50 protein-coding genes and 1 tRNA gene (2 of these 51 running past the window's edge) are annotated in these 57,671 nt (G+C 68.4%); 34 read left to right on the top strand and 17 right to left on the bottom strand.

The features are described 5' to 3' along the window. The 9 genes from JOE46_RS08570 to JOE46_RS08530 form a co-directional block, all read left to right on the top strand. A protein-coding gene (locus JOE46_RS08570; RefSeq protein WP_209926870.1) for a Na+/H+ antiporter crosses the window boundary here: on the top strand, positions 1–916 show its 3' portion. The gene continues 629 nt to the left of window position 1, outside the view; the window shows 916 of its 1,545 coding nt (coding positions 630–1,545); the start codon falls outside the window, past its left edge; it ends in the stop codon at positions 914–916. Between the two features lie 660 nt (positions 917–1,576). After that, positions 1,577–1,666, top strand: coding sequence for a K(+)-transporting ATPase subunit F (kdpF, locus tag JOE46_RS26340; RefSeq protein ID WP_099459046.1), 90 nt, complete (start codon positions 1,577–1,579; stop codon positions 1,664–1,666). Then, positions 1,666–3,336 (top strand): potassium-transporting ATPase subunit KdpA, encoded by a 1,671-nt coding sequence (kdpA, locus tag JOE46_RS08560; protein ID WP_097211470.1) that lies wholly within the window; start codon positions 1,666–1,668, stop codon positions 3,334–3,336. Before kdpF ends, kdpA begins: the two co-directional genes overlap by 1 nt. Further along, on the top strand, positions 3,336–5,483 hold the full coding sequence (gene kdpB, locus JOE46_RS08555; protein WP_209926868.1) for a potassium-transporting ATPase subunit KdpB: 2,148 nt from the start codon (positions 3,336–3,338) through the stop codon (positions 5,481–5,483). The genes kdpA and kdpB overlap by 1 nt, the downstream gene beginning before the upstream one ends. A gap of 1 nt (position 5,484) precedes the next feature. Further along, on the top strand, positions 5,485–6,420 hold the full coding sequence (locus JOE46_RS08550; protein WP_097211468.1) for a potassium-transporting ATPase subunit C: 936 nt from the start codon (positions 5,485–5,487) through the stop codon (positions 6,418–6,420). Between the two features lie 10 nt (positions 6,421–6,430). Continuing rightward, on the top strand, positions 6,431–8,983 hold the full coding sequence (locus JOE46_RS08545) for a DUF4118 domain-containing protein (protein ID WP_209926857.1): 2,553 nt from the start codon (positions 6,431–6,433) through the stop codon (positions 8,981–8,983). Continuing rightward, the gene (locus JOE46_RS08540) at positions 8,980–9,669 is read left to right on the top strand and encodes a response regulator (RefSeq protein ID WP_209926855.1); all 690 of its coding nucleotides are present in this window, start codon (positions 8,980–8,982) and stop codon (positions 9,667–9,669) included. Before JOE46_RS08545 ends, JOE46_RS08540 begins: the two co-directional genes overlap by 4 nt. A 313-nt stretch (positions 9,670–9,982) precedes the next feature. Then, positions 9,983–10,549, top strand: a complete 567-nt coding sequence (locus JOE46_RS08535; protein ID WP_097211465.1) for a hypothetical protein — start codon at positions 9,983–9,985, stop codon at positions 10,547–10,549. A 137-nt stretch (positions 10,550–10,686) separates the two neighbouring features. Further along, a complete protein-coding gene (locus tag JOE46_RS08530; protein ID WP_245220985.1) occupies positions 10,687–11,403 on the top strand; it encodes an HNH endonuclease family protein in 717 nt (238 codons plus the stop codon). Here the strand turns inward: JOE46_RS08530 and JOE46_RS08525 are convergent. The 3 genes from JOE46_RS08525 to JOE46_RS08515 all read right to left on the bottom strand — a co-directional run bounded on the left by JOE46_RS08525 (position 11,378) and on the right by JOE46_RS08515 (position 14,126). Then, a complete protein-coding gene (locus JOE46_RS08525; protein ID WP_209926847.1) occupies positions 11,378–12,418 on the bottom strand; it encodes an FUSC family protein in 1,041 nt (346 codons plus the stop codon). The genes JOE46_RS08530 and JOE46_RS08525 overlap by 26 nt on opposite strands. A 116-nt stretch (positions 12,419–12,534) precedes the next feature. Beyond that, complete coding sequence (locus JOE46_RS08520) at positions 12,535–13,461, bottom strand: LysR family transcriptional regulator (RefSeq protein ID WP_097211463.1); 927 nt, start codon at positions 13,459–13,461, stop codon at positions 12,535–12,537. 47 nt (positions 13,462–13,508) lie between these two features. After that, positions 13,509–14,126: a TetR family transcriptional regulator gene (locus JOE46_RS08515; RefSeq protein ID WP_097211462.1), complete on the bottom strand. Its 618-nt coding sequence runs from the start codon at positions 14,124–14,126 to the stop codon at positions 13,509–13,511. Between the two features lie 192 nt (positions 14,127–14,318). Here JOE46_RS08515 and JOE46_RS08510 point away from each other — a divergent pair, with 192 nt between their 5' ends. From JOE46_RS08510 to JOE46_RS08495, 4 genes are all read left to right on the top strand, one after another. Then, entirely contained in the window at positions 14,319–15,374 is a 1,056-nt protein-coding gene (locus tag JOE46_RS08510) for a ferredoxin reductase (protein WP_209929018.1), read from the top strand. A gap of 25 nt (positions 15,375–15,399) precedes the next feature. Beyond that, a complete protein-coding gene (locus tag JOE46_RS08505; protein WP_097211461.1) occupies positions 15,400–16,572 on the top strand; it encodes an acyl-CoA desaturase in 1,173 nt (390 codons plus the stop codon). A 14-nt stretch (positions 16,573–16,586) separates the two neighbouring features. After that, on the top strand, positions 16,587–16,838 hold the full coding sequence (locus tag JOE46_RS08500) for a hypothetical protein (protein WP_077043777.1): 252 nt from the start codon (positions 16,587–16,589) through the stop codon (positions 16,836–16,838). A gap of 113 nt (positions 16,839–16,951) precedes the next feature. Beyond that, the gene (locus JOE46_RS08495) at positions 16,952–17,122 is read left to right on the top strand and encodes a hypothetical protein (protein ID WP_179800520.1); all 171 of its coding nucleotides are present in this window, start codon (positions 16,952–16,954) and stop codon (positions 17,120–17,122) included. A 60-nt stretch (positions 17,123–17,182) separates the two neighbouring features. Here the strand turns inward: JOE46_RS08495 and JOE46_RS08490 are convergent, their stop codons facing one another. The 3 genes from JOE46_RS08490 to JOE46_RS08480 form a co-directional block, all read right to left on the bottom strand. Next, positions 17,183–18,319: a N(5)-(carboxyethyl)ornithine synthase gene (locus JOE46_RS08490; RefSeq protein WP_209926845.1), complete on the bottom strand. Its 1,137-nt coding sequence runs from the start codon at positions 18,317–18,319 to the stop codon at positions 17,183–17,185. A 183-nt stretch (positions 18,320–18,502) separates the two neighbouring features. After that, positions 18,503–18,895, bottom strand: a complete 393-nt coding sequence (locus JOE46_RS08485) for a hypothetical protein (RefSeq protein WP_097211459.1) — start codon at positions 18,893–18,895, stop codon at positions 18,503–18,505. Between the two features lie 315 nt (positions 18,896–19,210). Further along, on the bottom strand, positions 19,211–19,348 hold the full coding sequence (locus tag JOE46_RS08480; RefSeq protein ID WP_169310513.1) for a hypothetical protein: 138 nt from the start codon (positions 19,346–19,348) through the stop codon (positions 19,211–19,213). A 481-nt stretch (positions 19,349–19,829) separates the two neighbouring features. Between JOE46_RS08480 and JOE46_RS08475 the strand changes: the two genes are divergently transcribed. Together JOE46_RS08475 and JOE46_RS08470 are read left to right on the top strand one after the other, a co-directional pair. Then, entirely contained in the window at positions 19,830–20,354 is a 525-nt protein-coding gene (locus JOE46_RS08475; protein WP_245220984.1) for a DUF1269 domain-containing protein, read from the top strand. Between the two features lie 121 nt (positions 20,355–20,475). Next, positions 20,476–21,903, top strand: a complete 1,428-nt coding sequence (locus JOE46_RS08470; RefSeq protein WP_209926842.1) for a DUF2252 domain-containing protein — start codon at positions 20,476–20,478, stop codon at positions 21,901–21,903. A gap of 36 nt (positions 21,904–21,939) precedes the next feature. Here the strand turns inward: JOE46_RS08470 and JOE46_RS08465 are convergent. Further along, positions 21,940–22,013 (bottom strand) — tRNA-Arg (locus tag JOE46_RS08465). Between the two features lie 122 nt (positions 22,014–22,135). Between JOE46_RS08465 and JOE46_RS08460 the strand changes: the two genes are divergently transcribed. Together JOE46_RS08460 and JOE46_RS08455 are read left to right on the top strand one after the other, a co-directional pair. Further along, positions 22,136–24,166 (top strand): cytochrome c oxidase assembly protein, encoded by a 2,031-nt coding sequence (locus tag JOE46_RS08460; RefSeq protein ID WP_097211457.1) that lies wholly within the window; start codon positions 22,136–22,138, stop codon positions 24,164–24,166. Next, positions 24,163–25,101 (top strand): serine/threonine dehydratase, encoded by a 939-nt coding sequence (locus JOE46_RS08455; protein ID WP_097211456.1) that lies wholly within the window; start codon positions 24,163–24,165, stop codon positions 25,099–25,101. The genes JOE46_RS08460 and JOE46_RS08455 overlap by 4 nt, the downstream gene beginning before the upstream one ends. A 3-nt stretch (positions 25,102–25,104) precedes the next feature. Here the strand turns inward: JOE46_RS08455 and JOE46_RS08450 are convergent, their stop codons facing one another. Next, positions 25,105–26,061, bottom strand: a complete 957-nt coding sequence (locus JOE46_RS08450) for an oxygenase MpaB family protein (protein WP_097211455.1) — start codon at positions 26,059–26,061, stop codon at positions 25,105–25,107. Between the two features lie 139 nt (positions 26,062–26,200). On the opposite strand from JOE46_RS08450, the gene JOE46_RS08445 reads away from it, so the two are divergent. From JOE46_RS08445 to JOE46_RS08385, 13 genes are all read left to right on the top strand, one after another. Then, positions 26,201–26,854, top strand: a complete 654-nt coding sequence (locus tag JOE46_RS08445; protein WP_097211454.1) for a TetR/AcrR family transcriptional regulator — start codon at positions 26,201–26,203, stop codon at positions 26,852–26,854. A 163-nt stretch (positions 26,855–27,017) separates the two neighbouring features. Next, positions 27,018–27,488, top strand: a complete 471-nt coding sequence (locus tag JOE46_RS08440; RefSeq protein WP_097211453.1) for a single-stranded DNA-binding protein — start codon at positions 27,018–27,020, stop codon at positions 27,486–27,488. A gap of 74 nt (positions 27,489–27,562) precedes the next feature. Further along, positions 27,563–28,690 carry a lipase family protein gene (locus JOE46_RS08435; protein ID WP_307861260.1) on the top strand — a complete coding sequence of 376 codons (1,128 nt, stop codon included), beginning with the start codon at positions 27,563–27,565 and terminating at the stop codon, positions 28,688–28,690. A 150-nt stretch (positions 28,691–28,840) separates the two neighbouring features. Continuing rightward, positions 28,841–30,007, top strand: coding sequence for a lipase family protein (locus tag JOE46_RS08430; protein WP_097211451.1), 1,167 nt, complete (start codon positions 28,841–28,843; stop codon positions 30,005–30,007). A gap of 111 nt (positions 30,008–30,118) precedes the next feature. Beyond that, positions 30,119–31,798 (top strand): energy-dependent translational throttle protein EttA, encoded by a 1,680-nt coding sequence (gene ettA / locus JOE46_RS08425; protein ID WP_027499846.1) that lies wholly within the window; start codon positions 30,119–30,121, stop codon positions 31,796–31,798. A gap of 3 nt (positions 31,799–31,801) precedes the next feature. Continuing rightward, positions 31,802–32,224: a thioesterase family protein gene (locus JOE46_RS08420; protein WP_097211450.1), complete on the top strand. Its 423-nt coding sequence runs from the start codon at positions 31,802–31,804 to the stop codon at positions 32,222–32,224. Positions 32,225–32,320: 96 nt separating this feature from the next. Continuing rightward, positions 32,321–37,210: an NAD-glutamate dehydrogenase gene (locus JOE46_RS08415; protein ID WP_209926841.1), complete on the top strand. Its 4,890-nt coding sequence runs from the start codon at positions 32,321–32,323 to the stop codon at positions 37,208–37,210. Between the two features lie 17 nt (positions 37,211–37,227). Then, entirely contained in the window at positions 37,228–37,680 is a 453-nt protein-coding gene (locus JOE46_RS08410) for a thioesterase family protein (protein WP_257017437.1), read from the top strand. Continuing rightward, on the top strand, positions 37,673–38,356 hold the full coding sequence (locus JOE46_RS08405; RefSeq protein WP_097211449.1) for a hypothetical protein: 684 nt from the start codon (positions 37,673–37,675) through the stop codon (positions 38,354–38,356). Before JOE46_RS08410 ends, JOE46_RS08405 begins: the two co-directional genes overlap by 8 nt. Positions 38,357–38,642: 286 nt before the next feature. Then, a complete protein-coding gene (locus JOE46_RS08400; RefSeq protein WP_097211448.1) occupies positions 38,643–39,923 on the top strand; it encodes an amidohydrolase family protein in 1,281 nt (426 codons plus the stop codon). A 93-nt stretch (positions 39,924–40,016) separates the two neighbouring features. Next, positions 40,017–40,757 carry a hypothetical protein gene (locus JOE46_RS08395; protein WP_245220983.1) on the top strand — a complete coding sequence of 247 codons (741 nt, stop codon included), beginning with the start codon at positions 40,017–40,019 and terminating at the stop codon, positions 40,755–40,757. Between the two features lie 3 nt (positions 40,758–40,760). Then, a complete protein-coding gene (locus tag JOE46_RS08390; protein WP_097211447.1) occupies positions 40,761–42,743 on the top strand; it encodes a YhgE/Pip domain-containing protein in 1,983 nt (660 codons plus the stop codon). Positions 42,744–42,841: 98 nt separating this feature from the next. Then, positions 42,842–44,218, top strand: coding sequence for a glutamate decarboxylase (locus JOE46_RS08385; protein WP_097211446.1), 1,377 nt, complete (start codon positions 42,842–42,844; stop codon positions 44,216–44,218). A 271-nt stretch (positions 44,219–44,489) separates the two neighbouring features. On the opposite strand, the gene JOE46_RS08380 is transcribed toward JOE46_RS08385, so the two are convergent. The 3 genes from JOE46_RS08380 to JOE46_RS08370 all read right to left on the bottom strand — a co-directional run bounded on the left by JOE46_RS08380 (position 44,490) and on the right by JOE46_RS08370 (position 47,288). Continuing rightward, the gene (locus JOE46_RS08380; protein ID WP_097211445.1) at positions 44,490–45,131 is read right to left on the bottom strand and encodes a hypothetical protein; all 642 of its coding nucleotides are present in this window, start codon (positions 45,129–45,131) and stop codon (positions 44,490–44,492) included. Positions 45,132–45,234: 103 nt separating this feature from the next. Then, entirely contained in the window at positions 45,235–46,824 is a 1,590-nt protein-coding gene (locus JOE46_RS08375) for a glycoside hydrolase family 13 protein (protein ID WP_097211444.1), read from the bottom strand. 68 nt (positions 46,825–46,892) lie between these two features. Further along, positions 46,893–47,288 (bottom strand): globin, encoded by a 396-nt coding sequence (locus JOE46_RS08370; protein WP_097211545.1) that lies wholly within the window; start codon positions 47,286–47,288, stop codon positions 46,893–46,895. 153 nt (positions 47,289–47,441) lie between these two features. Between JOE46_RS08370 and JOE46_RS08365 the strand changes: the two genes are divergently transcribed. The 3 genes from JOE46_RS08365 to JOE46_RS08355 all read left to right on the top strand — a co-directional run bounded on the left by JOE46_RS08365 (position 47,442) and on the right by JOE46_RS08355 (position 48,882). Then, complete coding sequence (locus JOE46_RS08365) at positions 47,442–48,104, top strand: HNH endonuclease (protein WP_097211544.1); 663 nt, start codon at positions 47,442–47,444, stop codon at positions 48,102–48,104. 63 nt (positions 48,105–48,167) lie between these two features. Continuing rightward, positions 48,168–48,425, top strand: a complete 258-nt coding sequence (locus tag JOE46_RS08360) for a hypothetical protein (RefSeq protein WP_097211443.1) — start codon at positions 48,168–48,170, stop codon at positions 48,423–48,425. Beyond that, the gene (locus JOE46_RS08355) at positions 48,412–48,882 is read left to right on the top strand and encodes a DUF5130 domain-containing protein (RefSeq protein WP_097211442.1); all 471 of its coding nucleotides are present in this window, start codon (positions 48,412–48,414) and stop codon (positions 48,880–48,882) included. The genes JOE46_RS08360 and JOE46_RS08355 overlap by 14 nt, the downstream gene beginning before the upstream one ends. A gap of 89 nt (positions 48,883–48,971) precedes the next feature. Here JOE46_RS08355 and pepN read toward each other — a convergent pair whose 3' ends face one another. From pepN to JOE46_RS08335, 4 genes are all read right to left on the bottom strand, one after another. Beyond that, positions 48,972–51,548: an aminopeptidase N gene (gene pepN, locus JOE46_RS08350; protein WP_097211441.1), complete on the bottom strand. Its 2,577-nt coding sequence runs from the start codon at positions 51,546–51,548 to the stop codon at positions 48,972–48,974. A gap of 81 nt (positions 51,549–51,629) precedes the next feature. Further along, positions 51,630–52,877, bottom strand: coding sequence for an RNA polymerase sigma factor (locus JOE46_RS08345; protein ID WP_097211440.1), 1,248 nt, complete (start codon positions 52,875–52,877; stop codon positions 51,630–51,632). Further along, positions 52,874–53,275: a YciI family protein gene (locus JOE46_RS08340; protein ID WP_077042125.1), complete on the bottom strand. Its 402-nt coding sequence runs from the start codon at positions 53,273–53,275 to the stop codon at positions 52,874–52,876. The genes JOE46_RS08345 and JOE46_RS08340 overlap by 4 nt, the downstream gene beginning before the upstream one ends. A 104-nt stretch (positions 53,276–53,379) precedes the next feature. Then, a complete protein-coding gene (locus tag JOE46_RS08335) occupies positions 53,380–54,612 on the bottom strand; it encodes an NAD(P)/FAD-dependent oxidoreductase (RefSeq protein WP_097211439.1) in 1,233 nt (410 codons plus the stop codon). A 213-nt stretch (positions 54,613–54,825) separates the two neighbouring features. Here JOE46_RS08335 and JOE46_RS08330 point away from each other — a divergent pair, with 213 nt between their 5' ends. Then, positions 54,826–55,437, top strand: a complete 612-nt coding sequence (locus tag JOE46_RS08330; protein WP_209926839.1) for a DsbA family protein — start codon at positions 54,826–54,828, stop codon at positions 55,435–55,437. Between the two features lie 68 nt (positions 55,438–55,505). On the opposite strand, the gene JOE46_RS08325 is transcribed toward JOE46_RS08330, so the two are convergent. Further along, positions 55,506–56,567, bottom strand: coding sequence for an alcohol dehydrogenase catalytic domain-containing protein (locus tag JOE46_RS08325; protein WP_097211437.1), 1,062 nt, complete (start codon positions 56,565–56,567; stop codon positions 55,506–55,508). Next, positions 56,564–57,671, bottom strand: partial view of an LLM class flavin-dependent oxidoreductase gene (locus JOE46_RS08320; RefSeq protein ID WP_245220982.1) — the 3' portion only. It continues 95 nt past the right edge of the window; the window shows 1,108 of its 1,203 coding nt (coding positions 96–1,203); the start codon falls outside the window, past its right edge; its stop codon occupies positions 56,564–56,566. Before JOE46_RS08320 ends, JOE46_RS08325 begins: the two co-directional genes overlap by 4 nt.

The raw sequence follows: 57,671 nt of genomic DNA, 5'->3' as shown, positions 1-57,671 counted from the left end.
GGTCCTCGAGACCGTGATCGCCCTGGTCACCCCTTACATCGCGTTCGTGCTCGCGGAATTCGCACACACCTCAGGCGTCACCTCGGTGGTCGTCGCGGGAGTCCTGCTCGGCCGCTCCAGCCATCGCTTCAGCGACGCCCAGATCCGTCTCCAGATCCAGGCTGTCTACGCGGTCGTGGTCTTCCTGCTGGAGAGTGTGGTCTTCAGCCTCGTCGGCCTGGCACTGCCCACGCTCGTGCGGGACCTGCCCAGTGGCACCGGCCGGTGGCCGCTGCAGGCACTGGTCCTCGCGGCCGTCCTGATCGGTGTCCGGGTGCTGTGGATGGTGCCGTTGTCCATTGTCACGAAGTCCACCGGCGGTCAATCCTCGTGGCGTATGGCCGCCGTAGTGACCTGGGCAGGCACCCGCGGCGTGATGCCCCTGGCCGCCGCCCTGTCCATCCCGCTGACAACCACCAGCGGTGAGCTCCTGCCCGGGCGGCCCCTTGCCCTCGTGCTCACCACAGCCGTCGTCGTTTTCACCCTGGTCGTACAGGGGCTGAGCCTGGCTCGGGTGGTCAACCGCTCCGGCCTGGCCCTGGAGCCAGAGCACACCGCCCGCGAGGAGGTCGAGGCCCGCGACATCCTCGATCGCGCCGCCCTTGCCTTCGTCGACCGCCTCGCCGACCTGGAGACCCAGCCAGAGCCTGTTATCGACCGCGTGCGGCGCGGCCTCGGTGCCCGGCTGGACCACACCACCGACAGCCCCGACGGCAGCACCCTCGACGCCGCATATCGCGAACTGCGGCACGAGGTGATCGCCGTCCAGAACGTCGAACTGCGCCGCCTATATGACGAGCACCAGATCAGTGAAACCACCCGCAAGAGCCTGCAACGCGACCTCGACCGGGAGGACGCAGCCCTCGGCGACCGCTGACGGCACGAGCACGACACGGTCGATGGGCCACGTGCGGAATCGCACCTGGGGTGAAGAACCCGTGGCGATTCCGCCGGGTCACCGGGGCACCGGGTTCACGTCAGCTGGGGTGGGACCGCCATGGTTGAGATGGCGGATCGTCAGGGCAGCGCCGAGGAACGAACCCAGGAGCAGGATGGTGATGAGTTGATCACCCACGACGAGGCTTCTTTCCTATTCATATCTCGATACCGTGCAAGACCAGCGTCGACCCACGGCGGTTCGGCGAGAAGGCTGCCGACACATTCTTCGCGAGATCTATACGTGCACACCGCGTGAAGTGGCCGGGCCACGGCCGGCCAGGAGAGGTCGTGGTGTCAACGCCTCGTCAATGTCCATGTCGTGGGCGCTATGAATCCGTAAGGAATGTCGAATCCGGCGCTGACGGGTGTTGACTGACACAGAAACGTGCGGGTGGTCCGGTGGACCGTCCCACCTTGATGCTGGGGATTCGGCCGATCGATTTGTCGACCCTACTTTTCGAAGCCGCGGTCGGTACCGGCACGAATCTCGACAGGCGTTCGGCAAAAGGAACGTAAAGATGATGGTTCTCGCGTTCATCGTGCTGACTGTGGCGGTCTTCGCCGTGCTCGGGTTGATCCAAAAGGCCGTGGAGCGGTTGTGAACGTCGACAACGCCGTCGGCCTGATTCTGGTCGTGCTGCTGGCCGTCTTCCTGATCGCGGCCCTGCTGTTCCCGGAGAGATTCTAGTGAATACCGCGACCGCGGGGATCGTGTTCACCGGCACTCTCGTGCTCGCACTCGTCCTGGTGCACAAGCCGTTGGGCGACTACATGTATCGCGTCTACAGCCGCACCACACACTCACGCGTGGAGCGGGCGATCTACCGGATGATCGGCGCCGACCCCGATGGAGAGCAGGCGTGGCCCGCCTACGCACGGAGCGTGTTGGCGTTCTCCGCGGTGAGCATCCTCTTTCTGTTCGGCTTCCAACTGCTGCAACAGCATCTGCCACTGCACCTGTCCGATCCGGCCACGCCGATGACCCCGGCGCTTGCCTGGAACACCGCGGCCAGCTTCGTGACGAACACCAACTGGCAGGCGTACTCCGGTGAATCCACCATGGGGTACCTGGTGCAGATGGCAGGTCTCGGCGTACAGAACTTCGTATCGGCCGCGGTGGGGATGAGTGTGGCGATGGCCTTGGTGCGCGGCTTCGCCCGCACCCGGACCGGCAATCTCGGCAACTTCTGGGTGGACCTGGTGCGAGGCACGATCCGAATCCTGCTTCCGATCGCCTTCGTCGCCGCGATCGTCTTGATCGCCGGCGGGGTGATTCAGAACTTCCACCTGCACACTCAGATCGTCGACACTCTCGCCGGGACGCGGCAAACCATCACCGGCGGCCCGGTCGCCAGCCAAGAAGCGATCAAGGAACTCGGCACGAACGGCGGCGGCTTCTACAACGCCAACTCCTCGCATCCGTTCGAGAACCCCACCACGTGGACGAACTGGGTCGAGATCTTCCTTCTGCTGATGATCAGCTTCTCCCTGCCGCGCACGTTCGGACGGATGGTCGGCAGCACGAAGCAGGGCTATGCGATCGCCGCAGTCATGGCGACACTCGCCGTGGTCAGCGTGACATTGATGAGCGTCTTCCAACTGCAACACCACGGCACGGTGCCGACCGCGATCGGCGCATCGATGGAAGGGGTGGAAGGGCGGTTCGGCGTGACGAACTCGGCCACCTTCGCCGACGCCACCACCTTGACCTCGACCGGTGCGGTCGACTCCTTCCACGATTCGTACACCAGCCTCGGCGGCCTGATGACGCTGTTCAACATGCAGCTCGGCGAGGTCGCCCCCGGCGGCGTCGGGTCCGGTCTGTACGGGATGCTCGTGCTCGCGGTGATCACCGTGTTCGTGGCCGGGCTGATGGTCGGCCGGACACCCGAATACCTGGGAAAGAAGATCACCCCCCGCGAAATCAAGCTGGCCGCTTCATATTTCCTGATCACACCCTTGGTCGTGTTGGTCGGCACCGCCGTGGCGACGGCACTGCCCGCACAACGAGCCGCGATGCTGAACACCGGCCCGCACGGACTTTCCGAGGTCCTCTACGCCTTCACCTCTGCGGCCAACAACAACGGCTCCGCGTTCGCCGGCCTGTCCGTGAACACCACCTGGTACAACACGGCGCTGGGGCTGGCCATGCTGTTCGGTCGGTTCCTGCCGATGATCTTCGTCCTCGCCCTCGCCGGTGCGCTGGCCTCGCAGGGCACCACCCCGGCGTCGATCGGGACACTGCCCACCCACCGGCCGCAGTTCGTCGGCATGGTCGCCGGGGTCACCGTCATCCTCGTGACGCTGACCTTCTTCCCGGCGCTTGCGCTCGGACCGCTGGCGGAAGGAATGCACTGATGTCCGATACGACCATGGCACCGCCTGCAGGGGCGTCACCGCCGCCGACACAGGTCGGGCGCGTGGCGGGCGGGCTTCTCGATCCGAAGATGCTGATCAGATCGCTGCCCGACGCCGTGCGCAAGCTCGACCCCCGCACCCTGTGGCGCAACCCGGTGATGTTCATCGTCTGGGTCGGCGCGATCTGGAGCACCGTGCTTGCCGTCACGGATCCCTCGTGGTTCGCCTGGGCGATCGTGTTCTGGCTCTGGCTGACAGTGATCTTCGCCAACCTCGCCGAGGCAGTCGCCGAGGGCCGCGGCAAGGCCCAGGCCGAAACCCTCCGCAGGGCCAAGACCGACATGATCGCGCGCCGGATCAACGGTTGGGCGCCGGGCGTCGTCGGCACTGAGGAGCAGATCGGAGCGCCGCAACTGCAGCAAGGCGACTACGTCGTCGTGGAGGCAGGCCAGACCATCCCTGGCGATGGAGACGTCGTCGAAGGCATTGCCTCCGTGGACGAGTCCGCGATCACCGGCGAATCCGCGCCGGTGATCCGCGAGTCGGGCGGCGACCGGTCCGCGGTCACCGGCGGCACCCGGGTGCTCTCCGACCGGATCGTCGTGAAGATCACGCAGAAACCGGGCGAGAGCTTCATCGACCGGATGATCGCGCTGGTCGAGGGCGCGAACCGGCAGAAGACGCCGAACGAGATCGCCCTCAACATCCTGCTCGCCGCGCTGACGATCATCTTCGTGTTCGCGGTCGCCACCCTGCAGCCGCTGGCGATCTATTCGAAGGCGAACAACCCCGGCGTTCCCGACACGGCGGCGTTGGACGTTCACGGTGTAACCGGCATCGTCATGGTGTCGTTGCTGGTGTGTCTCATCCCGACCACTATCGGGGCGCTGCTCTCGGCCATCGGCATCGCCGGGATGGACCGCCTGGTGCAGCGCAACGTGCTGGCGATGTCCGGGCGTGCGGTCGAGGCGGCAGGCGACGTGAACACGCTGCTGCTCGACAAGACCGGCACGATCACCCTGGGTAACCGGCAGGCATCGAGATTCCTCCCTGTCGCGGGGATTTCCGAGGATCAGCTGGCAGATGCGGCGCAGCTCTCCAGCCTCGCCGACGAGACCCCGGAGGGGCGCTCGATCGTGGTGTACGCGAAGGCGGCCTACGGTCTGCGCGAACGCACCCCGGGGGAGCTCTCACAGGCGAGCTGGGTGGCCTTCACCGCGCAGACCCGCATGTCGGGTGTCGACCTCGACGGCCACATGCTCCGCAAGGGGGCCGCCACCGCGGTCGCGGACTGGGTCCGCAGGCAGGGCGGCGAGGTTTCCCCGCAGCTCGGGCAGCTCGTCGACGGCATCTCCGCCTCCGGCGGCACCCCGCTGGTGGTCGGCGAGGTCGCCGACGGGCGGGCCGCGGTACTCGGTGTCATCCACCTCAAGGACGTCGTCAAACAGGGCATGCGGGAACGCTTCGACGAGATGCGCCGGATGGGGATCCGCACCGTGATGATCACCGGCGACAACCCGTTGACGGCCAAGGCGATCGCGGACGAGGCCGGCGTGGACGACTTCCTCGCCGAGGCGACACCCGAGGACAAACTGGCGCTGATCAGGCGGGAACAGGAGGGCGGCAAGCTCGTCGCGATGACCGGCGACGGCACCAACGATGCCCCCGCGCTCGCGCAGGCCGACGTCGGGGTCGCGATGAACACCGGCACCTCGGCGGCGAAGGAGGCCGGCAACATGGTCGACCTCGATTCCGACCCGACCAAGCTCATCGAGATCGTGGAGATCGGCAAGCAACTGCTCATCACCCGCGGCGCGCTCACGACCTTCTCGATCGCCAATGACATCGCCAAGTACTTCGCCATCGTCCCCGCGATGTTCGTGGCACTGTTCCCCGGACTGGATCTGCTCAACGTCATGCGCCTGCACAGCCCGGAGTCCGCGATCCTGTCTGCGGTGATCTTCAACGCGCTCGTGATCGTCGCGTTGATACCGCTGGCGCTGCGCGGGGTGAAGTACCGGCCGAGCAGCGCGTCGAAACTGCTCAGCCGCAACCTCTACGTCTACGGACTCGGCGGCATCATCGCACCGTTCGTTGGGATCAAGCTCCTCGACCTGATCGTTCAGTTCCTCCCCGGGATGTCCTGACATGCAAACCTCTTCGTGGATCCGGCAGCACCTGGCCGCGCTGCGCGCCCTGGTCGTGCTCACCGTCATCACCGGCATCGCCTACCCGCTCGTGGTCTGGGTGGTGGCGTCCCTTCCCGGCCTGCATGACAACGCGGAAGGATCGATCATCCAGGTCAACGGCCAGGCTGTGGGCAGCGCCCTGATCGGGCAATCCTTCACCGATTCCGACGGGAACCCGCTGCCGCAATATGTCCAACCCCGCCCGTCCGCCGCGGGTGACGGCTACGACCCGACCGCTACCGGCGCGAGCAACCTCGGGCCCGAGAGCGTCCGGGACATACTGCCGGATCCGGCCCTGATCGCACAGGGTGCGACGCCGGAGGACGCCGGGTTCAAAGCCGGACTGCTCACCCTGGTGTGCTCACGAAGCCGCTCGGTCGGTGAACTGGAGGGTGTCGACGGGTCCCGTCCGTTCTGCACCCCAGGTGGTGTCGGCGCGGTGTTGTCGGTGATCGGTCCACGGGACCAGGGCGGCAACGTCGTGCACCCCACACGGGTGGTCAGCGTCAATGAGCAATGCTCGACGGACAAGTCGACACCGGTCACTCCGTTTATCGGGGCGTACGACGGTGTCAGGGTCGAATGTGCCGAGTTCGGTGAGGACTATTCGATCGGTCAGATCGTGCCGATCCGCGGTGACGCCCCGGCGACACCGGTGGTCCCGGCGGACGCGGTCACCGCCAGTGGCAGCGGACTGGATCCGCACATCTCACCGGCCTACGCGGATCTGCAGGCGGCGCGGGTGGCCAGGACCCGTGGGATCTCCGTCGACCAGGTCCGGTCGGTGATCGACGACCACGGGGACGGGCGCGGGTTGGGATTCCTCGGAGAACCGCGCGTCAACGTGCTCGAGCTGAACCTCGCACTCGACGCCGAGTACCCGGTTCCGAGGTAGGCAGGCTCGCATGCGGGGCACATTGCGTATCTACCTCGGCGCTGCCCCCGGGGTCGGGAAGACCTACGCCATGCTCGGTGAGGGGCGCCGACGCCGCGACCGTGGTACCGACGTCGTCATCGGGTATGTCGCCTGCCATGGCCGCCCACGCACGCTGGAAATGGTCGACGATCTCGAGGTCGTCCCCACCAAGGCCATGACCTACCGCGGTGCCACGTTCACCGAGATGGACACCGAGGCGGTGATCGCACGAACACCGCGAGTGGCCCTCGTCGACGAGCTCGCCCACACCAACGTTCCGGGATCCAGTCACGACAAGCGGTGGCAGGACATAGAGGATCTCCTCGACGCCGGCATCGACGTCGTCTCGACCGTCAACATCCAGCATCTCGAGTCCCTCAACGACGTCGTCGAACAGATCACCGGCATCCCGCAGCGTGAAACCGTCCCCGATGAGGTTGTCCGCCGCGCCGACCAGGTCGAACTCGTGGACATGGCCCCCGAGGCGCTGCGACGCAGGATGGCCCACGGCAACGTCTATCCACCGGAGAGGGTGGGTGCCGCGCTCTCGAATTACTTCCGGGTCGGCAACCTGACCGCGCTGCGCGAACTGGCGATGCTCTGGCTCGCAGACAAGGTCGACGACCAACTCGATCGCTACCGGGCCGACCACCACATCACCGGCACATGGGAGGCCCGTGAACGTGTCGTCGTGGGACTGACCGGAGGCCCAGAGGGGGAGACCCTCATCCGCCGGGCCGCGCGGATCGCTGATCGATCCAAGGGTGCCGACCTGTTCGCGATCCACATCACCCCCAGTGACGGTCTGGCAGGCGCCAACCCCGCCCACCTGGCCCGGCAGCGGGCACTGGTGGAGAGTCTCGGGGGCACCTTCCACCATGTGGTGGGGGACAACGTCCCTGATGCGCTGCTCGAGTTCGCTCGCGGCGTCAACGCGACCCAGCTGGTGCTGGGCGCGTCCCGACGGGGGCGGCTCGCCCAGATATTCTCCCGCGGGGTCGGGGTGGAAGTGACGGCGCTGTCGGGCAGCATCGACGTGCACATGGTCACGCACGAGGCGACGAAACAAGGCCGTGCCCAACGGTTGTCGGCGCTGACCCGGCTGCGGCGGGTGGCCGGGTTCGTTCTCGCCGTCGTCGGGATGCCGTTGCTGGCGGTCGTGCTGGCGAACCTGCGGGGGCACCTGTCGCTGCCGAGCGACATCCTGCTGTTCCTGCTCGGCGTCGTCGGGGTGGCGCTGGTGGGCGGGCTGTGGCCGGCGCTGGTCGCCGCACTTCTCGGCTCCGCGCTGCTCAACTATTACTTCACCCCGCCGATCTACGAGTTCACCATCGCCGAGGCACAGAATGCGCTCGCGCTGATCGCCTATGTCGTGATCGCGATCGCGGTCAGCGCGGTGGTGGACCTGGCCGCCCGCCGTACCCGCGACGCGACGCAGGCGAGCGCCAACGCGGCCGTCCTGGCGAACCTGTCGGGCAGCGTGCTGCGCGGTGAGAAGGCGCTGTCCGCGATTCTCGATCGTCTGCGCGAAACCTACGCGCTGACATCGGTCACCCTGCTCGAGCGTCCACCCGACACCCCACTGACGCCGGCCCGCCAGCAGGAACCGGCGCGGTGGCGGGTGGCTGCCACGGTCGGGGGTGAGCCCTGCCTCAGCCCCGACGACGGCGACATGGTCGTTGCCGTCGACGACGACCTCTCCCTTGCGCTGCGTGGGCGGACGCTGCCTGCCGCCGACCGACAGGTCCTCGAGGCCTTCGCAGCCCAGGCGGCGGTGGCGTTGCGCCAGCAGCGGCTCGCGGACGAGGCGGAACATGCCCGGCCCCTGGCCGAGGCCGATCGAATGCGCACCGCGCTCCTCGAGGCCGTCGGTCACGACCTGCGCACCTCGTCGGCCTCCGCCACCTCGGCCATCGAACGCCTCCGACACGCCGACGGCAACCGGACCGCGGCGGACCGGGACGAGCTCCTCGCGACTGCGGCCGTCTCGCTGAAACGGCTCGATCATCTTTCCGCCACGCTGGTCGAGATGGGTCGTCCGCGAGCCGGGGGGCTGGGTACGGCGGTTCAACCGGTCGCGCTCGACGACGCCATTCCACGGGTCTTCGACGCCATCGGCGCGGGCGCCGATCGAATCCGGGTGCAGATCGCCGAAGAACTGCCTGCCGTGCTCGCCGACCCCGGGCTACTCGAGCGAGTGCTCGTCGACCTGATCGCGCACGCCCTGCACCGCACCCCACCGGGTGAGGACGTCCTGGTCGCGGCAAGCGTGTTCGGCGACATCGTCGAATTGCGAGTCGTCGACCACGGCCCGGACCTCCCCGTCGACGCCGACCGGGATCCGCTCGGCCTACCGGCGCCCGAGCCGGACGGCGAGAACGATCGCCGGGTCGATCTCGGGCTTGCCGTGGCCGAGAGCCTCGCCGAAGCGATGGGCGGCTCCATCGTGCCCACGGACACGCCCGGTGGCGGTATCACGATGATCATCACCCTGCCGGCGGAGGAGACCGTGACGAGGGACCGCCCGAGGGACCCCGCATGACTCGCATCCTGCTCGTTGAGACCGAGCCGCAACTCCTGCAGGCACTCGGATTCATACTCAGGACGCGGCACTATGACGTGCGCACCACCCCCGATGCCTCGCAGGCCCTGGTACAGGCCACCACCTGGCATCCCGACCTGGTCATTCTCGACATCGACATCGACCTGGACCTCTCGGGCGGCGACGGCAGCGAGTTGATCGCGAGGCTGCGTGAGCGGACCCGCATGCCGATCATCGTGGTGGGCGGCCACTCCCGATGCCACGACGAAGTAGCGGCCCTCGACGCGGGTGCCGATGACTACATCACCGGACCGTTCGGCATCGACGAGTTGCTCGCCCACGTCCGCGCCGTACTGCGCCGAGCCGCCGATGACGCCCGGCCCGCTGTCGTCGAGGTCGGCGACCTGCGCGTTGACCTCGCCCGCAAGGTGGTCACCGGCCCCCACGACGAGAGGGTGCACCTCACACCGATCGAGTGGGGAATTCTCGAACCACTCCTGCGCAATCCCGGAATCCTCGTCGGCGGAGAGCAACTCCTGACCGCGGTGTGGGGACCCGGCCACACCGCCGACAGGCACTACCTGCGGATCTACCTGTCGTCGCTGCGGCACAAGCTCGAACCCGACCCGTCCCGGCCCCGCTACCTCATCACCGCACCCGGCATGGGCTACCGCTTCGAGCCATGATCCGGGGGTGCCCGATCAGGTCACTGTGCGTCGCCTGCCGTGCGCGTTGCCGGTTGGGCAGCACAGGATTCGAGGTAGCGCTGTTCGGGGACCTTGAGTGTCTGCTTGGCCGCGGACAGGTAGTGCGACCGGGCCGGACATCGTGGGACTGATCGGCGCCGTTGTGCTCGGCATCCAGGCATGGGTGCTGTGGCGGGCCCGGACGGGGGAGCAGGGGGAGCGGATTGCTCACCCTTGGGTGTGTTTCGGAAGACGGCGCGGCGGGCGACTCTTGAATTCGAACCCGATACCGAACCGAACGGAGCGACATCCCATGCGCCAGACCACCATGACCCGCACCATCATCGCCTCAGCCGCGGCGGCCGCCGCCATCGCCCTCGCCGGGGTCGGTGCCGTGTCGATCGCATCGCACACCGATCCGGGAACGGCGACGAGCGTGAACGCCCCGGTCGGGCCGGGGGGTGCGGTCGTACCGGGCTCGGATACGAGCCGCGCCACGGGTGGCGGTGTGGGACAGGGGGCCGTCGTGGCACCGGTCGACGCGGCGACGGTCCCGGGTCTGAGCGGGCCCGTGGGTACCGATCCGGTCGGACCGGCGGGTCAGAACCCGGGCGGCCCGGCCGGCCCGAAGCCCGGCGGACCCGTGGCCGATCCGGTGGTCCCGCCGCCTGCAGGGCCGGTGGATCCCGGTCCGGTGGTGGACCCGGTCGAACCGGGACCCGTTGGCCCGGTGTCCGATCCCGTCGTTCGTGATCATCGGGGGGACGGGGTCGACCCGAACCCGCCCGGTGGCGTGATCGTCGGGCCTTCCGATGGATCCGGACCGATCGTCCGCGACCATCGCGACCAGTCCGGACCGATCGTCCGGGATCATCGCTAGCCGCGATGCGCATCGGGACCGCACCGGGTCCGTGATGTGGGTCAACAAAGGGGTCGGTCCCCGCGCGTCGCGCGGGGACCGACCCCTTTGTGCGCCATACTGGGCGGCCCGCTCACATCTCGAACAGGAGTTCCCCCTTGCGTTTTCGTTCGGCCGCCCGTCCGCGTCTCTTCCTGATCGCCACCGCGGTGGCAGCACTGGCCCTGACCGGCTGCGCTGCTCCAGCAGCGGAGGCGATGCCGACCGGGAGCGCGGGCGACTCCGGTAGCGCCCAGGCCGACGGGGTGGCCGCCACCCTCGCCACGCTCGAGACGATCCCGGTCAAGGGCCGGGCACCCAAGACGGGATACTCGCGCGACCAGTTCGGACCATCCTGGACCGACGACGTCACCGTCGCGGGCGGCAGGAACGGCTGCGACACCCGCAACGACATCCTCGCCCGCGACCTCGTCGACACGACGGTCAAGCCGGGGACCAGGAACTGCATCGTGCTCACCGGCACCCTGCACGATCCGTACACCGGCAAGTCGATCGCGTTCACCCGCGGTTCGGGCACCTCCAGCGCGGTCCAGATCGACCACGTGGTCGCGCTCAGCGACGCCTGGCAGAAGGGCGCGCAGCAATTGGACGAGCCGACCCGTCGGGACTTCGCCAACGATCCGCGGAACCTGCTCGCGGTCGACGGCCCGACGAACGCGCAGAAGTCGGACGGCGACGCGGCGACGTGGCTGCCGCCGGCGAAGCCGTACCGGTGCACCTACGTCTCGAAGCAGGTCGAGGTCAAGGCCGCCTACCGGCTGTGGGTCACCCAGGCGGAAAAGGACGCGATCACGCGAGTGCTCTCGTCCTGCTAGTGACCGGAGGTCGGTGGGTGACGACCGCGACCGCGACGCCAGCGGCGACTCCGACGAGGGTGGCGATCACCCGGGCTTCGAGGAGCGCCCACGGCTCGGTCGGGTCGGCCAGTTCGGTCATCAGCATGATCAACGGTGTGAAGAACCCGATGGCCAGGCCGTAATTGCGTGTCATGAACAGCTCGGTCGGAAACATCAGGGCGATCACGAGGATGGCGAGCGCGGTCGCAGGCAGGTTCGGTAGGAGCAGCGCGGCGGCGACGCCGAGTCCGGCGACCGTGCCCAGCACGCGGTGGATGCCGCGATAGACGCGGCTGCGCGCGTCGGTGGCCGCCAAAGGAACGGCGGCGCCCGCCAGGGCCCAGTTGAGGTGACCGATCCCGAGGAGGAGCCCCGCCGCGCCTGCGAGGGAGAGGGCCAACGCATAGCGCGCGGCTTGGACCAACGCTTCCGAGGCCATCGGTCCCTCGTCCTGGCTCATCCGCCGAACGGACGTCTCGAGCCGGAATGCCGGGGGGCGGATCGAACCGGATTGGCCGACGGCGATGCAGAGCAGTGCCGTCGCGGCGCAGATCGACAGTGCCGCAAGGGGTGCGACGTGGCCGGCAGGGACGGCGGCGACGGCGCCGAGCGCGAAGATCCCGAAGAACGGGCCCGCGGGTCGGAGACCGAGCCGGTCCGTCACCAGTGATCCCATGGCGCTGAACCCGACCGCGGTGACCACCAGGACCCACGGTCGGGCGTGGAGGCCGGACAGGAGAAGGCCGATGCCGATGCCGGTCAGCAGTACCGTGCTCGCCTGCACCTGGTGCCGGAGTCGCTCGCGGTGGCATTCGGACCGGCCGTACATGCCGGTGAACGACCCGAACACGGCATAGATGATCAGGTCGGGGCGGCCGACGAGCACCAGTACGAGCCCAGGAACGATCAGTCCGATCGCGACCCGGCCCGCGTGCAGGTGGTCGTTCTCGACGCGGACGACGCTGAGCAGTCGACGTGCCGGTGCCGCGCGCAAGGGGGTACTCCGATCGTCGTCCGTGGGAATGGATCTCAGTCTCAGGGTGCAGCGCCGCGGATGTCCAAGACATGTTTCCGAACGTTCGATAGGCGCGGCCGATCGAGCGGAGGGTGTCAGTCGGCCGCAGGCTCGGACGGCGCCCGCAGCGCGGCATCGATGCCGGCGGCCTGCGCGGTCCGGATCAGGGCGCGGGTCAGTACCGAGCCGGGCGCGGCCGCGGCGATGACGAGCGCCACCCGGGCGGTGACCGACGGGCCGTCCGGTTGCAGCACGCGCGTGCCCGCGGCCGGGGCCAGGCTACGGAGCCAGGTCTGCGGGATGATGCTCGCCCAACGGCCGCTGCCGACGTGGGCGAGAAGCGTCAGGGCGGAGTCGGTTTCGAGCTGCGGAGTCGCGGCCAGATCGAGTGTGGCCAACGCATCGTCGATGAGCTGGCGGCCGTGCATGCCCTTGTTCAGCAGGCACATCGGTAGTTCCAGCGCGTCCGGCCAACCGATGGTGTCCGATCGGCCGGTGAGCAGTTCACTGCCGACGACGAGTACGTGCCTCTCCTCGTACAGCGGGGTGACGAGAAGGTCGGCGGTGTCCTGACCGTCCGGATAGACGATCCCGGCGTCCAGTTCGAATCGGCGGATTCGCTCGATGATCTCGGCCGACCGCAGGCTCGACTCGACCTGGACGCGGACGAGTGGGTGCTCCGCGCAGAACGGATCGGTGAGCAGTGCGACGGTGGTCGACGCCGCCGGGATCACCCCGAGCCGCAGCTCGCCGGTGAGGTCGGTCTGCAGCGCCGCGACCTCCTGTTTGAGCAGATCGTGGTCGGCCAGGATGCGTCGGGCCCACGGCACCAGCCGTTCGCCCTCGGGTGTGAGGCCCTCGAAGGCGCGCCCGCGTCGGACCAGCGGAACCTTCAGTTCGTGCTCGAGCTTGCGGATCGCCTCCGACAGCGCCGGCTGGGATACGAAGCAGGCGCTCGCGGCGCGAGCGAAGTGTCGCTCCCGGGCGAGCGCAACGAAGTACTCGAGCTGGCGGAACTGCATGGCCTATTCGACCACGCCCCGGTGCCGAAATGACTGGTCGGAAGTGTCTACCGCGGCCCGGACCGCCAGCCGCCCATCCCGATCATGATGAGGCGCAGCTGGCGCTCGGCGCGCGCGATCACCTCGCGCTCGTCGCGCTGATCGACCTCGAGGACGTTGACGACGGTGGACATCATCGTGTTGACGATCAGATCAGCGGCCATCTCGAGGTCCTCGACCTCCCACTCAGACAGGCCAGGAACCCGGGACAGGTCGATGGTGAGTTCGCTTGCGAACAAACGTAATTCGGAGGCTATGGCCCGGCGCACCTCGGCGACCCCGCCGTAGCGTTCGCGGCTGAGGAACCGGAACTGGCCCTCGTGCGCGTGTACCTGCCGCAGCAGGATCTCCAGCGACGCCCCCGCGTCCTTGGCGCTCGGGCCGCGGCGGGCCTCGCGCAGCATCCGGCGCAGCATTCGCATGCTGTCCTCGACCAGGGCGACGCCGAGGTCGTCCATCGAGGCGAAGTGTCGATAGAACGCGGTCGGGACGATCCCGGCCGACCGCGCGACCTCGCGCAGGCTCAGGTTCGCGAAACTGCGGTCCTCCAGCAGCTCGAGCGCTCCGTCGAGAAGCGCCGTCCTTGTGCGCTCCTTGCGTTCGGCCCTGCTCTCCGGTTCGGTCACGGCAATCAGTGTATGTGTGTTCACTTGTTCTGTGTACGACCGGTCTGTAATCGGCGTCACATTGCCCTTGGGGTTGACACCTACCTGGTACTTCCTGACACACTTGTTTGTGTACGAGTGTTCACTGAAACTCTCAAACAGGAGGCCGTGGTGACCTTGCAGACCCGAACCGGAATCCGCCGGCTCTCGCTGATGTCGCTCTTCGAGGCGATGGCGACCCCGCACCAGATCGACCGCTACCTCGAGCTCGTGAACCCGATGGCGACCGTGCGCGACCTGCGGGCCGAGGTCACCGAGGTGCGCCGAACGACCGCCGACACCGTCACCCTCACGCTGCGCCCCACCCGGCAGTGGCGGGGCTTCGAGGCCGGTCAGTTCGTCCAGATCGGGGTCGTGATCGACGGTGTCCGGCACACGCGGTGCTATTCGCCCGCCTGCTCGCAGCACCGTGCGGACGGCCGCATCGAGCTCACCGTCAAGGCGCACCCACAGGGCCTGGTGTCGCAGTACCTGCACGCCAACGCCCACCCCGGGCTGGTGGTGAGCCTGTCGCAGGCCGACGGGGTTTTCCGGATGCCCGCTCGCAGGCCCGACAAGATCCTGCTCATCAGCGGTGGCAGCGGCATCACGCCGGTGCTGTCGATGCTGCGCACACTCCTGGACGAGGGGCACGACGGCGAGATCACCTTCCTGCACTACGCCGACGCCGAGCGGGACGTTGCCCACCGCGACGAGCTGGCCCAGCTGGTGGCGGGTCGCGACAACGTGCGGGTGGTGTTGGCCTACACCGACCAGTCGGAGGGCGGCGACCTGCACGGCTTCTTCGGTCGCGAGCACCTCGAGGCCGCGGCGCCCTGGCATGGCGAGGCCCAGACGTACCTGTGCGGCCCGCCAGGGCTGATGCGGGGGGTCCGCGAGCACTACGTCCGGATCGGGCTGGTCGAGCGGCTGCACACCGAGGAGTTCACCGCCCCGGTCGCCGCCGACGAGGACGCCACCGGCCTGCTCACATTCAGCTCGTCCGGGGTGACCGCCCAGAACTCGGGCGCGAGCCTGCTCGAACAGGCGGAGGCCGCCGGTCTGTCTCCCGAGTACGGGTGCCGGATGGGGATCTGCTTCTCCTGCACCGCGGTCAAGACCTCCGGCTGCACCAGGAACCTGCGTACCGGCGAGACCGACTCCGACCCCGACCAGCCGATCCAGCTGTGCATCTCGGCGGCCGTCGGCGACGTCTCCGTCGACATCTGATCACCTTCGACCAAGGAGAACTCCCATGCTCGGACTGTCCATCCCGACGCTGCCGTTCCTCGGCGGCGCGAAGAACGAAGAGACCACCGCCCCGATCGTGCTCAGCTACGAGCAGGTCGAGGAGATCGGACGCGAACTCGACGAGCTGCGCGCCCGGATCGTCGCCGATCTCGGCGAGCAGGACCGTGAGTACATCTACAAGATCATCAAGGCCCAGCGTGGATTCGAGGTCGCCGGCCGCGGCCTGATGTACCTCGGGTTCCTGCCGCCGTTCTGGCTCGCCGCCGTCGGTGCCCTCGGCATCTCGAAGATCCTCGACAACATGGAGATCGGCCACAACGTCATGCACGGCCAGTACGACTGGATGCGTGAACCGGGCCTGAACTCGCGGGTCTTCGAATGGGACACGGTGTGCCCCGCGGACCAGTGGCGGCACTCGCACAACTACATGCACCACACCTACACCAACATCGTCGGCCGCGACCGCGACATCGGCTACGGCATCCTGCGGATGGACGAGGCCCAGAAGTGGAATCCGTACTACCTGGGCAACCCGGTCTACGCGTTCGCGCTCATGGTCTTCTTCGAGTGGGGCGTGATGCTGCACGACCTCGAGACCGAGAACATCGTCAAGGGCAAGCGCAAGTGGCACGACGTCAAGCCGCTGCTGCAGGGCATGTGGCGCAAGGCCGGTCGCCAGGTCCTCAAGGACTACGTCGTGTTCCCGGCCCTGACCGGCCCGCTGTTCGTGACCACCCTGCTCGGCAACGCCGGCGCCAACCTGGTCCGGAACCTGTGGACCTACTCGATCATCTTCTGCGGGCACTTCCCGACGGGAGTGCAGACCTTCAGTGAGGAGGAGACCGCGGAGGAGACGCAGGGGCAGTGGTACGTGCGCCAGATGCTCGGCAGCGCGAACATCGAGGGCAGCCCGCTGTTCCACATCATGTCCGGCAACCTCTCGCACCAGATCGAGCACCACCTGTTCCCCGACATCCCGGCGCACCGTTATCCCGAGATGGCGCCGCACGTGCGGGCGCTGTGCGAGAAGCACGGTCTGCCGTACAACACCGGCGGCTTCTTCAAGCAGATCGGATCGGTGTGGGGCAAGATCTTCAAGCTCGCGTTGCCGCCGTTCCTGACCGGCTCCGAGTCCGCTCCCGGTGTTATCGTCGAACGTCAGAAGGCCACAGCGTGAGAGGTGACGCGTCCATGGTGAGCAAGTTCGAGCGACGCAAGGACACCGTGCAGGAGCTGACGGAGTCCGGGGCCACGCACGTCGGCAAGATCGCGATGATCATCGCGGGCGCGGTCCGGGACGTGACCCGCGAGATCGGCGACTGGATCACCGACGGCATCGAGATGCGCGAGGCGTCGAAGCGGGCGCAGGCGGACGCCGCCGATGAGGAACCGGACGTCGTGGAGGGCGAGACGGACGGCGGCGAGGGCCCCGCCGACAAGTAGTCGCCGCCCGTCTGCGACACCCCGCGCCCGGCGCGTGATAATTGACCCAGCTGATGATGATCGGCGGGACGGTTCCACGTGCCCGCCTGGAGTAGTGGATGCGGAGAACGGCGATGAGTGAGGCAGTTCAGGTCGGCGACCTGGTGCATATTTCGGATACTGCCGGCACCTGGGCGGTGGAGGAGATCCGCTCCGGAATCGCCCTGCTGCGGGGCAGCGACGAGAAGCGGATCTCCTCGCGGCTGCACAAGCTCACGGTGGTGCGCAAGGGCGCGACGAAGTAGGACGCGCCGATTGGGAGCGCGGGTCCGCGCCGACTGCCGTCGGCGCGGACCACGTCGTCGTCAGAGCCGGACGTGCGGATAATCCGGTGAGCGCTCCTGGAATGACAGGATGCTGGGATTCTGGACGATCCCGTCACGGATCTCGATGGACCGCCGGATGGTCGTGTCGGCATCCCAGGCCGCGGGCCCGCCGAGCACGGTCGCGAGATAGGGGAGTAGCGCTTCGCTGATCTCCCAGGTGGCGGAGTTCCACAGGTAGGACGGGCTGTGGTCCACGCCGTAGTAGACGACGTTGTTGCCGACCTCGAAGGTGGGCTCCTCGAACGACGTCGGCCGCGCCCAGCTGAATCCCATTCCCTCGTCGCAGGATACGTCGACGATCAGCGTGCCCGGTGCGAGTGAATCGAGGTCCTCGTCGGCGAGGAAGGTCAGCGGCGCGTCGGTGTCCTGCAAGACGCAGTTGACGATGATGTCGTGCTCGGCGAGGAATCCGGCCACCGGCACGCGACCGCGTTCGGTGTGGGCGTGGCTGCGGCGCGGGTCGGCGTCGTCGTGATCGAACTGCACCATCCGGGCGGAGTGGATGGGCGCGCCGACCGCGCTGATCCCGCGGACGGTGAGCACCTCGACGTCGTGGACGCCGTGCGCGCTCAGCGCGGTGACCGCGCCCCTGGCGGTCGCGCCGAAGCCGATCACTGCGGCCCGCAGGCGGCGACCGTAGTCGCCGGTCGATCCGGCGATCTGCATGGCGTGGAGCACCGAGCAGTAGCCGGCCAGCTCGTTGTTCTTGTGGAAGACGTGCAGGCTGAGCGAACCGTCGGCCGTCCAGTGGTTCATCGCCTCGAAGGCGATAAGGGTCAGCCGCCGGTCGATGGCGAGCTGGGTGACCGCCGCGTCCTGGACGCAGTGCGGCCAGCCCCACAGCACCTGGCCCTCCCGCAGCTGCGCGAGATCCTCCGCGAGTGGCTTGGCGATCAGGACGACGTCACAGGTCGCGATGAGCTGCTCCCGCGACAGCAGGCCCGCGACGAGCGGGGCCAGCTGTTCATCGGGGATCCCGAAGTGCGCGCCGTACCCGCGCTCGAGGTAGATGTGCTCGCGGAGCCCCGCGTCGATTCGCTCGAGGTGCAGGGGGTGGATCGGGAGCCGGTGCTCGTTTTCCTTGTGTGAGTTCGACGTGATTCCGAGACGGAGCATGTTCAAGTGCGCCCTTAACTGGTGATGCCTGCCTATTGCAGGCCGTGGGCCACGGGCGGCGTGACTTCGAACGATTGTGCGATGGCGTCCGATCGGAGTCTAGGGCACCTTGCGCGTCGTCCGGCGCAGATGGGCAAGACCCCGCGGTGCCGGATCGGCACCGCGAATCGCCGCGCCCCGATCTCAGGGGGTCGCCAGGAGCTTGTCGAAGGCCGGCATCACCTTCGGATTGGAATCCTTGATCCCGTTGACGGCGCCGACGCCGGCGCCGATCACGCCGCCCACGATGCACCCGGCGATGAAGTTGGGGAAGATCGACAGGCACCCGACGCCCGCACCGACGCCCAGCCCGATCAGTGCGCCCTGTGCGCCGCCGTTCCCCCAACCGACGGCGACCTCGGTGGCGAATGCATCGAAGGCGGACTGCTTGGTGGGGTTGTCGGGCCAGATCGCGTCAGAGACGGCTTCGGCGCCCGGGGGCGGGGCCACCGCGGGCTGGGCGTAGGCGGTTCCCGCTCCGGCGCCGAGGGCGACGACGATGAGCGCAGACGCGGCAAGAGATTTGGTCGGATTCATTGCAGGACTCCAATACTGGTTTGGATGGCCATGATCCAATTCAGTCGCCGTAGAGTCGGCAGGTCGTGTCGGCGGCTGGGGGCGACGGACTTCGCGCAGGAATGAGAGCTCGGATCGCGCCGTACGGTGCGGCCACTTCCATAGCGCACCTCCACGGAGTCGCCAAGAGTCAGGTAAAAACACTAGCGCGGTGATCGCCTGTCCACGACTGGAACAGAGGAGATCGCGACCCCCGTTCCCGGTCACCAGGCAACTGTGACCGGGGAAAGGCCCCCGGCCGAGTGGGCCGAGAGCCTTTCCTTCATGGGCGCTCGATCACGACCCGAGGCTGCCGCCCCCGCCGAGGCTGCCCAGGGGGCCGGCGCCGCCGCCTCCGCCGCCCTGCATGCCGCCCATCATGTCCATCACTTTGCTCATGAGATCGATCAGCTTCTCGAGCATTTCGAGGTCCATCTTCTTGCCACCTTCATGGGTAATTCACGGGTGAGCGGTGTGATCGCAACTGAACGCGAGGCGCACCAGTCGAGCAATTCCCGCCCACCGCTCGTGAGGACGGCAACGCCTATCTGACTTCCGACGACCGCGCGGGGCGATCCGGAATCCTTGGGCGCGATCAGGGAACGCGCGTGCGCAGCGGCGGTGGCGAGCGGCAGGTGGCCACCGCGAAATGCCCGCGGTCTGGTCCACCACCCGCTCCGGAACGCCGTGCGGCATAACTGTCCGTCATGGGGACTCACCTCAACCCTGTATATCGCCGGGTCTTGGTTCAATGTTGCAGGAATTCGCCACCGATTTTGGTCGATTGCGGTCGGCGGCGGGACGCTCGCTCGATGCTCACCCGTTTTGGGGGATGCCGCCCGCGCCGAGGGTGTCGAGGCTGGAAGCCGGACGACGACCCATCGCCGGACACAACCCTCTGGAGGAACCCATGGCCATGGATACATTCGCTCTGCTCGCGGCGGTCTACGACTCGGAGGATGCCGCGATCGCCGACTACGACGCCATCCACGACCTCTACGTCGAACTCCACCTGGTCGACACCTACGACGCGGCCGTCATCACCCGGACGGACAAGGGCAAGGTCAAGATCGTCAAGAAGCATGAGCAGCCGACCCGGCAGGGCGCCTGGGGCGGACTCGGCATCGGCCTGGTCGGCGGCGCGCTGGTGGCCCTGTTCCCCGCCGTCGGGCTCGGGGCCGGGCTGTTGCTGGGTGGTGCGGGTGGCGCCGGACTCGGGGCACTCGGCGGCCACGTCGCGGCCGGGATGAGCCGCTCCGACCTCAAGGAGGTGGGTGAGCTGCTCGACGAGGGGGACAGCGGGCTGATCGTCATCGCGGCGACGGATGTCGAGGCGCGGGTCGAGAAGGCGCTCAAGCGAGCAGCCAAGGTGACGAAGAAGCAGCTCGAGGCGGACGCCGAGCAGGTCAGCAAGGAGATCGACGAGGCGACCAAGAGCTGAGAACTTCACGGTCCGGCGGTCGGGCAGATCACCCTCATCGGGGGAGGCGCCCGCCGCCGTGGCCGCGCAGGCTGCAACCCAGGCCACACCCGCGGACGACAGCCATTCAAGGGAGCACACCATGACAGAACTGGACACTCTCTCCGACCTGCGACCCGCCGGTGCGGTCGGCCGCCCGACCCGGGCGGCCAGCTTCGAACACGGGGAAAAGGTTCGGCGCCGGATCCCGTTCGGCGCCATCGCCGAACACGGTCCGACCGCCGACCGTGACGCGATCGGCCTGCTCGAGTCCCAGGCCTCCACCCGGGTCCAGGAGCTCCTCCCCATCCGGTACGGGCGGATGGCCGACTCGCCGTTCGCGTTCTACCGAGGCGCCGCGCTGGTGATGGCCCACGACCTCGCACACGCCCCGACGACGGGTCTGTACACCCAGCTCTGCGGGGACGCCCACCTGAGCAACTTCGGACTCTTCGCGACACCGGAACGCGAACTCGCCTTCGACCTCAACGACTTCGACGAAACCTATCCCGGACCATTCGAATGGGATCTCAAGAGGCTCGTCGCGAGCCTCGCCGTCGCCGGTCGCGACAACGGGTTCACCGGCAAACAGCGCAAACGTATCGCCCGCGCGTGCGCGGCCGAGTACCGCGAAACGATGACCTACCAGGCCAATCGCGGCGAGCTGGCGGTCTGCTACGCCCACATCGACGCGACCGCCCAACTGGACGAGCTCCGCGAGGTCCTGGACTCCTCGACCCGTAAGCGTGTCCGGAAGACGATCCGTAAATCCTGGGGCCGCGACAGCATGCAGGCGCTGTCCAAACTGACCACGACGGAAAACGGGCAACCGCGGATCGTGAGCGCACCGCCGCTGATCGTCCCCATCGAGGAAATCCTCAGCGACACCGAAGCCGAGCGGATCGACCGCGAGATGATCCAGCGACTACGCGAGTATCGCGACACCCTCGAACCCGCCCGACGTGTCCTGTTCGACCGATTCGAATACGTCCAGACCGCACGAAAGGTCGTCGGCGTCGGCAGCGTCGGCACCCGGGCCTGGATCATCCTCCTCGTCGGCCCCGGCGGCGACCCGCTGTTCCTGCAGGCCAAGGAGGCGGCGCCGTCGGTGCTTTCCAGATACCTGGAGGGTCCGTCCTATGCGAACCAGGGCGAACGCGTCGTGTCCGGACAGCGGGTGATCCAGAGCGCCAGCGACATCCTCCTGGGCTGGCAGCAGGGGCCCGACGTGAACGGGACCGTCCGGGACTATTACGTCCGGCAACTGCGCGACGGCAAGGGCTCAGCGGTCATCGAGACCATGTCCGCCGACCTGATGGCCCTCTACGGCCGGCTCTGCGCCCGCGTTCTCGCGTTCGCGCATGCCCGCGCGGGCGACCGGTTCGCCATCGCCGGGTACCTCGGTTCGGACGACGACTTCGACAAGGCGCTGACGGAATTCGCCGAGGCCTACGCCGACCAGAACGCCCGCGACCACGCCGCGCTGCTCGATGCGATCGCCGACGGGCGGATCGCCGCGCACCGGGAGTGAACCGCGGCCGGAGCGCCGCTTCTCTGCACACGTGAGCGCCCCCGGCAGGAATCGAACCTGCGACCTAGAGATTAGAAGGCTCTTGCTCTATCCAACTGAGCTACGGAGGCGTGATCCGCGAAGGATCGGGTCCGGAGTCTACCGGTAACCATGACCAATATTCGATAGGTTCGCTTACGGGTCGGCGAACCTGGACGAACCCGACAGGCGCGCGCCTCCTACCCTTGTGGGCATGGCATCACCCGAGCTCGCCCCCTCCGCCCCGTCGCCGATCCGAAGGGCGGGGGAGAACTCGGTACCGATCTTCGTCACGCTCGGGATCATCGCGGGGCTGGTCGCGGCGATCATCGTCGGGCTGTCTGCCTCGGACGCGCTGGTGTTGCTCGGCATCCCCGACCCGGGTCCGCTCACCACCTACGGACTGCCTGCGGTCAAGGCCGCCGGTGAGGTCGCCGCCGTCCTCGCGATCGGGTCGCTGCTGCTCGCCGCGTTCCTGGTGCCGCCGCAGCGCAGCGGGGTGCTCGACGTCGACGGCTACCGGGCGGTGCGCACCGCGTCGAACGCCGCGATCGTCTGGGCGGCCTGCGCGCTGGTCCTGGTGCCGCTGACCGTCTCGGACACCTCCGGTCAGCCGCTGAGCGCGGCCATCCAACCCGCCAACCTCTGGAAGGCGATCCCGCAGATCGAGCTCGCGGGCGCGTGGCGATCGACCGCGATCCTCGCGGTGCTGCTCGCGGTGGGCACGCGACTGGTGCTGCGCTGGTCCTGGACCCCGGCGTTGCTGCTGCTCGGCGTCGCCACCCTGATGCCGCTCGCGCTGACCGGGCACTCCTCCTCCGGTGGATCGCACGACCTGGCCACCAACAGCCTGATCTGGCACCTCGTCGCCGCGGCATTGTGGGCGGGCGGGTTGTTCGCGCTGCTCGCGCACGCGCGCAGGCGGGGCGCGTACACCGACGTCGCGACGCGCCGGTTCTCGAACGTCGCCACGGTCGCGTTCGTCGTGATGGCGATCTCCGGTGTCCTCAACGGACTGGTGCGGCTGCCGCTGAGCGAGCTGTTCACCAGTACCTACGGCTGGCTGCTCGTGGCCAAGACCGTCGCGCTGGTGGTCCTGGGCGTGTTCGGATACCTGCAGCGGCGCAGTGCGCTGCCCGCGCTGGCCGCCGACCCGACGGCCCGTGGCCCGCTGATCCGCTTCGCCGGCGGCGAGGCGATCATCTTCGCCGCGACCATCGGCATCGCCGTCGGCCTCGGCCGGACACCGCCCCCCGCGGAGAACATCAACCCGACCCCGACCGAGGTGCAGTTGGGCTACAACCTGGACGGCCCGCCGACGTTCGCGAAGCTCGCGTTCGACTGGCGCTTCGACCTCATCTTCGGCACCGCGGCGATCATCATGGCGGTGGTGTACCTGCTCGGCGTCCGGCGGCTCCGCAAGCGCGGGGACACGTGGCCGGTTGGCCGCACCATCGCCTGGGTGCTCGGCTGCGCGACGCTCCTGGTCGCCACCTCGTCGGGCCTGGGCAGGTACTCGCCCGCGGTGTTCAGCGTGCACATGGGTGCGCACATGGCGCTGTCGATGCTCGCGCCGGTGCTGCTGGTGCTCGGCGGCCCGATGACCCTGGCGCTGCGGGCGTTGTCCCCGGCAGGGCCCAAGGGGGTACCCGGTCCGCGCGAGTGGCTGCTGGCCGCGCTGCACAGCCCCGTGTCCCGTTTCCTGACCCACCCGCTGGTGGCCTCGGTGCTCTTCGTCGGCGGCTTCTACGCCCTGTACCTCGGCGGCATCTTCGGCGCGACGCTCGACTCGCACGGCGCGCACCTGCTGATGAACGTGCACTTCATCCTGAGCGGCTACCTCTTCTACTGGGTGGTGATCGGCATCGACCCGGCGCCGCGCACCCTGCAGCCGATCACCAAGCTGGCGATGGTGTTCGGGTCGTTGCCGTTCCATGCCTTCTTCGGCATCGCGCTGATGAGCATGGGCGAGGTGATGGGTGGCTGGTTCTACCGGGCGCTCGGCCTGGACTGGAACGCGGACCTCATCGGTGATCAGCGGCTGGGTGGCGGCATCGCCTGGGCCACCGGCGAGATCCCGCTCGTGCTGGTGATGCTGGCGCTGCTGGTGCAGTGGTCGCGCAGCGACGAGAAGACGGCCAAGCGGGTCGATCGTGCGGCCGACCGTGATGACGACGCCGAGCTCGCGGCGCACAACGCCATGTTCGCGGAGCTGGCGCGGCGCGACCACGAAGCCGGCCAGTGACCACTCGCGAGGAGGTGCTCGCCGCGCGGGAGCGGGTGGGTCCCCGGGTTCGGCGGACCCCGGTGCTCCTGGTGGTCCTGCCGACGCCGGGCGGGGACATCCCGGTCGCGCTCAAGCTCGAGCAACTGCAGCTCGGCGGTTCGTTCAAGATCCGCGGCAGCCTCAACGCCATGCTGAACCGGGATGGCGCGCAACGTGATTCGCCGGTGGTGATCGCGTCCGGCGGTAACGCCGGGATCGCGGCCGCCACGGCGGCCGGGATGTTGGGGATCGCGTGCACGGTTGTCCTTCCGGCCTCGGCGCCCGCGGTGAAGGTGGATCGGCTGCGCGCGCTCGGCGCCGAGGTCGTGCTCGACGGCGAGCGATACGTCGACGCCTACCTCCGGGCGTCGGCCATCGCCGCGCAGCGCGGCGCCCAGCAGTTGCACGCCTACGACCTGCCCGATGTGGTCGCGGGTGCGGGGGTAATCGGTCTCGAGCTGGCCGAGGAGGCGCCGGAGACCGACACGGTACTGGTCGCGGTCGGTGGCGGCGGACTCGTCGCGGGGATCGCCGCCGCGCTCGCGGGGGAGAAATCCGTCGTCGGGGTGGAGCCGAGCGGCGCACCGACCCTCAGCTCCGCGCTCGCCGCCGGTTTCCCGGTGGACGTGGGGGTGGACAGCATCGCGGCCGACGCGCTCGGTGCGACCCGACTCGGTGACATCGCCATGGATGTCGCCCGCCGGGCCGGGATCGGCTCGGTGCTGGTCGAGGACGAGGCGATCGACGAGGCACGAAACCTGCTGTGGCGCGAGTTCCGGCTGGCGGTCGAGCATGCGGCGGCCGCGCCGATCGCCGCCCTGCTCAGCGGCGCCTACACGCCGGCCGCGGGGGAGCGGGTCGCCGCCGTGATCTGTGGCGCCAACACGGACCCGACGACGCTGCCCACGGGCTAGCCGCTACGCGGGCCGCCCCGCCCGAGCCCCGTAGCGCTCACGGGCCGCCGACGGGGTGACGGTCTCCGCACGCACTGGCGGCGCCCCGTTGAAATGCTGGTCGAGGACCGAATGGGTCGCCGGGAGCAGGCGCTTGACCACGGCCAGTTCGGTTCGCGGATTGCTCGTGGAGCGCACGGCGGCCCGGGTGAGCGGCGTGACCACCCGGTCGATCACGGCGGGCTGATCGAAGTCGCCCAGCTCCCGCATCCACCCCGGCAGGGTGGCGATCGTCGCGGGCGCCATCAGCCGACTCATCGCCCACAGGGCGAGCCGGTCCTTCCCGAAGCGGGTGCGCAGCAGGTAGTGCATGCCCTCGATGGCCCGTTCGGAGGTGCACAACCGAGGGCGCACGGCGGAAAAGTACTCGTGCACCTCGGCGCGCGAGCGCGGGATGTCCGCGGGCTTGCAGGTCTGCAGTTCGGCGGCGACGGCGCACTCGGCCCAGTACCGGGCCTCCTCGTCCGGACTCAGCGGTCCGGGACCGAACATCTCGTAGCACTTGAGGACCGAGTGCCAGCCGGTGACGTGGATCCACAGCTGGCTGTCGGGGCTGTTGGCGCTGTACCGCTGCCCGCTGATCGGCTCGATCCCGGTTGCCTTCGCGTGCACCCGCATCAGCAGCTCGGACGTCTCGATCGCCGACCGGGCGTCGCCGACCGCCACGATCAGGAAGTAGGAGAGGGTGCCGTCGAGACGCCCCCTCGGGTCCAGGTAGATCCCCTTGGCGTCGGCGACCGCGGCGGTCAGGAAGGGGTCGAAGTGCTCCAGGGTGACCGAGCGCTGAAACCCGACCAGTGCGGTCGGGTTGGTCCAGACCTTCCACGTCGGCGATCCCGGCCCGAAGAATCCGTTGTCCTCGCGCCTGCGTGCGGGATCGAACGGCCAGCCTCGGTCGGCCAACATGCGGGGTTCGCTCATCGTGTCTCCTCCGGCGCGGTTCGTGAATGCAACGCGACCGTAGCAATTGCTGTCGGTGAATACAACGGTTGCGTAGCATTGGCCCCGGCGGGGACTGGCCGCGAGCGGCGATCTCTAAGGTGGACGCGGAGGTGGATCGATGACGAGAGCGCAGACGGCGGACGAGCGCCCGCGACGCAAGTACGCGCCGCGACTGCCGCCGGAGCAACGCCGTGACCAGGTGCTCGACGCCGCGGTGGCGGTGACCGGGCGGTCGGGCCTGCACGAGCTGAACATGGAGGCCGTCGCGGCGGAGGCCGGCGTCGGGAAACCGGTGCTCTACAACGTGTTCCGTACCCGTGCGGAGCTGGTCGCGGCCCTGCTCGAGCGCGAACACCGGCGCGCGATCGAGCAGGTGATGGCCGCGATACCGACCGACCTCAGCGCGCTGGGTCCGGCCGCGGCCTACGCCGGAACGGTGTCCTCGTTCGTGCGCGTCGTGGTGGCGAACCCCACCCGGTGGCGCTTGATCCTGACCGCGCCCGACCAGGCGCCGGCCGAGTATCAGGAACACCTCCGCGCCTCCAGGGCGGCGGTGCTGGTGAAGGCGGAGGAACTGGCCAGGATGGGGATCGCGCTGGAGCCCGGACTGGCCGGTCTTGACCCGGTGCTGCTGGCCCACACGATGCTCTCGTTCGCCGAGATGCTCGGCAGGCTCGCGGTCAGTGATCCCGTCACCTATTCGAGTGAGCGCCTCGTCACCTACGCGGGGGCGCTGGCCGCCACGATCACCTCGGGTCGGTCCACCCGCTAGCACACCGGTGAGACGAACTGTGTTCCCGCGTGGCCGTTTTCGCGGGTCTGTGGACGCCCCATCCGTTCATCCACAGATTCGTCCGCGGCCACAATCCGGCGACCCGACGGGGGACGCTGGCATCGAGGGGCCGCGTGGCCCACGGATGCCAAGGGGGAACGACATGTACGAGACGCACACGGCGGTGGTCGGCACCGTGATCACCAATCCGGTCAAGCGGCCGACGAACTCGGGGGAGGAGGTGCTCAGCTTTCGGATGGCGAGCAACACCAGGCGTCAGGACCGCTCGACCGGGGAGTGGACCGACGGCGGCACCCTCTACCTGACGGTGACCTGCTGGCGGCGGCTGGTGGCGGGCGTCGGCGCCTCGCTGATGAAGGGGGATCCGGTGATCGCCTGTGGGCAGCTGCGAACCAACGAGTACACGACAAAGGACGGGGTGGACCGCGCCGACCTGGAGATGCGCGCCAGCGCGGTCGGCCCCGACCTGGCTCGCTGCCGAGCCAGGCTCGACCGTGCGCCCAAGGCGTCGCAGTCCGTCGACCCGGATGCGGACCCGGGGGCCGGGGAGTCGGAACGCGATCCAGGGGGCCTCGCGGGGGCAGGCCTCGATCCGGCGCTCCGGGCGAGCTGACCGATAACGGGCATTTCGGTCACGGCGGCGGCATAGGCTGAGGAGTCTTCCCGTCAGGTGAGGGGGCGGCTCGCATGGCACGCCTGAGGTTGTTGGTCGTGGTCCTGATCGTCGCCGCGATGACCGCTGTGTCGGTCGGATCCGGCACCTCCGCGGCGGCGCCCGCACCACCCGGATCGGTCATCGCGGTGCAGGACATGCCGAGAGAACTCTGGATACCCGGGACCGGGCGGGCGTACCGCCTCACCTACGCCACCGCCGACCATTGGGGTGCCCCCGCCACCAGCACAGGGGCGGTGTATCTGCCGCCGGGGCCGGCCCCCGAGGGTGGCTGGCCGGTGGTGTCCTATGCGCACGGAACGATCGGGGTGTCCGATCAGTGCGCGCCCTCGATGACCGGGCCGCAGGCCATCGAGTCCGCCTACCTCCAGGACTGGTTGGCGCGGGGGTACGCGGTGGTGGCGACGGACTACATCGGTCTCGGGACGCCCGGCGTGCTGCCGTACCTCGACGGCAAGGCCGCGGCGCACAGCGTCATCGACATGGTGCGGGCGGCCCGGACGATCGACACGGGGGTCTCGCCGCGGTGGGTGGTGATCGGGCTCTCGCAGGGTGGGCACGCGGCCCTGCACACAGCCCATGAGGCGACGACGTACGCGCCGGACCTGGACTACCGAGGCGCGGTCGCGATCGGTGCGCCGTCGAACCTCGAACAGCTGTTTCCGTTCGGCGGTCCGGGTTTCCCCAATCTCGGCCTGCGTGGGCTGACGACGTTCTCCCTGTTCGCCATCGTCGGGTTGCGGTCGGCTCGACCCGACCTGGACCTCGACAGCTACCTGTCGCCGCGCGGACGGGAACTGGCGGGGCTGGCGGAGCGCCTCTGCTCACCCGAGCTGGCTCCCCAGGTCGCGGGAGTGCAGGTGGGTGAGCTGTTCTCGCGGTCGCTCGGCGACGACGAGATCCGATCGGCGCTCGCCGACTATCTGGGCGTGCCGACCGGTGGCTACGACCGGCCGCTGTTCATCGGGCACGGCACCAACGACATCGTGGTGCCGATCGTGCTGACGCTGAAGCTGGTCGCGGATCTTCAACTCGCCGGGGCGGACGCGCGGTTCGTCGCGTACCCGGGTGCCGGGCACGGCGAGAGTCTCGGGGCCTCGTCGGCGGACTCCATCGCGTTCGTCGAGCCGCTGATCCGATGACCGGCCGCTCGCAACAAGGCATCGGCGACCGGTGACTGGACGAGTGTCCTGTTTTGCGGGTAGCGACCGCGCCGGAGTTCTACGCTGCACCGAGTCCGGAGCCCGTCGCGGGGGACCGCACACACAACCAACCGAGGGTGGGGGAACACGATGGAGTTCGAATTCGGTCGCGCTGCTGGGCATCGCCTCGGCCTGCGCGCAGGCGTAGCAGTGCTGGCGGTGCTCGCACTGGCCGTGCCGGCGGCCGGGCAGGCCGCGGCGGATCCGGTCGGCGAACCGGGCACGGTGGTGGCCGACAAGGCCCTTCCGGTGGGCGCGGAGGTCGGCGCGGCAGCGAGTGGATCGCGCCAACTCACGTACTGGACCGAGGGTCCGACGGGCGCGCCGGCCCTCAGCACCGGAGCGGTCTACTTGCCGAAGGGAACGGCGCCCGCAGGCGGCTGGCCGGTGGTGTCCTGGGCACACGGCACCACGGGCGTCGGCGACGATTGCGCGCCCGCGCTCGGGTTCGACGTCACCGCGCTCACCCGCGACTACGTCTCGGCGTGGCTGGCGCAGGGCTACGCCGTGGTCGCCACCGACTACGTGGGGCTCGGCACCGAGGGAACCCATGCCTACCTGCACGGGCGAAGCGAGGGCCGTTCGGTCATCGACATGGTCCGGGCGGCCCGCGAGGTGACGCCTGAACTCTCGACCGCCTGGGTGGCCATCGGGCATTCGCAGGGCGGGCATGCCGCCATGTTCGCTGCGCACGAGGCGACGAAGTACGCGCCGGAGCTGGACTACCGCGGCGCGGTCGCCACAGGGACCCCCGCGAACCTCGAGTTGCTCTTCCCACTGGGCGGTCCCGGCTTCCCCAATCTCGGCCTCAACGGGCTGACCTCCTTCGCGGCGTACGTGGTCAACGGGATGAAGGCGGCCCGACCGGATCTGCCGATCGGCGACTACCTCAGCCCGGCCGGTCGCGAGTTGGTCGAGACCGCCGAGACCATGTGCTTCGTCCCCCTCCAGAAGCATGCCGGAACCTTCGGTGTCGGAGAGATGCTCAGCAAGCCGCTCGACAACGAGATGTTCCGCTCGGCCATGCGTGATTACCTCGCGGTCCCCACAGCCGGCTACGACCGGCCCGTGTTCATCGGGCACGGCACCGGCGACCGGACGGTTCCGTATCCGCTCGGTGCGAAGCTCGCACTCGATCTGCAACTGGCAGGCGAGCCCGTCACCTTCAGGTCCTACTCGGGCGGTCACGGGGCGTCGGTGATGGAGGCGTTGCCCGATACGACCGCCTTCATCCGGTCGCTGTTCGGGACCGCCTGAACCCCTGATCTGACCTGCGGCGGGCCGTGAATCGGTCGTGGCCCGCCGCAGATCGGGCCCAAGGCCTGTGTGGATTGGGGAGTCGCCTGGTGTCCCGATACTCTGGTCGCCATGGCGGAGTTCATTTACACGATGAAAAAGGTGCGCAAGGCGCACGGCGACAAGGTCATCCTCGATGACGTCACGATGAGCTTCTACCCGGGCGCGAAGATCGGTGTCGTCGGTCCGAACGGCGCGGGTAAGTCCTCCATCCTCAAGATCATGGCCGGACTCGACCAGCCGGGCAACGGCGAGGCGTTCCTCGCGCCGGGCGCGACCGTCGGCATCCTGATGCAGGAGCCGCACCTCGACGAGACCAAGACGGTGCGCGAGAACGTCGAGGAGGGCCTCGGCGAGACGATGGTGCAGCTCAAGCGCTACAACGAGATCGCCGAGCTGATGGCCACCGACTACTCCGACGAGCTCATGGAGGAGATGGGCGAGCTCCAGGAGAAGCTCGACCACGCCGACGCCTGGGAGATCGATTCCCAGCTCGAGCAGGCGATGGACGCGCTGCGCTGCCCGCCGGCCGACGAGCCCGTCACCCATCTCTCCGGCGGTGAGAAGCGCCGCGTCGCGCTGTGCAAGCTGCTGCTGAGCAAGCCCGACCTGCTGCTGCTCGATGAGCCCACCAACCACCTCGACGCCGAGTCCGTGCTGTGGCTCGAGCAGCACCTGGCCGCCTACCCGGGCGCCATCCTCGCCGTCACCCACGACCGGTACTTCCTCGATCACGTCGCGCAGTGGATCTGTGAGGTCGACCGCGGCCGGCTCTACCCGTACGAGGGCAACTACTCCACCTACCTGGAGCAGAAGGCCGCGCGACTCGAGGTCCAGGGCAAGAAGGACCAGAAGCTGCAGAAGCGCCTCAAGGAGGAGCTCGCCTGGGTCCGTTCCGGCGCGAAGGCCCGCCAGGCCAAGAGCAAGGCCCGCCTCGACCGCTACGACGAGATGGTCGCGGAGGCGGAGAAGCACCGCAAGCTCGACTTCGAGGAAATCCAGATCCCGACCCCTCCGCGCCTGGGCAATGTCGTGGTGGAGGTCGAGAACCTCGACAAGGGCTTCGACGGCCGGCTGCTGATCAAGGACCTGTCCTTCACGCTGCCCCGTAACGGCATCGTCGGCGTGATCGGTCCCAACGGCGTCGGTAAGACCACGCTGTTCAAGACCATCGTCGGGCTCGAGGAGCCGGACTCGGGCACCGTCAAGGTCGGCGAGACGGTCAAGCTCAGCTACGTCGACCAGACGCGGGCCAACATCGACCCGACCAAGACGGTCTGGGAGACGGTCTCCGACGGACTCGACTTCATCGAGGTCGGCCAGAACGAGATGCCCTCGCGCGCGTACGTGAGCGCCTTCGGGTTCAAGGGCCCGGATCAGCAGAAGCCCGCGGGCGTGCTCTCCGGTGGTGAGCGCAACCGGCTGAACCTGGCGCTGACCCTCAAGGAGGGCGGCAACCTGATCCTGCTCGATGAGCCGACCAACGACCTCGACGTCGAGACCCTCAGCTCGCTCGAGAACGCGCTGCAGGAATTCCCCGGCTGCGCCGTGGTGATCTCGCACGACCGCTGGTTCCTGGACCGGACCTGCACGCACATCCTGGCCTGGGAAGGCGCCTTCGGCGACAACGAGGCGGCCTGGTACTGGTTCGAGGGCAACTTCGAGGCGTACGAGGAGAACAAGGTCGCGCGGCTCGGTGCCGACGCGGCCCGGCCGCACCGCGTCACCCACCGCAAGCTCACCCGGGGCTAGGACGTGCCGAACAAGGTCTTCACCTGTGAGGTTCAGGTGCGCTGGGGCGATTCCGATCGCCTCGGCCACGTGAACAACACGCTCTTCCTCGAGTACGCGCAGGAAGCGCGGGTCAAGTTTTTCCGCGAGCGCGTCTTCCCGGCGGGCGTGCGTCCGTCGGCGATGGTGGTGCGCAAGGTGGAGATCGAGTTCCTCAAGCCCATCACCGACGAGTCGGGCCCGGTCACCGTTGAGGTGTCCGTCCTCGCGGTCGGGAACTCCTCGTTCGGCGTCCGCCACCTGTTCCGCGACGTCCACGGGGTCACCTGTGGCGTCGCGGACGCGGTGATGGTGCGGTTCGACGTGAAGACCGAAACGTCGGTTCCGCTCACGGAACTCGAGCGATCGGTGCTGTCGGAGTACGCGATCACGGAAACGGTGCGCTAAAGGGCGCCGTCAGTTCACCTCTCGTCCCGCTCCCCACGGTTAGGCTCAGACGTGCACACCCGTCACGTCAGTTCGACCAGGGGAGTGGGCCGCGAGATGACCAGATCAGCCGATCGCTTCGACCACGGGGCCACGATGGGCCTGCCCTCGGACCTCGTCTCCCGCCTCGACGCGGTCCGCGATGTGTACTTCCGGAACATCGACTGGGCGGGGTCGCCCGGTCGCCCGAGCGCCGACGCCGAAAGGGTGTTCGGCACCCACCTCGAACTGGCCTCGCGCCGCCCTGCCGGCCACGCGGTATCGCGGGTGCTCGAGCCGCTGCCCGGCCAGCCCGCCGTGCAGATCGTCACCGATGACATGCCCTTGCTGGTCGAGTCGGTCATGGCGCTGCTCGCCCGCCTCGGTATCACGGTCACCGAGCTGATCCATCCGGTCTTCCAGGTCCGGCGCGATCCGGACGGCGGCCTCCTCGATGTGCTCGTCAACGGCACGGCGGCCGGAGCCGGAATGCTCACCGAGTCCTGGATGCTCGTCCTGCTGCATCCGACCACCGACCCGGACACGCTCGCCGAGGCAGGCGCCGCGGTCCGTGACGTGCTGTCGGATGTGCGGCAGGTGGTCGCCGATGCGGACGCGATGCGCTATGGCCAGTTGGTGCTCGCCGAGCATCTGGATGCGCTCGCGGACCGCGAACCGCAGGGATACCGGGCGGTCGACATCAGGGACACCGCCGCACTGCTGCGCTGGATGTCCGAGGGGCATTTCATGACCCTCGGCTACCGGCGGTACGAGTTCCGCGATCCCGGCGAACACGGGCGGCCGCTCGCCCACATCGTGCCCGAGAGTGGGCTGGGGGTGCTCGGTGCGGGATCGGTGGCCGATCACCGAATCGACCTGCCCGCACCCGAATTCAGTGTCGACCGGCCCATCCTGCTGCTCGCGCAGGGGGCGGCGCCCGCCACGGTGCACCGATCGGTGTACCCGTTCTTCGTCTCCGTCACCGGCCTCGACGGCGACGGCGCGATCACCGGCGAGCACCGGTTCGTCGGCGTGTTCACGGTGACCGCGCTGCACGAGAACGTGCTCGACATCCCGGTGATCGAGCGACGCGCGCGCACGGTGATCGAACGGGCCGGATTCGACATCGGTTCGTTCTCCGGCCAGCGGATGCTCGAGGTCATCCAGTCCTTCCCCCGTACCGAGCTGTTCTCCAGTGACACCGAGACCCTGTACGAGACCATCACTTCCGTGCTGGCAATCGGCATGCGGAGGCGGGTCCGGCTGTTCCTCCGGGACGACCAGTTCGGCGGGTTCACGTCTGCGCTCGTCTACCTGCCCCGCGACCGTTACACCACGCGGGTTCGCTTGGCGATGCGGTCGATTCTGCTGCGGGAACTGGGCGGGGGGATGCTGGAGTACAGCGCGAGGGTCACCGAATCGGATCTTGCGATGGTGCACTTCACCATCCACAAGGGGCCGGACGTGCCCCCGTCGTCGGCTCAGCTCTCGGCAGGTGACCGCGACCGGATCGAGTCGATGCTGGCGGCGGCGACCAGGGCGTGGGAGGACGACCTCCTGGACGCCGTCGCGGCGGATCCGTCGGTGACCTCGGTGACCGCGCAGCGCTTCGCCGCGGCGTTCCCCGAGGCATACAAGCAGGACTTCGACGCCGCGCGAGCGGTCAGGGACATCGTGCGACTGGAGGCGCTGGCCGGCGAGGCGATCGATCTGAAGCTGTACCGGCACAAGGACGCCCGACCGGGTCAGTGGCGTTTCACGCTGTACATCAGCGGTGCCGGGGTCTCGCTCAGCCAGGTGCTGCCGGTGCTGCAGAGCCTCGGAGTCGAGGTGCTCGACGAGCGGCCGTACCGGGTGGTTCGTCCGGACGGGCTGCCGTGCTGGATCTACGATTTCGGGCTGTCCGCGGCTCCCGAACTGGTCGATGCGACGGTCGGGGAGAACCTGGACTCGGAGCTGGACGAGGCGGATCGGGCCATCGAGTCGACGAGGGCGCTCGCCCTCCAACACCGGTTCACCGACGCCTTCACCGCCGTCTGGTACGACCGGTCCGAACCCGACCGGTTCAACGAGCTGGTGCTGCGGGCCGGGCTCGAGTGGCGGCAGGCCACCGTCCTGCGCGCGTACTCGAAGTACCTGCGCCAGGCGGGATTTCCGTACAGCCAGTTCCACATCGAGGGAGTGCTGATCGAGCACGGTCAGACGACCGGGCTGCTGGTCGAGTTGTTCCGGTCGATCTTCGATCCCGACCGGGCCTCGGCGCAGCGTGCGGAGGAGCTCGCTGCCGAGCTGCGCGACCGGATCAACGAGGTGGTCAGCCTCGATGCCGATCGGATCCTGCGCGGGATGCTGGGACTCGTCCTGGCCACGCTGCGGACGAACTACTACGTGACCGACGAGGCAGGCGATCACCGCGAAATCCTGGTGTTCAAACTCAACCCCCAGCAGATCGCCGAATTACCGAAACCGCGACCGCGTTTCGAGGTGTTCGCCTACTCGCCGCGGGTGGAGGGCGTGCACCTGCGATTCGGTCCGGTGGCCCGTGGCGGGTTGCGCTGGTCGGACCGCCGGGAGGACTTCCGGACGGAGATCCTCGGCCTGGTCAAGGCGCAGGCGGTGAAGAATGCCGTGATCGTGCCGGTCGGCGCGAAGGGCGGATTCGTGGTCAAGAGGGCGCCCGCGGCGACCGGGGACCCGGTGGTGGACCGGCAGGCGCTCCTCGCGGAGGGACAGGCCTGCTACCGGTTGTTCGTCTCCGGCCTGCTCGACGTCACCGACAACGTCGAACCCGCGACCGGGGTGGTGCTTCCGCCGGACCGGGTGGTGCGCCGAGACGGCGACGACACCTATCTCGTCGTCGCTGCGGACAAGGGCACCGCCCAGTTCTCCGACCTCGCCAACGACGTGGCGGCGCGGTACGGCTTCTGGCTAGGCGACGCCTTCGCGTCCGGAGGCTCGGTTGGCTACGACCACAAGGCCATGGGGATCACGGCCAAGGGCGCCTGGGTGAGTGTGCGCCGACACTTCCGTGAGATGGGGATCGACACCCAGACGGAGGACTTCACCGTCGCGGGCATCGGCGACATGAGCGGCGACGTGTTCGGGAACGGGATGCTCCTCAGCCCGCACATCCGGTTGGTCGCGGCCTTCGACCACCGGCACATCTTCCTCGACCCCGATCCGGACGCCTCGAGGTCCTTCCTCGAACGGGAACGGCTCTTCGCACTGCCGCGTTCCTCGTGGGCGGACTACGACCCGGCTCTCATCAGTGCGGGCGGCGGGGTGTGGGACCGCTCGCGCAAGTCGGTGCCGCTGACCGCCCAGGCGCGGGCGGCGCTCGGCCTCGACGAGGACGTCACCGAGTTGTCGCCGCCGGAGCTGGTGCGGGCGATCCTGCGCGCGCCGGTCGACCTGCTCTGGAACGGCGGGATCGGAACCTACATCAAGGCCACCACGGAGACCCATGCGGACGTCGGCGACAAATCGAACGATCCGGTGCGGGTCAACGGGAACGAGTTGCGCGCCAGGGTGATCGGTGAGGGCGGCAATCTCGGGGTGACGCAGCGCGGCCGGATCGAGTACGACCTCGCGGGTGGCCGCATCAATACCGATGCCATGGACAACTCGGCGGGCGTCGACTGTTCCGACCACGAGGTCAACATCAAGATCCTGCTGGACACCGCGGTCAGCGGCGGGGCGTTGCCGGGGGCCGAGCGCAACGGCCTGCTCGCCTCGATGACCGACGAGGTGTCGCGGCTGGTGTTGCGGGACAACATCGACCAGAACGACCTGATGGGCACCTCACGCGCCGACGCCCCGGCGATGCTGGGGGTGCATGCGCGCCAGCTCGCCGCGCTCGAGGCCCGTCGCGGGCTGGACCGGGAGATCGAGGCCCTGCCCGGACCCGTGGAGATCGAGGAGCGACTGCAGGAGGGCACCGGCCTCACCTCTCCGGAGCTGGCCACCCTGCTCGCACACGTCAAGCTCGCGCTCAAGGACGATCTGCTGGCCAGCGAGCTGCCCGACAGCGACACCTACGCGGTGCGGCTGCCCAGGTACTTCCCTCGGCCGCTGCGCGAGCGGTTCGCCGGGCAGATCAAGTCACATCGCCTGCGCCGCCAGATCGTGGCCACCATCCTGGCCAACGAGGCCATCGACTTCGGCGGGATCAGCTTCGCGTACCGGCTCGCCGAGGAGGCCGGCGCGAGCAGTACCGACTCCATCAGGGCCTTCACCGCGGCGACCGAGATCTTCGACCTGCGCACGGTGTGGAGCGACATCCGCGAGGCGCCCATCGATTCGATGGTGGCCGACGAGCTGACACTGGAATCGCGCCGGATGCTCGACCGGGCGGCGCGGTGGCTGCTGTCGAACCGTCCGCAGCCGGTCGCGGTGGGCGCGGAGATCAACAGGTACGCCGCGCGGGTCCGCGCGATGACCCCGAAACTCCCGAACTGGCTGCGCGGACATCACGTCACCGACCTCGCCACCCGGATGTCCCACGTGGTCGAGCACGGCTGCCCCGAGCCGCTCGCGCGGCGGGTGTACGGCCTGCTCGACGGGTTCCCCTCGCTCGACATCATCGACATCTCGGACATCAGCGATCGCGAGGTCGAGGAGGTCGGTGAGCTCTACTACGCGCTCGACGAGCGCCTCGGGATCGACGGATTCCTCACCGCCATCTCGGGTCTCGAGCGCGGCGACCGGTGGCATTCGCTGGCCAGGCTCGCGTTGCGCGACGACCTGTACAGCTCGCTGCGCTCGCTCACCCTCGACGTACTCGCGGGTGGGGAACCGGACGAGACGCCCGAGGAGAAGATCCTGGATTGGGAGTCGTCGAACTCGTCCCGGCTGAGTAGGGCCAGGGCAGCGCTCGGCGAGATCGCGGAGTCTGGGACGCTTGACCTCGCGACGCTCTCGGTGGCGGCGCGTCAGGTTCGCAGCATGGTGCGCGGAGCGGGCACCTGATCGGAAGGGATCGAAGTTTGAGCGTCGAAACGTCAGGGTCGGTGACCGCGGCTGCGGTCGGCTTCCACACGAAGGTCGGCGTGCGCTGGTCGGATATGGACGTCTTCCAGCACATCAACCACGCGAGGATGGTGACCCTCCTGGAGGAGGCGCGCATCCCGTGGCTGTTCGAGGACGGCAGGCCGACGGTCACCCTCCGGGACGGCGCGGTGATCGCCGACCTGCACGTGCGCTACCGCGGCCAGTTGCGGCACGACGACGGCCCCCTGGACGTGCTCATGTGGATCGAGTCGGTCCGTGCGGTGGACTTCACCATCGGGTACGAGGTGCGGGCAGGCGGCGCGGCGCCGGACTCGGCGCCGTCGATCGTGGCGTCCACGCAGATCGCGGCCTTCGACATCGACACCCAGCGGCTGCGCAGGCTGACCGCGCCCGAGCGCGAGTACCTGGAGCAGTGGAAGCGTGCATGAGCGGGTCCTGACCATCCCGGACGCGGGCGAACGGGAGAACCTCGCGACCTTCCTCGCCAGGGCGATCCGGTTGGACGAGGCGGTGATCGTCCGGATGCGGCAGCGGGACGAGGGTCGGCTGGTGGCCTTCGTCCCGACGGGTTTCGACGCGCTCGCGGCGCGGGTCGTCTCCGGACGGATCAGCCCGGACGACACCTCGGCCGCCGGTGACGGACTGTTGCGCGGCGTGACCGCGGCCGAGGGCGCCGACATCGACCCCGGCTTCTCGATGGATTCGGCCTGGCGTGGCGCCCTGCCGCCGGAGGCCGGCTTCGCGCACATCGACGACGTTCCGGCTCGGGTGCTGATCGACCTGGCTCAGCAGGGTGCGGCGCTGGCCAAGGAGCACGGCAGCAGCCACGGCCCGCCTGCCTCGTTGCTCGCGCAGGAGGTGCTCAGCGTCGAGGGTGCGGGCGAGGTCGTCGGGGTGTCCATGCGCACGGTGTTCGCGCTGGCCGCAATGGGATTCATCCCGCAGGTCAGCTCGGATCCGATGACCGCGGCCGTCGATCTCGAGCGCATCGATGCGGCCGAGATGGTGCGGGTGCGCGCGACCAAGACCTGGCTGCGCCTGGACGCACGCTTCGGTTCGGTGTTCGCACGGCGCGGGGGTGAGATCCCACTGTCTGTGCTCTAGTCCGCACCGTGGGCGTCCGGTGACGAGTCCACGCCGTCGCATCATGGTTTCCCGTGTGTGGGTGTGGTTGACCTGCTGATCCTGCAAATCCTCATGTGATTTGGCCAGGTATTTGCAAGGGATTTACCGTTGTACGAATTGCGTGATCGGGAACCTTGTACGGCATGAATTCGACGTACTAATTCTCCTTTTCGTTGCGAACGACCGTCTCGTTTGAATAACTTTGTGTCCGGTCCGCCGGGTACTGCCGCACCCGCCCTTTGGAGATTGCTTACCATTCGCCGGTATGACGACTTCAGCGAAAGCCAAGCGGCGGATTGTTTTTCGTGATGTACGTGTGTTCGACGGCACGTCCGACCGGCTCGTTGCCGGGGACGTCCTGATCGATGGCGACCGAGTTGCTGCGGTGTCGGAATCCCCGGTGGGTGAGGAACCGGGCAGAGAGACGAAGGTGATCGACGGCGGCGGCCGGGTGCTGATGCCAGGTATGTGTGACGCCCACGTACACCTGGTGGGCAACGCGAACTCATACGTCGACATGGTGACGGGCTCGGAGAGTCACATCGCGATCAATGGTCTCGCTGAAGCAAAGAACATGCTGTTGCGCGGTTTCACCGCGGTCCGGGACATGGCCGGCGACACGAGCAGCATCAAGTCGGCTATCGATCGTGGGCAGTTTCTGGGCCCGCGGATCTACCCGTCGCAGGCCGCGGTCTCGCAGACCAGTGGTCACGGTGATTTCGGCTTCGTCTACGAAACGCCGACCGCGCTGGGCGGTGCGGAGTCGCGTGCCGAGCAGATCGGGTTCATGCGTGTCGCGGACGGCGAGGCGCAGGTGCTGGCGTCGGTGCGTGAACAGCTGAAGAAGGGCGCGTCTCAGATCAAGGTGATGGTCGGGGGCGGGGCCGCCTCGATGTACGACCCGCTGTACACGGTCCAGTTCACTGACGGCGAGTTGCGCGCGGCGGTGAACGCTGCCACCGACTACGGCACCTACGTCGCCACCCACGTCTACAACGTCACCGGCATTCGCCGGGCGATCGAGGCCGGCGTCAGATCCATCGAGCACGGCCACCTCGCGGACGAGCCGACCATTGCATTGTTGGCCGAGCGGGAGATCTGGCTGTCCATGCAACCGTTCGCGCTCGGCGACCACCACTACCCGGATGCCAATCGTGCCGGGAAGGATCGCGAGATCTGCACCGGTGTCGAGAACGTGTACGGCTGGGCGAAGAAGCATGGGGTGAACGTCGCCTGGGGAACCGATCTGCTCCTCGAGCCCCAGATCGCCCCACGGCAGAGCGTGATGGCGGCCCGACTCGGTGACTACTACAGCAATGTCGACGCGCTGCGGATGCTGACGTCCGGCAACGCCGAACTGTTCCGGCTTGCGGGCGAGCGTGACCCCTACCGGGAGGCCCCGTTCGGGGTCATCGCCGAGGGCGCGTGGGCGGACGTCCTGCTGGTCGACGGCAATCCGATCGAGGACCTCAGCCTGATCGGGGACCCGGGTAAGAGCCTGTCGGTCATCGTGAAGAACGGCGAGATCGTCAAGAACACACTCTGACCCGGTCCGCCGAGTCATCTGATCGAACACGAACAGCAGTGTCGAACGAGCGCGCCGTCGACCTGATGGTGAGCGCCGGATGAGAGGTGTGAGTTGGTCGAAACAGCGACAGCGGAACACGAGGACTTCTGGGAGCCGATCCCCGGGTCGCTCGTGTCCGCGAGGGCGATTGAGCTTCACGGTCCGTGGGGGCACGTGTTCGGCCCGCTCGACCTGGACATCGACGAGGGCGGGGTGACGGTACTTGCCGCGCAGTCCGGTGCCGCCCGAACGGCCCTGCTCATGACCTTGTGCGGCAGGATGCGTCTGTCGGGCGGGTCACTGACCGTGCTGGGGCACACGAACAAACCCGCGAAGGTGTTTGCGGAGTCTGCCATCGCGTGCGTGAACGAGATCGACGACGTCAGCCCGTCGGTCACCGTCCGCGACATGGTCACCGAACAACTGCGGTGGCAGTCACCGTGGTTCAAGTTCGTTCCCCGGGTGCACGAGGACGGTGTGGAGCGCATGTGCGCGGAGGTGTTCGGTGACGTGCCGTTGCCGGCGCTGAACGCCTTCGTCGACGATCTCCCCGAAATCCAGCAGCTGCTGCTGCGGATCGCGGTGGCCAACACTCGCCGTCCACCGCTGCTCGTCGTCGGGCGCATGGACAAGATCGCCGACGACGAGGAACGGCTCGGGGTCCTCGAACGCCTTGTGGCGCTGGGTGAAAAGCAGTCGGTGATCACCGCGGACGTCAACCCGCTACTGCCGGACACCGGGGTGCGTGCGGTGGTCGACCTGCACGGACTGCTCGGCGCAGGCGACGTCGGCGTCATGACCGAAGGGAGGTGACCCATGCTTGCAGGAGTGTCCCTCGGCAGCGATTCGAAGCGGTACTTCCGTGGCACCATGCCGCGCATCGCGATCATCACCATCATCCTCATGCCCCTGCTCTACGGCGCGATGTACCTGTGGGCGTTCTGGAATCCGTTCGGCGCGGTCGACAAGATCCCCGCCGCAATCGTCAACAACGACACCGGCCGCACCGCGGACGGGCAGCAACTCGATGCCGGTGACCAGGTCGTCAAGTCGCTCATCGCCTCTGGGCAGCTGGACTTGGCGGAGGTCTCCGACGAGGAGGCATCCGAGGGCCTGGCGTCCGGAAAGTACTACTACACGATCACCCTTCCCGAGAACTTCAGCGCGGCAGTCGAATCGCCGAACGGGGCCAACCCGGAGAAGGCGGAGCTGATCTTCACGTTCAACGACGCCAACAACTACCTGGCGACAGTCATAGGGCAGGACGCCTCGGAGCAGGTCATCAACCAGGTCAACTCGACCATCGGTGCGCAGGGTGTCGGGCAGGTGCTCACCGGTCTGCAGAGCGCCGGCTCCGGCCTGCAGCAGGCCGCCGACGGCGCCGACCAGTTGGCCGCCGGGATCGACACCGCCAAGAGCGGGGCGGACCAGCTCAGTTCGGGTGCGAACGAACTGGCGACGAACATGGTCACCGCGGAATCCGGATCGGCACAACTGGCAAGTGGCGCAGCTCAACTCGCAACGGCGATCGACGGTGCAACCACGCCGTTGATCAATGCCCTCGACAGCGGTTCGCTACCGAATGTCGGCGGTCAGGTGTCCGAGCTCCGGCAGTCGCTGGAGGCACTCGGGAGCCGGCTGCCCGAATCGACGCCTGCGCCCGCCACCGCGGTCTCCCAAGCGTTGGACATCCTGCGGCAGAGCTCGGATCCCCTGGTTCAGCGGGCAGTGGCGGCGTTGTCGCCGCTCACCGCCCAGCAGGTGCGTGGGGATACCGCGGAGCTGCAGGCGGAGATCAATCGACTCAGCGGTGATGCCCGGGCGGTCGAATACCAGCTCACGAACCCGAGCAGCCCACTGCAGTCCGGTCTGGCGACGCTGCAGAACGGTGGGATCGCCTCCGACCTGCGCCAGTTGCGCAGTGGCGCCGACGAGCTCAGCAGTGGTGCCGCGACGCTCAGCTCCGGCCTGGTTCAGCTGACGGACGGCAGCAACCAGCTCGCGAGCGGCGCAGGTCAGCTCGCGTCCGGGATGGTCGAACTGCAGTCCGGCTCGAAGGAACTCGCGAGCGCGCTCGACGAGGGGGCCGGGCAGGTACCGAGCTGGACGGACGAGCAGAAGACCGCGACGGCGGACACGCTCTCGACGCCGGTGAAGCTCCAGCAGGACTACACGAACATGGCGCCCACGTTCGGCACCGGCTTCGCGCCGTTCTTCCTCTCACTGGCCCTGTTTGTCGGCGGCATCATCACCTGGATGTTGCTGACCCCGTTGCAGTCCCGGCCGACAGTCGGCGGGCTGGGACTGTACCGAACGGTGTTCGCGTCGTACTGGCCGGCGTTGCTGGTGGGGATCCTGCAGGTGGTCGTCATGTACACCGTCGTCCACTTCGGTGTCGGCCTCGACGTGAAGCACGTGTTCGGCACGATCGCGTTCCTGATGCTCATCTCCGCGACCTACCTCGCGATGATCCAGGCCTTCAACGCAGTGTTCGGGATCGCCGTCGGGCGTGTGGTGACCCTCGCCTTCCTGATGCTCCAGTTGGTCTCCGCGGGCGGCATCTACCCCGTGCCGACGACCGCCAAGCCTTTCCAGTACATCCACCCGTTCGACCCGATGACCTACACGGTCAACGGGTTGCGGCAGCTCACTATCGGTGAGCACGTCGACTCCCGGCTGTGGATCGCGATCGTGGTGCTCGTCGGGATCCTGCTCGTGAGCCTGACCGCCAGCGCACTCTCCGTCCGCCGCAACCGCCACTACACCATGGAGCGGCTCTACCCACCTCTGGAGGTGTGACCAGGAGAAGCCACCCGGTGACCGGGCGGTGCTCGTCACCAAGCCCGGGTGATTTGCCTCAACCTCTGTGATCTGTGGAACCGAGTATTGGAGAGAAGATGTCTGATTCCTTTGCAGCTCCCGCCGAATCCCTCGCTCCCGCCTACACCGGACGGCTCGGAACCGACGCCGTTCCGGCACTGCGCATGCCGAAGTCCGAATCGGATCCGGAAGCCGCCTACCGGTTCATCCACGACGAGCTGATGCTCGACGGCAGCTCGCGGTTGAACCTGGCCACATTCGTCACCACCTGGATGGACCCTCAGGCCGACCGGCTGATGGCGGAGACGTTCGACAAGAACATGATCGACAAGGACGAGTACCCGCAGACCGCCGAGATCGAGACCCGCTGCGTGAACATGGTTGCGGCCCTGTTCAATGCGGTCGATCTCGACGAGTCCGATCCCTCGTCCGCGACCGGGGTGTCCACGGTCGGCTCCTCCGAGGCGGTCATGCTCGCCGGCCTCGCCCTGAAGTGGCAGTGGCGGGCGGCCCGGCAGGCAGCAGGAAAGGACTCGACCCGACCGAACCTCATCCTCGGCAGCAACGTCCAGGTCGTCTGGGAGAAGTTCTGCCGCTACTTCGACGTCGAACCGAAGTACCTCCCGATGGAGAAGGGCCGCTACGTCATCACGCCGGAGCAGGTGCGGGAGGCCGTGGACGAGAACACCATCGGTGTGGTCGCAATTCTCGGTACGACGTTCACCGGTGAGCTCGAACCGGTTGCCGAGATCTCCGACGTCCTCGACGAGATCGCCGCGAAGGGTGGCCCCGACGTTCCCCTGCACGTCGACGCCGCGAGCGGCGGCTTCGTGGTGCCCTTCCTGCACCCGGAACTCAAGTGGGACTTCCGCCTGCCCCGGGTGGTCTCGATCAACGTCAGCGGCCACAAGTACGGCATGACGTACCCGGGCATCGGCTTCGTCGTGTGGCGTTCGAAGGAGCACCTGCCGGAGGACCTGGTCTTCCGGGTCAACTACCTCGGCGGTGACATGCCGACCTTCACACTGAACTTCTCGCGTCCGGGCAACCAGGTCGTCGGTCAGTACTACAATTTCATCCGGCTCGGTGTCGCCGGGTACACCCAGATCATGGAGTCGCTGCGGGACACCGCACTGATGCTCTCCGCTGAGATCGCGAAGATCGACCACATGCGGATCATCACCGACGGCACCGCGATTCCCGTGCTGTCGTTCGAGGTCGACGGCGACGCGGGGTTCTCCGTGTTCGACATCTCCCACGAACTGCGGGCCCGCGGTTTCCAGGTCCCCGCCTACACCATGCCGGCCGACGCGGAGGATGTCGCGGTACTGCGAATCGTCTTGCGGGAGGGTTTCAGCCGGGACATGGCATACAAGCTGGTGCTGGCGATGAGGGATGTCGTGGCACGGCTGAAGTCCGGTGCCGAGCACAACGCAAAGGGCTTCGCGCACTGAGCTGACAGTCACAGGCGGCACAGGTGCATATCCCGTACCTGTGCCGCCCCTGCTCGTATCGGAAGGAGGCCACGGTGGCGGGGACCGTGGACCGCCGGGCGCGTAGTGCCGTGCGCTACCCGGATCGTGCGGAGAAACATCGAACTGGTGCGCAGACGCAACACCGGCCATCGGGTGGGGCACCGGCCCTGGATCGACGGCACCCCGGCCGGGGTTCTCGCGGGCGGGTCGGATCGGCCGACCCGGAACACCGGCAGGGCGGCGGAGGCACTCAGCTCGCGTCGGCCATCTCCTCGGCGGGCTGATCGTCCCCACCGAGAAATATCGCCGAGGCCGCGAAGAAGCACAGCGCACCGACGAACGTTCCACCCGCAGCGACCGCCGCGTCCATCGTGGTGCCGTCACGGGTGATGAACGCGCCCACCGCTGAGAATCCGAACGCGATGGAACCGAGCATGTTCAGCCACACACTCTGCCAGTCCCGCGAGCCTGGTTCCCAGAACTGGTTGGCCCGCAGCAGAATCAGGACGGCGAGGGCACTGCTCGCAAGGAAGGCGACCGAGCCCTCGGCATTGGGATTCCACACCAGGTGCATTTCGCTGTTGATCGTGTGCGCGTGCAGTGCGGCACCCGTGCTTATGTTGAACAACAGCGTTCCCAGGAATTGGATTGCCGCCGAGAGCCATTCGGCTCGAATTGCCGGCTTGCCGCGGTCTGTAGTGGTGGCCTGCCCACTGAGTACAAGTTGGATGAAAGCCGCGGCGGTGAAGAACCAAGACCCGATGAAGAAGGCCGTGTTGGCGCTCGCGGCGCCAAGAGCCGTGGAAATCCAGGGTGCGGACCCGAGCGCAAACAGCAGTGCACCGATGACGAATCCCCACGATTGCATCCGCAAAGTCGGGTGAATCAGCATGTGGCGCAGTCTAGATGGCGTTTCGTACAGGCAGCTGTAATTTGGTACGGGGGAATCGAATCGTTACTGTTTGGCTCCCTGCGCACTCGGCCTGACTGGGATTTCAGACCAGCCAGGCCGCCGCGTTCGGGGGCAGCTCCCCGTTCACCAGCGGGGCGCTGGCGAGCAGTAGTTCTCCCGGCGGGAGCGGGATGGGCGCATCCGTGGCGTTCAGCGCGCAGACCAGCCCGCCGCGTCGGCGGAAGGCCAGGCAACCGGACGGGCTTCCGTACCAATCGATCTCGTTGCCGGAGAACTCAGGTCGCAGGGCCCGCAGCTCGAGTGCGGACCGGTACAGCGACAGCGTGGACGTCACGTCCTCGATCTGCGCCTCCACGGTGCGGTCGGCCCATTCCGGTGGCATCGGCAACCACGACGTCTCCGTCGAGCTGAAGCCGAACGGCGGTGCCGCGCCCTCCCACGGCACGGGGACCCGGCAACCGTCGCGTCCGCGTTCGGTGTGCCCCGACCGCTCCCACACCGGATCCTGCAGCGCCTCGTCCGGGAGGTCGACGTTCGGCAGCCCGAGTTCCGCGCCGTTGTAGATGAAGACCGCCCCGGGCAGCGCGAACTCGACGACGGCCATGGCGCGGGCCCTGGCCAGGCCGATCTCGCCGCCGCCGTAGCGGGTGACCTCGCGCTCGACGTCGTGGTTCGACAGCGTCCAGGTGGGGGTGCCGCCGACCGCGGCCACCGCGCCGAGCGAGTTCTCGATGGCCTCGCGCAGGCTGTCGGCGCCGAACTCGGCCTCGGCGAGGCGGAAGTTGAAGCCCAGGTGAAGTTCGTCCGGCCTGATGTACTCGCCGAAGCGCTCGTTGTCGCGCACCCAGATCTCGCCGACGGCCACCGTGTCGGGATACTCGTTCATCACCTTGCGCAGGCCGCGGTGGATCTCGTGCACGCCGGGGTTGTTGAACCGCGGGTCGTTGTCGTCGTTGCTCAGGAGCCGGTTGGATTCCCAGTCGTAGTCCGGCAGTCCCTCCGGCTTGGCCATGCCGTGCGCGACATCGATCCGGAAACCGTCGACGCCGCGGTCCAGCCAGAACCGCAGCGTGGTGGCGAGGTCGTCGGCGACCTCCTGGTTGTCCCAGTTCAGGTCGGGCTGCTCGGGGGCGAAGATGTGCAGGTACCACTGGCCGGGGGAGCCGTCCGGTTCGGTGACCCGGGTCCAGGCGGGCCCACCGAAGATGCTCGGCCAGTTGTTGGGGGGCTGGGAGCCGTCCTCGCCCAGGCCGTCGCGGAAGTGGTAGCGGGCCCGCTCGGGGCTGCCCGGCCCGGCCGCCAGCGCGGCCGCGAACCACGGGTGCGCCACGCTGGTGTGGTTCGGCACCAGGTCCATGGTGACCCGGATCCGCCGCGCGTGTGCCTGCGCGATCAGCGCGTCCATCACCTCGAGGTCGCCGAACAACGGGTCGATGTCGCGCGGATCGGAGACGTCGTAGCCGTGGTCGGCCATCGGCGAGCGCATCACCGGGCTCAGCCAGATGGCGTCGACGCCGAGCAGCTCGAGGTACCCGAGCCGGTCGCGGACGCCGCCCAGGTCGCCGACGCCGTCGCCGTTGGAGTCGGAGAAGGAGCGCGGATAGATCTGATAGAAGACCGCGTTCGTCCACCAGGGATCTGTTGTCTCCGGCACGGTCTCGTCGGTGGTCACAGGGACCCATAGTGCCAAACCCGTCCGGGCAGCACGACTTCGGCGGGATGTGGCCCGGTTCGCGCCGATCAGACGGGTGAGTTCACCATCGAGGCGGCGGCCATGTCCATGTAGTCGACGAGGGCGCGGCGGTGCGGCTCGTCGAGGGTGGCCTCGTCGATCGACGCGATCGCGATGTGCATGCAGCGCAGCCACGCGTCGCGCTCGAGCGGGCCGATCCGGAACGGCTGGTGTCGCAGCCGGAGCCGGGGGTGTCCGCGCTCGTCGGAGTAGGTTCGCGGGCCGCCCCAGTACTGCTCGAGGAACATCCGCATGCGGCGTTCGGCCGGTCCGAGGTCCTCCTCCGGGTAGAGGGGCCGGACGATCTCGTCCTTCGCCACTTCCTCGTAGAACCGCGCGGTCAGTTTGCGGAAGGTCTCGGCTCCGCCCACCGCTTCGTAGAAGCTCACTTCGGCATCAGTCATGTCGGCGTCCATTGTGCCCGTACTCGCGCCGTGACGTCGACGCGCTCGTGTTGTCATCGGTTGTTCACCGAAAGTCCTGCATCTTTGTACCAAATGGACGTGCGCGAGCAGGCCATCCGTGGTCAACTTGGGAGCAATCTTCCCGGAGGTCGCATGAAGAACTCGCACAGCGCCCGAGCGCACCGACAACTCCAGCCCACTGATGCCCGCCTGCCGCGGGGATCGGGGGCTTCTTCGCTGCAAGTGATAGACGAGGGTCTGAGACCCTCGACCCCAGGTGAGGACGACGCGGTTCCTTCCTGGGTGAAGCGCCGGGTGCTGCTTCTGAACGCCACCTACGAGCCGCTCACCGCGCTCCCCGTCCGCCGAGCCGTCGTCCTGCTGGTGTGCGAGAAGGCCAGCGCCGTCCACGAGGATCCGGACGGGCAGGTCATCCATTCCGCCGACTGGTCGGTGCAGGTCCCCTCCGTGATCCGGCTGCGCAACTACGTGCGGGTGCCCTATCGGGCCCGGATCCCGATGACCAGGGCCGCGCTGATGCACCGCGACCGATTCCGCTGCGCGTACTGCGGCGACAAGGCCGAGACCGTCGACCACGTGATCCCGCGCAGCCGGGGCGGCGGTCACTCCTGGGAGAACTGCGTGGCCTGCTGCGCGCCTTGCAACCACCGCAAAGCCGACAAGCTGCTCAGCGAGCTCGGCTGGACCTTGCGGGCCGCCCTGGTGCCGCCCAAGGGGCAGCACTGGCGGCTGCTGGCGAGCACCAAGGAGCTCGACCCGGTGTGGTTGCGCTATCTCGGCGAGGGCGCTGCGTAAACGTCCGATCTCGAGGTGCCCCCGACGGCACAATTTGTGGCGCACTGGGCTACGGTTTGGTGCGTGAGCATTCTTGAGACATCGCTGATCTTCGTAGGGATCCCTGCGCTCATCACGGCGATCATCGCGGGGCTGTGCTACCTGGCCAAGCCGGTGGCAGGCACCACCCCCGCGCACTACTCGCTGGACGAGGAATGGACCCACAAGCCGGTGCTGTGGTCCGCGGTCGACGAGGTGACGGTCGGTCACCACGGCGGGCACGCGGCCATCGAGTCCGGATCCGCAGATCTGATCGGAGGTTCGGCAAGTGGCAGGTGGTAGCAGTTTCCCGGCGGTGATCGAGTCCGAGCTCCCGGTGGGCTCGGTGGTGACCGCGAGCGGTCGCGTCTCGAGCGTGCACCGCGTCGGCGATCCCTACGACGATCTGCCGTTCAGCGTGGACGAGCTGGTGGCCCTCGACGATGCGATGACCGACGCGACGAGGTCGACCAAGGTGCGCTTCAACGCGTTCATCGGTGATCTCGGCGAGGACACCGCGGCGGGCGCCGACGCGCTGTTCCCGAAGACCCCCGAGGCCGAGCGCTCGGTGCTGATCGCGGTCTCGCCGAACCAGCGCGCCATCGAGATCCGCTCTGGGCGCAAGGTCGCCGGTCGGGTCACGGACCGGGTCGTGCAGCTCGGCGTGACTGCAGCTGTGTCCTCCTTCGGGGAGGCCGACCTGATCGACGGCCTGGTCAGCGCGATCCGCGTGATGAGCGCGGCCATCGCGGTGCGCTAGCCCCACCCCGGCACACTCCGCTTCGACCGAAGGTGCCCCCCACGCGGTTCGCCGCGTGAGGGGCACCTTCCGTCGTTTCCTGGGGTGGGTCAGCCGGCGTCGAAGGCGCGGGCCCGCAGCGCGCGCACGATCCCGGCCTTGCCCTCGACCACCAGCCTGCGCAGCGCGGGCGGATGGTCACCGGCCAGGAAGTCGTCGGCCGCCGCGACGGAGGCCTCGGTGATCGACCAGGCCGGGTACAGGCCGACGACCACGGTCTGCGCCACCTCGCTGGAGCGACGCGTCCAGACATCGGCGATGTCGGCGAAGTACCGGGTCACGTACGGCTGGAGCAGCTCGCCCTGACCGGGCGCCGCGAAGCCGCCGATGATCGCGCGGGCGGTGATGTTCGGGACGGAATCGTCGCCGACGACCGTGGCCCATGCCTGATCCTTGACCGCCACCTGCGGCCGGGCCGCCCGTGCGGCCGCCGCCTGCCGGGCACCGGCCGCGGTCGGATCCCGATGCGCCTCGGCGTCGATGAACGGCGACTCGGGGCCGTCCGCGTCGACCTCACCGGCCACCGCCAGCGCCTGCACCAACCGCCAGCGCAGGTCGGTGTCGACCACCAGCCCCGGCAGCCCGACGGTCGCCGGATCGGCGTCGAGCAACTCCTGCAGCACCTCGGTGTGCCAGGGCTGCAGGCGCGCCGCGGTGAGCGAGTTGAGGAAGGCCAGCTGGTGATCCGAACCCGGCTCGGCCTCCCTGGCCAGCTCGAGCAGCCGGTTCGCGAAGCCCGGCCAGCCGGTGTCGTTCGCCCAGCCGGGCTCGGCGTAGCTGCCGAGGGCGGCGTGTGCCTGCATCAGCAGCCGCGACGCCACCCCGACCTCGGTCTCCGCGCCGACGCCCCGCTGCACCAGTTCGACGAAGTCCCTGGCCTTGAGCTCGGCCTGCCGCGTCATCTCCCATGCCGCCGACCACGCCAGCGTCCTTGGCAGCGGTTCGGCGATGTCGCCGATGCGCTCGATCAGCACGGCCAACGAATCCGGGTCGAGCCGCACCGAGCAGTAGGTGAGGTCGTCGTCGTTGACGAGCACGAACTTGCCGCGGGCGACCCCGACCAGCTCGGGCACCTCGGTCCGCGGTCCGTCGACATCGAGCTCGATGCGCTCGGTGCGCACCAGCTTGCCGTCCACGTCGTCGTAGATGCCGACGGCGAGGCGGTGCACGCGGTACTCGCCCGCGCCCGGCTCCGCGCGGCCCTGCAGCACGGCGAAGGACGAGAAGGTGCCGTCCTCGGCGACCGTGAACTCCGGCCGCAGGATGTTCAGCCCGGTGGTCTTGAGCCACTGCGCGCCCCAGTCGGACAGGTCCCGGCCGGAGGAGTGCTCCAGCGCGGCGAGCAGGTCGTCGAAGGTGGCGTTGCCGAACGCGTGCTCCTTGAAGTACGCGCGCAGGCCGGCCAGGAACGGATCGAGCCCGACATACGCGACGAGCTGCTTGAGCACGCTCGCGCCCTTGGCGTAGGTGATCCCGTCGAAGTTCACCTCGACCGCGGCGAGGTCCGGGATGTCGGCGGCGATGGGATGGGTTGAGGGCAGCTGATCCTGCCGGTACGCCCAGGACTTCTCGGCGTTGGCGAACGTGGTCCAGGCGTTGACGTACTCGGTGGCCTCGGACTGGCACAGCACCGATGCGAACGTCGCGAAGGACTCGTTGAGCCACAGGTCGTCCCACCACGTCATGGTGACGAGGTCGCCGAACCACATGTGCGCCATCTCGTGCAGCACCGTCTCGGCGCGGCGCTCGTAGGACGCCCGGGTCACCTTGGAGCGGAACACGTAGTCCTCGAGGAAGGTCACCGCGCCCGCGTTCTCCATTGCGCCCGCGTTGAACTCGGGGACGAACAGCTGGTCGTACTTGCCGAAGGCGTACGGCACCTCGAAGTTGCGGTGATAGAAACCGAAGCCCTGCTTGGTCTCGGTGAACAACCGCTCGGCGTCCATGTGCTCGGCGAGCGAGGCGCGGCAGTAGATGCCGAGCGGGATGTGGCCGTGCTCGTCGGTGTAGGTGTCGGTCCACCGCGCGTACGGCCCGGCGATCAGGGCGACGAGGTAGGTGCTCATCTTCGGGGTGGTGCGGAACTGGTGCAGTCCCGGTGTGGCGGCGAGGGTTTCGACCACGGCCGAGTTCGAGATGACCTGCCAGTCGGTGGGCGCGGTCACGGTGACGTCGAAGGTGGCCTTGAGGTCGGGCTGGTCGAAGCAGGCGAACATCCGCTTGGCGTCGGCGGTTTCGAACTGCGAGTAGAGATAGACCGACCCATCGGCGGGATCGACGAAGCGGTGCAGGCCCTCGCCGGTGTGCGAGTACTCGCAGTCCGCCTCGATGATCAGCTCGTTGCGCTCGGCCAGGCCGGTCAGCGCGATGCCGGTGGACTCGTCGTAGCCGGTGACGTCGAGGGCAGCGCCGTTGAGGGTGGCACTGCGGACGGCGGTCGCGATCAGGTCGATGTAGGTGTCGCCGCCTGCCGTCGCACCGAAGGTGACCGTGGTGCGGGAGGAGAAGGTGTGCGCGCCGGGCTTGCCGTCACCGTCGGTCAGGTCCAGCTCGATGCGGTAGTTGTCGACGCTCAACAGCGCGGACCGCTGTGCTGCCTGCTCGCGGGTCAGGTTCGGTGGGGCCACGTCGGACGCTCCTCGTGATCGGGGACAGATGTGTGTCGAGGCTTGACCTCTCGGGTCCATCCCATCACGAGATGCGCACGCTCACGACCGGTCAGGCCCGACTTCGCCGCGCAGGCGGGCCGCGCGCAGGATGAGGTAGTCCCGTTCGGCGACGCTGGGGGTGCTGTTCGCGGCGACGGTGTACTCGGCGACGGCGCTGGGCGTATCGCCTGCCATCTCGTACAGGTGGGCTCGGACGGCGGCCAGCCGATGGGTGCCCGACAGCTGGTCCTGGTGGGCGGCGATCAGGTCCAGGCCCGCGGACGGACCGTGCGCCATGGCGGTTGCGACCCCGAGATTCAGGGTGACCAGCGGGTTCGGGGCGACGCGTTCGAGCAGGCGATAGAGCGAGAGGATGCGGTCCCAGTCGGTGTCCTCTGTGCTCGTCGCCTGGGCGTGCAGCACGGCGATCGCGGCCTGGATCCGATAGGGGCCCGTCAGCCCGTGCCCGATCGCCGCCGTGGTCAGTCGGACGCCCTCGGTGATCGCCTCGCGATCCCACAGCCTGCGATCCTGCTCGGCGAGCGGGATCAGTTCCCCGCGTGGGCCGGTGCGCGCGGCGCGGTGCGCGTCGGTGAGCAGCATCAGCGCGAGCAGTCCGGTGACCTCGGGATCGTCGGGAAGCTGGCCATGGACCGCCCGCGTCAGTCGGATCGCCTCCGCCGACAGGTCCGCGCGACGCACCTGTCGGCCGGACGTGCTGGCGTGGCCCTCCGTGAAGATCAGGTACAGCACGTGCAGCACCGCGCCGAGGCGTTCGTGCCACTGCCCGGACTCCGGCACCGCGAAGGGCCGATTCAAGGCGGCCACCCGCCTCTTGGCGCGGGTGATCCGCTGCGTCATGGTCGCTTCCGGCAGCAGGAAGGCCCGCGCGATCTCGGCGGTGGTGAGCCCGCCGACCGAGCGCAGCGTCAGTGCGATCGCACTCGCGGGCGACAACGCCGGATGGCAGCAGAGGAAGAACAGGGCGAGCGTGTCGTCCCGATCGGGCGTGGTGATGTCGGCAGGCCGGGTCGGCTCCCGCCCGGCGGCGACGGCCTCGCGGTTCCTGCGGGCCGCGTCGGCGCGGATGGCGTCGGTCATGCGACGGTGGGCGGCTTGGATGAGCCAGCCGCGTGGATTGTCGGGCAGACCGTCGGTGGGCCAGTGCGTGGCGGCGGCGACAAGCGCCTCCTGGAGCGCGTCCTCGGCGGCGGCGAAGTCGCCGAACCGTCGGACGAGGACACCGAGGACCTGCGGCCGGAGTTCGCGCAGCAGGTCCTCGGTGTCGCCGGAGGGTGGGAAGGTCACTGATCGGTGGGCGGGGCGCTCATGATCGCGCGCACCTCGATGTACTCGCCGATCGGCTTTCCGCCGGGTCCGGGGGCCGCCGAGGCCTGCGCGGCGATCTCCACCGCCCGCTCGGCGCTGTCCACGTCGACGATCCAGTAACCGGCCAGGAATTCCTTGGTCTCCGGGAACGGCCCGTCGGTCACCACCGGCGCGGAGCGGCCGTCGGAGCTGACGATGCGTGCCTGGTCCGGCCCGGCCAGCCCCTGCGCCTCGACCAGTTCGCCGGATGCGGCCAGTTGCTCGCCGAGCGCGCGCTGGAAGTCGATGTGCGCCTCGATGTCCTTCGGCTCCCACTCGTGGATCGGGGAATCGCAGTACGCGGCCTCGCTGTACGTCTTGATCAGCATGTACTTCATCGTCGGCTCCTTCGGTCGGGTGCGCCCCGTGGCGCTCTCATGGGTAGGACGGAGCCGGGCAGGCTCTCCCGACACTCTTCTGCGGGAGAATGGTGTGATTCAGATCACACCATCTGGTCGAGCGGTGTCGACTCGTCGGCCAGGCGGGCCGGGTCGACCGGCTCGCCCGCGGTGATCAGCTTCTTGACGGCGTCGGTCACGTCCCAGACGTTGACGTTCATGCCTGCCAGCACCCTGTTGTCCCCGCCCAGCCAGAATGCGACGAACTCGCGCCGGGTCACGTCGCCCCGCACGACGAGACGGTCGTACCCGCCGGTCGGTGCGTAGCCGACGTACTCCATGCCCAGGTCGTACTGATCGGTGAAGAAGTAGGGCAGGTTGTCGTACTCGGCGGGCCTGCCGAGCATCGTCGCCGCGGCGACGATGGGTTGGTTGAGGGCGTTCGCCCAGTGCTCGACGCGAATCCTGGTGCCCAGCACCGGGTGCTGCTGCGCCGCGATGTCGCCGACCGCGACGATGTCGGGGTCGCTCGTGGTCATGCCCGCGTCCACGAGCACCCCGCCGTCCACTGCGAGCCCGGCCTGCTCGGCGAGTTCGACGTTCGGCTGCGCCCCGACCGCGACCAGCACCGCGTCGGCGGGCAGCACTTCGCCAGTCGCCAGGCGCACCCCGGTGACCCGACCGGCGTCGGCGGTGATCTCCTCCACGGTGGCCTCGAAATGCAGGTCGACTCCGTGCTCGCGGTGCAGTTCCGCGAAGACCGTGCCCATCTCGGGGCCTAGGGACCCCAGCAGCGGCAGCGTCGCGGACTCGACGACCGTGACGACGACACCGCGCTCGCGGGCCTGGGCGGCGACCTCGAGTCCGATCCACCCGGCGCCGATCACGACCAGGCGAGAATCCGCCTCCAGCGCGCCGATCAGGCCGTCGGACTCCTCGATGGTGCGCAGGTAGTGCACCCCTGCGGCGTCGGAACCCGGGATCGGCGGTCGCCGCGAGCGTGAACCGGTGGCCAGCGCGAGCTTGTCGTAGCCGAGCGTCGAGCCGTCCGGCAGTCGTACCTCGTGGGCGTCGCGGTCGAGGGCGGTGGCGGTGGTGCCGAGCCGCAGGTCGACGTGGTGGTCGCGATACCAGTCGCCGTGATGCACGGTGAAGTCGGCGAGGGCCTTCTTGCCCGCCACGTGTTCCTTGGACAGTGGTGGCCGCTCGTAGGGGAGGTGGTCCTCCGCGCTGAGCAGGACGATCGAGCCGTCGAAATCCTTCTCGCGCAGGGCTTCCGCGGTCTTCGCTCCGGCGAGCCCGCCGCCGACGATCACGAACGTACGGTTCGGTGACATGTCCTCACACTCCGTTCGAGACACTGCATTGTGACGAAAACGGTCCTGATGGCGCTGCTGTCGACCCTACTGCCGACCGTCATCCGGTAGGGGGCTTCTCGGCCGGGAAGCATTCGGTCCGATCGGTGGTTGCCTACGAATGGACCCGTCGGCGACGGGTCCCCACCAGACGAGCGCGCCGACAGCCGCGACGAGAAGACAGGGGAGCAGCCCGTGAGTGAAACCAGGGATACCGCCGATTTTTGGTTCGACCCGCTCTGCCCGTGGTGCTGGATCACCTCGCGCTGGATCCTCGAGGTCGAGAAGGTCCGTGACATCGACGCGAACTTCCACGTCATGAGCCTTGCGGTCCTGAACGAGGGGCGCGATCTGCCCGAGGAATACCAGGCGATGATGGAGAAGGCGTGGGGTCCGGTCCGGGTCGCGATCGCCGCGGCCAAGGAGCACGGCGACGAGGTGCTGCTGCCGCTGTACACCGCGATGGGGACCCGGATCCACGATCAGGACAACAAGGATTTCCCGGTTGTGATCGCGGAGGCGCTGGCCGAGGTTGGCCTGCCCGCCGACCTGGCCTCGGCCGCCGACACCGACGCGCACGACGAGGACCTGCGTCGCAGCCACAAGGCCGGGATGGACGCCGTCGGTCCCGATGTCGGCACCCCGACCATCCACGTGAACGGCGTCGCCTTCTTCGGTCCGGTGCTCTCGCGCATCCCGCGCGGCGAGGACGCGGGACGGGTGTGGGACGGCACCGTCGCGCTGGCGTCGTACCCGCACTTCTTCGAGCTCAAGCGCACCCGGACCGAGGACCCCTCCTTCGAGTAGGCGCTACGCGCCCGTGCGCGGTTGACGAGTCCCTGCACTCGTCAACCGCGCACGGGCGGCGGAGCCGCCTAGGGCAGCACCAGGATCTTCACGTGCTCTTCGGGGTCGCGCAGCGCGGTGAACGCGTCCGCGACACCCTCGAGTCCGACCCGGCCGGTGATGATGGACTCGGCGTCGATCTCCCCGTCGGCCAGCCGCTGCAGGGTGATGTCGTAGGCGTTCTCGTACGGGCCGTGGCCGAAGTTGATCGCGATACGGCGGAACTGTCCGACCACCGGAATGATCGTCTCGTCGCCGAACGGCGCCGCCAGCACCTGGATCCGCGAGTTGAACGGCATCGTGTGCATCAGGGTGCCCAGGATTCCGGCGCGGCCGCTGCACTCGTAGGCGATCAGAATGCCCGCGCCCGCCTGACCGACGAGGGTGTTGCCCTCGGCGACCATCTGGTTCCACAGCTCGATGGGGTCCTGCTCGTTCGGGTCGACCACGATGTCGGCGCCCATCTTCGCGGCGAGCTCGCGCCGCTTCGGCGACGGCTCGGACGCGATCACCAGCTGCGCCCCGCGGGCCTTGGCCGCGACGATGGCGCCGAGCCCGATGGTGCCGCAACCGATCACCAGTGCCGAGTCGGCGGGGGTGAGGCCGGACTGCTGCATGTGCATCTCGCCGACGTGCAACGGTTCGGCGAGAGTGGCGTGCTCGAGCGAGAGACTCTCGGGGACGTGCCGGACCCAGAACGCGTCGACGACGATGTGCTCGCCGAACGCGCCGTGGTACTCGTTGGAGTACCCGATGATCTTCGGGATGCCGGTCGTGGTGTCGGTCGCCAGCCCGATGCCCGCCACCCGGTCGCCGACGGCGAAATCGGTGACGGCGGAACCGACCTCGGACACGATGCCCGCGTACTCATGGCCGAGGACGACGGGCCGGTCGGTGTCGAAGGTGGCCAGCGGGTAGCCGGCGTTCTCGGCGACGTGCACGAACCGGCAGGGGTCCTTCGACATGCTCAGATCGCTGCCGCAGATGCCGCAGGCGGTGACGTCGATGCGGAGCTGAGCGGGTGCGAGGGTGGGTGCGTCCGGGACCTCGGTGACCGTGAACGCGCCGTCGCTGAACTGTGCTGCCTTCATGCCTGTGCTCCTGCGGTCTCGGCGGGCTGGCCGTAGTAGTCGGTGTGTGCCTTGGTGATCGCGCCGATCAGGCCGCCGAGCAGGTAGTCGCGGTTGTCCTCGGCGAACTGGAGGCTGGCCTCACGGCCTGCGTTGCGGTTCTTGAAGTGCGGGATCACCTCGGAGGCGAACAGGTCGTAGCTGCGCTTGGTGTCCTCCCAGTTCGCCATGTCGACGTGCAGGATCAGCATGGTGCCGAAGCCGCCGGTCTTCTCGATCAGTCGTTCGATCTGCGTGATCGCCTCGTCCGGGGTGCCGATGATGGCCTGACCGAACTCGCCGAGGGTGTCATTGCGCCACTGGTCGATGATCCCCTTGGGAGTCTGCGCCCAGTCCGGGTTCTGGCCGGTCTGCCGGTTGACGTAGGCGGCCATCGAGTCGATCCGGCGGCTCACCGCGCGCTCCGCGTCCGCCCGCGTCTCGGCGAGGAACATCGGGTTGACCAGCCGCCAGGTGGACCGGTCGGCGACGTGCCCGTTCTCGGCACAGACCTTCTCGTAGACGTTCCAGTTGCGATCGAGGACGTCGAATCCGCTGGGGGAGCTGGCGGCGAGCGAGAGCAGCGAGAGGCCGTGGGTCCCCGCGAGCACCGATCCGTTGGGGGACATCGTCGAGGCGGTCGCGATCTCGATGCCGGCCGGGTTGTAGGTGGGCAGCTGCGCGCGGGCATCACGCAGGGTGAACCAGTCCGTCTCCATGTTCACGACCTCGCCGCGCAGCAGCGCGAGGATCGCCTCGAGGGCCTCGCCCTGCATCCGGCGCTGGTCCGAGGGGTTGATCCCCATCATGTGCGCGTCGAGCGGGATCTTGCCGGGGCCGGTGCCGAAGATCAGCCGGCCGCGCGTCTGCAGATCGAGCTGCGTGATCCGGTCCGCGGTGATCAGCGGGTGGTGGTACGGCAGCGAGGTGACCCCGGTGCCGAACCGGATCCGTTCGGTCCGCTCCGCGGCCGCTGCGATGAACAGGTCAGGGGCGGGCACGATCTCGGCGCCGGTGGAGTGGTGTTCACCCATCCACGCCTCGTCGAATCCGAGGTGATCGAGGTGTTCCATGAGGTCGATGTCG

Origin of the sequence: Rhodococcus sp. PvR099, assembly GCF_017833315.1 — a bacterium.
GTDB lineage: Bacteria > Actinomycetota > Actinomycetes > Mycobacteriales > Mycobacteriaceae > Rhodococcus_G > Rhodococcus_G oryzae.
This window is presented reverse-complemented; position numbering and strand designations above follow the sequence as displayed.

Excerpts from the sequence above, each read along its gene's own strand:
- kdpB (WP_209926868.1), top strand. The coding sequence starts at position 3,336 with ATGTCCGATACGACCATGGCACCGCCTGCAGGGGCGTCACCGCCGCCG.
- JOE46_RS08505 (WP_097211461.1), top strand. The coding sequence starts at position 15,400 with ATGCTCGGACTGTCCATCCCGACGCTGCCGTTCCTCGGCGGCGCGAAG.
- JOE46_RS08445 (WP_097211454.1), top strand. The coding sequence starts at position 26,201 with ATGACGAGAGCGCAGACGGCGGACGAGCGCCCGCGACGCAAGTACGCG.
- JOE46_RS08385 (WP_097211446.1), top strand. The coding sequence starts at position 42,842 with ATGTCTGATTCCTTTGCAGCTCCCGCCGAATCCCTCGCTCCCGCCTAC.
- JOE46_RS08545 (WP_209926857.1), top strand. The coding sequence starts at position 6,431 with ATGCGGGGCACATTGCGTATCTACCTCGGCGCTGCCCCCGGGGTCGGG.
- JOE46_RS08495 (WP_179800520.1), top strand. The coding sequence starts at position 16,952 with ATGAGTGAGGCAGTTCAGGTCGGCGACCTGGTGCATATTTCGGATACT.
- JOE46_RS08475 (WP_245220984.1), top strand. The coding sequence starts at position 19,830 with ATGGATACATTCGCTCTGCTCGCGGCGGTCTACGACTCGGAGGATGCC.
- ettA (WP_027499846.1), top strand. The coding sequence starts at position 30,119 with ATGGCGGAGTTCATTTACACGATGAAAAAGGTGCGCAAGGCGCACGGC.
- JOE46_RS08430 (WP_097211451.1), top strand. The coding sequence starts at position 28,841 with ATGGAGTTCGAATTCGGTCGCGCTGCTGGGCATCGCCTCGGCCTGCGC.
- JOE46_RS08440 (WP_097211453.1), top strand. The coding sequence starts at position 27,018 with ATGTACGAGACGCACACGGCGGTGGTCGGCACCGTGATCACCAATCCG.
- JOE46_RS08485 (WP_097211459.1), bottom strand. The coding sequence starts at position 18,895 with ATGAATCCGACCAAATCTCTTGCCGCGTCTGCGCTCATCGTCGTCGCC.
- JOE46_RS08380 (WP_097211445.1), bottom strand. The coding sequence starts at position 45,131 with ATGCTGATTCACCCGACTTTGCGGATGCAATCGTGGGGATTCGTCATC.
- JOE46_RS08480 (WP_169310513.1), bottom strand. The coding sequence starts at position 19,348 with ATGGACCTCGAAATGCTCGAGAAGCTGATCGATCTCATGAGCAAAGTG.
- JOE46_RS08370 (WP_097211545.1), bottom strand. The coding sequence starts at position 47,288 with ATGACTGATGCCGAAGTGAGCTTCTACGAAGCGGTGGGCGGAGCCGAG.
- JOE46_RS08390 (WP_097211447.1), top strand. The coding sequence starts at position 40,761 with ATGCTTGCAGGAGTGTCCCTCGGCAGCGATTCGAAGCGGTACTTCCGT.
- JOE46_RS08535 (WP_097211465.1), top strand. The coding sequence starts at position 9,983 with ATGCGCCAGACCACCATGACCCGCACCATCATCGCCTCAGCCGCGGCG.
- JOE46_RS08335 (WP_097211439.1), bottom strand. The coding sequence starts at position 54,612 with ATGTCACCGAACCGTACGTTCGTGATCGTCGGCGGCGGGCTCGCCGGA.
- JOE46_RS08460 (WP_097211457.1), top strand. The coding sequence starts at position 22,136 with ATGGCATCACCCGAGCTCGCCCCCTCCGCCCCGTCGCCGATCCGAAGG.
- JOE46_RS08470 (WP_209926842.1), top strand. The coding sequence starts at position 20,476 with ATGACAGAACTGGACACTCTCTCCGACCTGCGACCCGCCGGTGCGGTC.
- JOE46_RS08340 (WP_077042125.1), bottom strand. The coding sequence starts at position 53,275 with ATGAAGTACATGCTGATCAAGACGTACAGCGAGGCCGCGTACTGCGAT.
- JOE46_RS08415 (WP_209926841.1), top strand. The coding sequence starts at position 32,321 with ATGACCAGATCAGCCGATCGCTTCGACCACGGGGCCACGATGGGCCTG.
- JOE46_RS08550 (WP_097211468.1), top strand. The coding sequence starts at position 5,485 with ATGCAAACCTCTTCGTGGATCCGGCAGCACCTGGCCGCGCTGCGCGCC.
- JOE46_RS08510 (WP_209929018.1), top strand. The coding sequence starts at position 14,319 with ATGTCGCTCTTCGAGGCGATGGCGACCCCGCACCAGATCGACCGCTAC.
- JOE46_RS08500 (WP_077043777.1), top strand. The coding sequence starts at position 16,587 with ATGGTGAGCAAGTTCGAGCGACGCAAGGACACCGTGCAGGAGCTGACG.
- JOE46_RS08540 (WP_209926855.1), top strand. The coding sequence starts at position 8,980 with ATGACTCGCATCCTGCTCGTTGAGACCGAGCCGCAACTCCTGCAGGCA.
- JOE46_RS08365 (WP_097211544.1), top strand. The coding sequence starts at position 47,442 with ATGAAGAACTCGCACAGCGCCCGAGCGCACCGACAACTCCAGCCCACT.
- JOE46_RS08325 (WP_097211437.1), bottom strand. The coding sequence starts at position 56,567 with ATGAAGGCAGCACAGTTCAGCGACGGCGCGTTCACGGTCACCGAGGTC.
- JOE46_RS08435 (WP_307861260.1), top strand. The coding sequence starts at position 27,563 with ATGGCACGCCTGAGGTTGTTGGTCGTGGTCCTGATCGTCGCCGCGATG.
- JOE46_RS08520 (WP_097211463.1), bottom strand. The coding sequence starts at position 13,461 with ATGCAGTTCCGCCAGCTCGAGTACTTCGTTGCGCTCGCCCGGGAGCGA.
- JOE46_RS08490 (WP_209926845.1), bottom strand. The coding sequence starts at position 18,319 with ATGCTCCGTCTCGGAATCACGTCGAACTCACACAAGGAAAACGAGCAC.
- JOE46_RS08400 (WP_097211448.1), top strand. The coding sequence starts at position 38,643 with ATGACGACTTCAGCGAAAGCCAAGCGGCGGATTGTTTTTCGTGATGTA.
- JOE46_RS08450 (WP_097211455.1), bottom strand. The coding sequence starts at position 26,061 with ATGAGCGAACCCCGCATGTTGGCCGACCGAGGCTGGCCGTTCGATCCC.